Source organism: Azospirillum sp. (assembly GCF_035628975.1).
Lineage (GTDB): Bacteria > Pseudomonadota > Alphaproteobacteria > Azospirillales > Azospirillaceae > Azospirillum.
On the sequence record NZ_DASPIS010000103.1, the window covers coordinates 55,428 to 111,898 of the forward strand.

Annotated in this window: 52 protein-coding genes (2 of these 52 cut by a window edge); 29 read left to right on the plus strand and 23 right to left on the minus strand. The window is 69.3% G+C overall.

Annotation, left to right across the window (positions count from 1 at the left end; translation table 11 throughout):
• From nadC to nadA, 3 genes are all read right to left on the minus strand, one after another.
• Window positions 1-753, minus strand: partial view of a carboxylating nicotinate-nucleotide diphosphorylase gene (nadC, locus tag VD964_RS23210; RefSeq protein ID WP_324870866.1) — the 5' portion only. 81 nt of this gene lie to the left of the window's left edge; 753 of the gene's 834 nt are visible here — the first part of the coding sequence; it begins with the start codon at window positions 751-753; its stop codon lies beyond the left edge, outside the window.
• Window positions 738-2,372, minus strand: coding sequence for an L-aspartate oxidase (locus VD964_RS23215; RefSeq protein WP_324870867.1), 1,635 nt, complete (start codon window positions 2,370-2,372; stop codon window positions 738-740). Before VD964_RS23215 ends, nadC begins: the two co-directional genes overlap by 16 nt.
• A gap of 267 nt (window positions 2,373-2,639) precedes the next feature.
• The gene (gene nadA / locus VD964_RS23220) at window positions 2,640-3,650 is read right to left on the minus strand and encodes a quinolinate synthase NadA (RefSeq protein ID WP_324870868.1); all 1,011 of its coding nucleotides are present in this window, start codon (window positions 3,648-3,650) and stop codon (window positions 2,640-2,642) included.
• A gap of 187 nt (window positions 3,651-3,837) precedes the next feature.
• Here nadA and VD964_RS23225 point away from each other — a divergent pair, with 187 nt between their 5' ends.
• From VD964_RS23225 to VD964_RS23280, 12 genes are all read left to right on the plus strand, one after another.
• Window positions 3,838-4,014: a hypothetical protein gene (locus VD964_RS23225; RefSeq protein ID WP_324870869.1), complete on the plus strand. Its 177-nt coding sequence runs from the start codon at window positions 3,838-3,840 to the stop codon at window positions 4,012-4,014.
• Window positions 4,015-4,151: 137 nt separating this feature from the next.
• Window positions 4,152-4,772, plus strand: a complete 621-nt coding sequence (locus VD964_RS23230) for a molecular chaperone TorD family protein (RefSeq protein ID WP_324870870.1) — start codon at window positions 4,152-4,154, stop codon at window positions 4,770-4,772.
• On the plus strand, window positions 4,769-4,978 hold the full coding sequence (locus VD964_RS23235; protein ID WP_014189537.1) for a twin-arginine translocation signal domain-containing protein: 210 nt from the start codon (window positions 4,769-4,771) through the stop codon (window positions 4,976-4,978). Before VD964_RS23230 ends, VD964_RS23235 begins: the two co-directional genes overlap by 4 nt.
• A 19-nt stretch (window positions 4,979-4,997) precedes the next feature.
• On the plus strand, window positions 4,998-7,904 hold the full coding sequence (locus tag VD964_RS23240; RefSeq protein WP_324870871.1) for a formate dehydrogenase subunit alpha: 2,907 nt from the start codon (window positions 4,998-5,000) through the stop codon (window positions 7,902-7,904).
• A gap of 29 nt (window positions 7,905-7,933) precedes the next feature.
• On the plus strand, window positions 7,934-8,569 hold the full coding sequence (gene fdh3B / locus VD964_RS23245; RefSeq protein ID WP_014189539.1) for a formate dehydrogenase FDH3 subunit beta: 636 nt from the start codon (window positions 7,934-7,936) through the stop codon (window positions 8,567-8,569).
• A 179-nt stretch (window positions 8,570-8,748) separates the two neighbouring features.
• Window positions 8,749-9,738: a formate dehydrogenase subunit gamma gene (locus VD964_RS23250; RefSeq protein WP_324870872.1), complete on the plus strand. Its 990-nt coding sequence runs from the start codon at window positions 8,749-8,751 to the stop codon at window positions 9,736-9,738.
• 186 nt (window positions 9,739-9,924) lie between these two features.
• Window positions 9,925-11,445, plus strand: a complete 1,521-nt coding sequence (gene adh, locus VD964_RS23255; RefSeq protein ID WP_324870873.1) for an aldehyde dehydrogenase — start codon at window positions 9,925-9,927, stop codon at window positions 11,443-11,445.
• A 92-nt stretch (window positions 11,446-11,537) separates the two neighbouring features.
• On the plus strand, window positions 11,538-11,963 hold the full coding sequence (locus VD964_RS23260) for a DUF779 domain-containing protein (RefSeq protein WP_324870874.1): 426 nt from the start codon (window positions 11,538-11,540) through the stop codon (window positions 11,961-11,963).
• 156 nt (window positions 11,964-12,119) lie between these two features.
• The gene (nosP, locus tag VD964_RS23265) at window positions 12,120-13,292 is read left to right on the plus strand and encodes a nitric oxide-sensing protein NosP (RefSeq protein WP_324870876.1); all 1,173 of its coding nucleotides are present in this window, start codon (window positions 12,120-12,122) and stop codon (window positions 13,290-13,292) included.
• Window positions 13,293-13,295: 3 nt separating this feature from the next.
• A complete protein-coding gene (locus VD964_RS23270) occupies window positions 13,296-15,134 on the plus strand; it encodes a NahK/ErcS family hybrid sensor histidine kinase/response regulator (protein ID WP_324870878.1) in 1,839 nt (612 codons plus the stop codon).
• Between the two features lie 56 nt (window positions 15,135-15,190).
• Entirely contained in the window at window positions 15,191-15,910 is a 720-nt protein-coding gene (locus VD964_RS23275) for a Fe-S cluster assembly protein HesB (protein WP_324870879.1), read from the plus strand.
• Window positions 15,911-16,040: 130 nt separating this feature from the next.
• Entirely contained in the window at window positions 16,041-16,226 is a 186-nt protein-coding gene (locus VD964_RS23280) for a hypothetical protein (protein ID WP_324870880.1), read from the plus strand.
• 61 nt (window positions 16,227-16,287) lie between these two features.
• Here VD964_RS23280 and VD964_RS23285 read toward each other — a convergent pair whose 3' ends face one another.
• From VD964_RS23285 to VD964_RS23300, 4 genes are all read right to left on the minus strand, one after another.
• Window positions 16,288-17,796: an acetyl-CoA hydrolase/transferase family protein gene (locus VD964_RS23285; protein WP_324870881.1), complete on the minus strand. Its 1,509-nt coding sequence runs from the start codon at window positions 17,794-17,796 to the stop codon at window positions 16,288-16,290.
• A 271-nt stretch (window positions 17,797-18,067) separates the two neighbouring features.
• Window positions 18,068-20,128 carry a putative bifunctional diguanylate cyclase/phosphodiesterase gene (locus VD964_RS23290; protein ID WP_324870882.1) on the minus strand — a complete coding sequence of 687 codons (2,061 nt, stop codon included), beginning with the start codon at window positions 20,126-20,128 and terminating at the stop codon, window positions 18,068-18,070.
• 349 nt (window positions 20,129-20,477) lie between these two features.
• Entirely contained in the window at window positions 20,478-21,113 is a 636-nt protein-coding gene (locus VD964_RS23295; RefSeq protein WP_310115428.1) for a LysE family transporter, read from the minus strand.
• A gap of 114 nt (window positions 21,114-21,227) precedes the next feature.
• Window positions 21,228-23,066 (minus strand): hypothetical protein, encoded by a 1,839-nt coding sequence (locus VD964_RS23300; RefSeq protein ID WP_324870883.1) that lies wholly within the window; start codon window positions 23,064-23,066, stop codon window positions 21,228-21,230.
• 354 nt (window positions 23,067-23,420) lie between these two features.
• On the opposite strand from VD964_RS23300, the gene VD964_RS23305 reads away from it, so the two are divergent.
• Window positions 23,421-24,197 carry a DUF1194 domain-containing protein gene (locus VD964_RS23305; protein ID WP_324870884.1) on the plus strand — a complete coding sequence of 259 codons (777 nt, stop codon included), beginning with the start codon at window positions 23,421-23,423 and terminating at the stop codon, window positions 24,195-24,197.
• A 12-nt stretch (window positions 24,198-24,209) separates the two neighbouring features.
• Here VD964_RS23305 and VD964_RS23310 read toward each other — a convergent pair whose 3' ends face one another.
• Window positions 24,210-24,398, minus strand: a complete 189-nt coding sequence (locus VD964_RS23310; RefSeq protein WP_295825481.1) for a hypothetical protein — start codon at window positions 24,396-24,398, stop codon at window positions 24,210-24,212.
• Window positions 24,399-24,833: 435 nt separating this feature from the next.
• Here VD964_RS23310 and VD964_RS23315 point away from each other — a divergent pair, with 435 nt between their 5' ends.
• The 3 genes from VD964_RS23315 to eat all read left to right on the plus strand — a co-directional run bounded on the left by VD964_RS23315 (window position 24,834) and on the right by eat (window position 28,478).
• Window positions 24,834-26,228 carry an ethanolamine ammonia-lyase subunit EutB gene (locus VD964_RS23315; protein ID WP_324870885.1) on the plus strand — a complete coding sequence of 465 codons (1,395 nt, stop codon included), beginning with the start codon at window positions 24,834-24,836 and terminating at the stop codon, window positions 26,226-26,228.
• Window positions 26,225-27,001 (plus strand): ethanolamine ammonia-lyase subunit EutC, encoded by a 777-nt coding sequence (gene eutC / locus VD964_RS23320; RefSeq protein WP_324870886.1) that lies wholly within the window; start codon window positions 26,225-26,227, stop codon window positions 26,999-27,001. The genes VD964_RS23315 and eutC overlap by 4 nt, the downstream gene beginning before the upstream one ends.
• Window positions 27,002-27,065: 64 nt before the next feature.
• On the plus strand, window positions 27,066-28,478 hold the full coding sequence (eat, locus tag VD964_RS23325; protein ID WP_324870887.1) for an ethanolamine permease: 1,413 nt from the start codon (window positions 27,066-27,068) through the stop codon (window positions 28,476-28,478).
• 177 nt (window positions 28,479-28,655) lie between these two features.
• Here the strand turns inward: eat and VD964_RS23330 are convergent, their stop codons facing one another.
• The 3 genes from VD964_RS23330 to VD964_RS23340 form a co-directional block, all read right to left on the minus strand.
• Window positions 28,656-29,882, minus strand: coding sequence for a polyhydroxyalkanoate depolymerase (locus VD964_RS23330; protein ID WP_324870888.1), 1,227 nt, complete (start codon window positions 29,880-29,882; stop codon window positions 28,656-28,658).
• A gap of 264 nt (window positions 29,883-30,146) precedes the next feature.
• Window positions 30,147-30,956 carry an endonuclease/exonuclease/phosphatase family protein gene (locus VD964_RS23335; protein WP_324870889.1) on the minus strand — a complete coding sequence of 270 codons (810 nt, stop codon included), beginning with the start codon at window positions 30,954-30,956 and terminating at the stop codon, window positions 30,147-30,149.
• Window positions 30,953-33,229, minus strand: a complete 2,277-nt coding sequence (locus tag VD964_RS23340) for a VTT domain-containing protein (RefSeq protein ID WP_324870890.1) — start codon at window positions 33,227-33,229, stop codon at window positions 30,953-30,955. Before VD964_RS23340 ends, VD964_RS23335 begins: the two co-directional genes overlap by 4 nt.
• Window positions 33,230-33,481: 252 nt before the next feature.
• Between VD964_RS23340 and VD964_RS23345 the strand changes: the two genes are divergently transcribed.
• Genes VD964_RS23345 through VD964_RS23355 form a run of 3 tightly spaced genes read left to right on the plus strand, consistent with a single transcriptional unit; the run spans window position 33,482 to window position 36,787 of the window.
• The gene (locus VD964_RS23345) at window positions 33,482-34,246 is read left to right on the plus strand and encodes an ABC transporter permease subunit (RefSeq protein WP_324870891.1); all 765 of its coding nucleotides are present in this window, start codon (window positions 33,482-33,484) and stop codon (window positions 34,244-34,246) included.
• A gap of 16 nt (window positions 34,247-34,262) precedes the next feature.
• Complete coding sequence (locus VD964_RS23350; protein ID WP_324870892.1) at window positions 34,263-35,069, plus strand: ABC transporter permease subunit; 807 nt, start codon at window positions 34,263-34,265, stop codon at window positions 35,067-35,069.
• A complete protein-coding gene (locus VD964_RS23355) occupies window positions 35,066-36,787 on the plus strand; it encodes an oligopeptide/dipeptide ABC transporter ATP-binding protein (protein ID WP_324870893.1) in 1,722 nt (573 codons plus the stop codon). Before VD964_RS23350 ends, VD964_RS23355 begins: the two co-directional genes overlap by 4 nt.
• A gap of 200 nt (window positions 36,788-36,987) precedes the next feature.
• Here VD964_RS23355 and VD964_RS23360 read toward each other — a convergent pair whose 3' ends face one another.
• Entirely contained in the window at window positions 36,988-37,599 is a 612-nt protein-coding gene (locus VD964_RS23360) for a cold-shock protein (protein ID WP_324870894.1), read from the minus strand.
• Between the two features lie 255 nt (window positions 37,600-37,854).
• The gene (locus VD964_RS23365; RefSeq protein ID WP_324870895.1) at window positions 37,855-38,352 is read right to left on the minus strand and encodes a YchJ family protein; all 498 of its coding nucleotides are present in this window, start codon (window positions 38,350-38,352) and stop codon (window positions 37,855-37,857) included.
• A gap of 170 nt (window positions 38,353-38,522) precedes the next feature.
• Between VD964_RS23365 and VD964_RS23370 the strand changes: the two genes are divergently transcribed.
• The 4 genes from VD964_RS23370 (at window position 38,523) to lhpI (ending at window position 41,771) form a co-directional block, all read left to right on the plus strand.
• Window positions 38,523-39,188, plus strand: coding sequence for a ribonuclease HII (locus VD964_RS23370; RefSeq protein WP_324870896.1), 666 nt, complete (start codon window positions 38,523-38,525; stop codon window positions 39,186-39,188).
• Window positions 39,189-39,277: 89 nt separating this feature from the next.
• Window positions 39,278-40,360 carry a DNA methyltransferase gene (locus tag VD964_RS23375; RefSeq protein WP_324870897.1) on the plus strand — a complete coding sequence of 361 codons (1,083 nt, stop codon included), beginning with the start codon at window positions 39,278-39,280 and terminating at the stop codon, window positions 40,358-40,360.
• A gap of 88 nt (window positions 40,361-40,448) precedes the next feature.
• Window positions 40,449-40,832: a dihydroneopterin aldolase gene (locus VD964_RS23380; RefSeq protein ID WP_085092178.1), complete on the plus strand. Its 384-nt coding sequence runs from the start codon at window positions 40,449-40,451 to the stop codon at window positions 40,830-40,832.
• 36 nt (window positions 40,833-40,868) lie between these two features.
• Window positions 40,869-41,771, plus strand: coding sequence for a bifunctional Delta(1)-pyrroline-2-carboxylate/Delta(1)-piperideine-2-carboxylate reductase (gene lhpI / locus VD964_RS23385; RefSeq protein WP_324870898.1), 903 nt, complete (start codon window positions 40,869-40,871; stop codon window positions 41,769-41,771).
• Between the two features lie 28 nt (window positions 41,772-41,799).
• Here lhpI and VD964_RS23390 read toward each other — a convergent pair whose 3' ends face one another.
• The 4 genes from VD964_RS23390 to VD964_RS23405 form a co-directional block, all read right to left on the minus strand.
• Window positions 41,800-42,291 carry a hypothetical protein gene (locus VD964_RS23390; protein ID WP_324870899.1) on the minus strand — a complete coding sequence of 164 codons (492 nt, stop codon included), beginning with the start codon at window positions 42,289-42,291 and terminating at the stop codon, window positions 41,800-41,802.
• 96 nt (window positions 42,292-42,387) lie between these two features.
• Complete coding sequence (locus VD964_RS23395; RefSeq protein ID WP_324870900.1) at window positions 42,388-43,086, minus strand: phosphatase PAP2 family protein; 699 nt, start codon at window positions 43,084-43,086, stop codon at window positions 42,388-42,390.
• An 80-nt stretch (window positions 43,087-43,166) separates the two neighbouring features.
• Complete coding sequence (locus tag VD964_RS23400) at window positions 43,167-44,120, minus strand: D-2-hydroxyacid dehydrogenase family protein (RefSeq protein WP_324870901.1); 954 nt, start codon at window positions 44,118-44,120, stop codon at window positions 43,167-43,169.
• Between the two features lie 13 nt (window positions 44,121-44,133).
• On the minus strand, window positions 44,134-45,114 hold the full coding sequence (locus VD964_RS23405) for a phosphoribosylaminoimidazolesuccinocarboxamide synthase (RefSeq protein ID WP_324870902.1): 981 nt from the start codon (window positions 45,112-45,114) through the stop codon (window positions 44,134-44,136).
• A gap of 103 nt (window positions 45,115-45,217) precedes the next feature.
• On the opposite strand from VD964_RS23405, the gene VD964_RS23410 reads away from it, so the two are divergent.
• Entirely contained in the window at window positions 45,218-46,000 is a 783-nt protein-coding gene (locus VD964_RS23410; RefSeq protein WP_324870903.1) for a 4'-phosphopantetheinyl transferase family protein, read from the plus strand.
• 103 nt (window positions 46,001-46,103) lie between these two features.
• On the opposite strand, the gene VD964_RS23415 is transcribed toward VD964_RS23410, so the two are convergent.
• The 6 genes from VD964_RS23415 to VD964_RS23440 all read right to left on the minus strand — a co-directional run bounded on the left by VD964_RS23415 (window position 46,104) and on the right by VD964_RS23440 (window position 52,339).
• A complete protein-coding gene (locus tag VD964_RS23415) occupies window positions 46,104-47,531 on the minus strand; it encodes a S41 family peptidase (RefSeq protein WP_324870904.1) in 1,428 nt (475 codons plus the stop codon).
• Between the two features lie 305 nt (window positions 47,532-47,836).
• Window positions 47,837-48,559: a sugar transferase gene (locus VD964_RS23420; RefSeq protein ID WP_324870905.1), complete on the minus strand. Its 723-nt coding sequence runs from the start codon at window positions 48,557-48,559 to the stop codon at window positions 47,837-47,839.
• Window positions 48,560-48,692: 133 nt separating this feature from the next.
• Entirely contained in the window at window positions 48,693-49,739 is a 1,047-nt protein-coding gene (gene hypE / locus VD964_RS23425; protein WP_324870906.1) for a hydrogenase expression/formation protein HypE, read from the minus strand.
• A gap of 49 nt (window positions 49,740-49,788) precedes the next feature.
• The gene (locus VD964_RS23430) at window positions 49,789-50,019 is read right to left on the minus strand and encodes a HypC/HybG/HupF family hydrogenase formation chaperone (RefSeq protein WP_324870907.1); all 231 of its coding nucleotides are present in this window, start codon (window positions 50,017-50,019) and stop codon (window positions 49,789-49,791) included.
• 16 nt (window positions 50,020-50,035) lie between these two features.
• Window positions 50,036-51,064, minus strand: a complete 1,029-nt coding sequence (gene hypB / locus VD964_RS23435) for a hydrogenase nickel incorporation protein HypB (protein ID WP_324870908.1) — start codon at window positions 51,062-51,064, stop codon at window positions 50,036-50,038.
• Between the two features lie 93 nt (window positions 51,065-51,157).
• Window positions 51,158-52,339, minus strand: a complete 1,182-nt coding sequence (locus VD964_RS23440) for a nickel-dependent hydrogenase large subunit (protein WP_324870909.1) — start codon at window positions 52,337-52,339, stop codon at window positions 51,158-51,160.
• Between the two features lie 237 nt (window positions 52,340-52,576).
• On the opposite strand from VD964_RS23440, the gene VD964_RS23445 reads away from it, so the two are divergent.
• The 5 genes from VD964_RS23445 to VD964_RS23465 all read left to right on the plus strand — a co-directional run.
• Window positions 52,577-53,176, plus strand: a complete 600-nt coding sequence (locus VD964_RS23445; protein WP_324870910.1) for a HupE/UreJ family protein — start codon at window positions 52,577-52,579, stop codon at window positions 53,174-53,176.
• 166 nt (window positions 53,177-53,342) lie between these two features.
• Complete coding sequence (locus VD964_RS23450) at window positions 53,343-54,206, plus strand: DUF3618 domain-containing protein (RefSeq protein WP_324870911.1); 864 nt, start codon at window positions 53,343-53,345, stop codon at window positions 54,204-54,206.
• Window positions 54,207-54,218: 12 nt separating this feature from the next.
• Window positions 54,219-55,280 (plus strand): YihY/virulence factor BrkB family protein, encoded by a 1,062-nt coding sequence (locus tag VD964_RS23455; protein ID WP_324870912.1) that lies wholly within the window; start codon window positions 54,219-54,221, stop codon window positions 55,278-55,280.
• A gap of 276 nt (window positions 55,281-55,556) precedes the next feature.
• Window positions 55,557-55,730: a hypothetical protein gene (locus tag VD964_RS23460; protein WP_324870913.1), complete on the plus strand. Its 174-nt coding sequence runs from the start codon at window positions 55,557-55,559 to the stop codon at window positions 55,728-55,730.
• A 232-nt stretch (window positions 55,731-55,962) separates the two neighbouring features.
• Window positions 55,963-56,471, plus strand: the 5' portion of a protein-coding gene (locus VD964_RS23465) for a hypothetical protein (RefSeq protein ID WP_324870914.1). It continues 193 nt past the right edge of the window; 509 of the gene's 702 nt are visible here — the first part of the coding sequence; it begins with the start codon at window positions 55,963-55,965; the stop codon falls past the right edge of the window.

A 56,471-nucleotide genomic window follows, 5' to 3' on the forward strand; every position in this document is an offset into this window, starting at 1 on the left:
GATGGCGCGGACGGTGGCGAGCGTGACGTTGCCCGATGCTTCGGTCAGCAGCCGGCCGTCCACCATCCGCACGGCGCGGCGCAGCGTGTCCGGGTCCATGTTGTCGAGCAGGACGACATCGACCGGCAGGCCCAGCAGCTCGTCCAACTGGTCGAGCGTGTCGACCTCCACCTCCACCTTCACCATGTGGCCGATGGCGGCGCGGACGCGCTCCACGGCCGGACGCACGCCGCCGGCGACCGCGATGTGGTTGTCCTTGATCAGAACCGCGTCATCCAGCCCGAAGCGGTGGTTGAAGCCGCCGCCCAGCTTCACCGCATGCTTTTCCAGAACGCGCAGGCCCGGGGTGGTCTTGCGGGTGCAGACGATGCGGGCATTGGTTCCCTCCACTTCGCGCACAAGGGCACGGGTGGCGGTGGCGATGCCGGACAGGCGGCCCATCAGGTTCAGCGCCGTGCGCTCCGCCGTCAACAGGGCGCGGGCCTTGCCGGTGAGGGTGGCGATGGTGCCGCCGGGGGGCACGTCGTCGCCGTCGGCGCGCTCCACCGTCACCGAGATGCCGGGGTCGAGCAGGCGGAAGGCGATCAGCGCCGCCTCCAGTCCGGCGACGCGGCCGTCCTTGCGGGCGGCGATGCGGGCGGTCGCCACCGTATCGGCCGGGATGATGCTGTCGGTGGTGATGTCGCCGGCCCGGCCCAGATCCTCGGCCAGGGCGGCGCGGACAATGGGCTCGACGGTCAGAGGATGCAGCATGCGGCGTCTCCGGGCAGGGGACCGGCGGTGCCGGCCAGATCGCTGAGGGTCAGGGAGTGGCGGTTGGAGGCGGGATTCGGCAGGGGATGGTCGCTGCGGCAATGGGCACCGCGGCTTTCCTCCCGCGCCAGGGCGGCATGGACGACCAGCCGGCCGACCAGCAGCCGGTTGCGCGCCTCGCCCCACTGGCGGACGACCTCGGGTGGAGCCACGTCGCCATCCTCGCAGCGCAGCGTGTCCAGCGCCGTTGCCAGCCGGTCCAGCTTGCGACGGGCGGCCAGCAGCCCAAGCCCGTTGCGGACCAGCCCGGCGCTTTCGTAGAGCGCCGTCCGCGCCTCCGCCCCGATGGCGTCGAGCAGGGCATGGCCGACATCGGCGGCGACCGCCGGGGGACGGGGTAGGGCGAAGGGCGGCAGCGGCGCCAGCGGCCGTTCCGCCACGTCGCGGGCGACACGGGCGCCGAACACCAGGGCTTCAAGCAGGGAATTGCTCGCCAGCCGGTTGGCGCCGTGGACGCCGGTGCAGGCGACCTCGCCGCAGGCCCACAGCCCCTCCAGGCTGGTGCGCCCGTCGGCGTCGGTGACCACCCCGCCCATGTGGTAGTGGGCGGCGGGGGCCACCGGCATCGGCTCCGCGAACGGATCGAGTCCATGCTCGGCGCAGAGCGCCAGCACGGTGGGAAAGCCGTCCGGCTTCGCATCCAGCGCCGGGCGAAGGTCGAGGAACACCGGCTCCCCCGCCGCGACGCGCCGGCCGATTGCGCGGGCGACCACGTCGCGCGGTGCCAGTTCCGCCAGCGGATGCTCGTCGGGCATGAAGCGCCGGCCCTTGCTGTCGAGCAGGAGGGCGCCCGCACCGCGCAGGGCTTCGGTCAGCAGCGGCACCGGATCGGCATCGACGGCGAGTGCGGTGGGGTGGAACTGTACGAATTCCAGGTCGGCCAGCCGGGCGCCGGCCCGCGCGGCGATGGCCAGCCCGTCGCCGGTCGCCTCCGCCGGGTTGGTGGTGCGGGCGAAGGCGGCGCCGATGCCGCCGGTCGCCAGGATCACGCGGGGCGCACGGTGCAGGACCCAACCCTCCGGATGGCAGGCCAGCAGGCCGCAGACCCGGCCGTTGCGGAGGACGAGATCGACGGCGAAGGCGTCGGTCTCCACCCGGATCGAAGGGGTGGCGTGCAGGCGCTCGGCCAGGGCGGTGACCAGCGTGCGGCCGGTGGCGTCGCCTCCGGCATGGATGATGCGCGCGGCGCCATGGGCGGCCTCGCGGCCCAGCAGCGGCGCGCCGTCCGGCGCGCGGTCGAAGGGCAGGCCTTCATTGAGCAGGCGGCGGACCAAGGCGGCGCCGTCACGGGTCAGCAGGGCCGCTATCGCGGCGTCGACCAGCCCGGCCCCGGCTGCGATGGTGTCTGCGGCATGGTCCTCCGGCCGGTCGCCGGGGCCGACGGCGGCGGCGACGCCGCCCTGTGCGTAAAGGCTGGAGCCGCCGGGAAGGCCGGCGGTCTTGGTGATGAGCGTGACGGCGCGGGGGGCGAGTTGCAGCGCCGCGGTCATCCCGGCAAGGCCGGAGCCGACGACGATCACCTCGGCATCGCGGACATCGTAAGGCGTGCTGGAGGTCATGGGAGGACTCCTGACTCTCCCTCTCCCTTCGGAAGCTAGGCGATGAACAGATCTCAGGAACTTGTAAGAAACTGGAATGAAAGCGCCTCTTCGGCCGTCATTCCCGCGGAGGCGGGAATCCAGCGGACTCAGCGGCTGAACTGCGGAGTTTTCTGGATCCCCGCCTTCGCGGGGATGACGCAAAGCTCTTTTGGTTCCAGAGGCTTAAAGCTGCTCGGAGATATGTGGATGCCGTAGCCCGCCCCGGGAGGGGGCTTTTCTAAGCGCTCACTTCGGCTTCACCGCCAGCATGCGCTCCACGGAGCGGCGGGCGCGGGCGGCGAGCGCGTCCGGGATCTCGACCCGCGGTTCCAGGGTCTGCAGCGACTCAAGAATGCTCGACAGGGTCACCGTCTTCATGTGCGGGCAGAGGTTGCAGGGACGCACGAACTCCGTCTCCGGCGACGCGGCGGCGACGTTGTCGCTCATCGAGCATTCGGTGACCATCAGCACCCGCGGCGGCTTCTCCGAGCCGACGAAGTCGATCATGCGGGCGGTGGAGCCGACGAAATCGGCGGCCTCCAGCACGTCGGGCGGGCATTCCGGGTGCGCGATCACGGTCAGCCGGTCGAAACGGCGGCGGAAATCCTCGATCTCCACGCCGGTGAAGCGCTCATGCACCTCGCAATGGCCCTTCCAGGCGATGATCTCGACCTTGGTCTGGGTGGCGACGTACTTCGCCAGATATTCGTCGGGCAGGAAGATCACCCGGTCGACGCCCAGCGATTCCACCACCTCCACCGCATTGCCCGAGGTGCAGCAGATGTCGACCTCCGCCTTCACCTCGGCCGATGTGTTGACATAGGCGACCACCGGCACGCCGGGATGCGCCTCGCGCAGCAGGCGGACATCGGCGGCGGTGATGCTGTCGGCCAGCGAGCAGCCGGCGTTGCGGCTGGGGATCAGCACCGTCTTGGCCGGGTTCAGCAGCTTCGCCGTTTCCGCCATGAAATGCACGCCGGCCAGCACGATCACGTCGGCGTCGGTCTGGGTCGCCTTGGCGGCCAGCGCCAGGCTGTCGCCGACGATGTCGGCCACGCCGTGGAAGATCTCCGGCGTCTGGTAGTTGTGGGCCAGGATGACGGCGTTGCGTTCCCGCTTCAGTTCATTGATCGCGTGGACCAGCGGCGCGTGGAAGGGCCACTCGATGGCCGGCACGACACGCTTCATCCGGTCGTAGATCGCCGCGGTCGCCGCGGCGACGGCGGGGGTGTAGGCGAGTTCGGCGACCTCGGGCATCTGGCTGCTCCGCTGTATGCTCGTTCTGAGCAAAACCATATGTACTCTCTTAGAGCATATCAAGCGGAAAAGAGAACGCGGAAACATTCCGGTTCCCGCGGTGTTGTGCCCGGGTTGAGGGGAAGCCCGGATGCGGCCCCGCTCATCCGGGAGTTCGCTCAGCCGGGCGTTGTTTGGAGAACCGTCGATGAAAGCCTTCCTCGCCGCGCTCTGCGCCATCGTGGTCCTGGCCGCGGGCACTTGGGCGGTCCTGCCGACCCTGTTCGCCCGAACCGCCGACGAGACCTTCGCCTCCGTCGGCGCGCGGGTGGGGGAAGAGGCGTCCGTCGAGCACCGCAACTTCTCCGGCCGTCCGCAGAAGTGATGCCGCGGGTGGGAAAAGGATGATACCGGCCGGGTAACCTCGACCGGATAAGGCAACCTTTGCCCCTGCGGACCGTTATCCCAGTCTGGGCCAGCCATGGCCTTCGCGATTTGTCGGGAGCGGCTTGCGGGAGTGCGATGACGGTTCATGATCCGGAAAGCGGCGCGGACGGTCTGCGCGCCGACGTCTACCGGCTGCTGGCACTGACGCTGGCGGCTCCGCCTTCCGCCGACCTGCTGGGGCTGCTCGGCGGCCTCACGGGCGACGCCACGGCGATCGGCCATGCCTTCGACGACCTCGCCTCCCGCGCCCGCGCCACCAGCCCGCAGGAGGCGGAGCGGGAGTTCAACGCGCTGTTCATCGGCGTCGTCCAGGGCGAACTGGTCCCCTATGCCTCCTACTACCGTACCGGCTTCCTGACCGACCGGCCGCTGTCTGCCCTGCGCGCCGACCTGCAGGCGCTGGGGCTGGAGCGCGCACCCGACGTGTCGGAGCCGGAGGACCACATCGCCGCGGTCTGCGACGTGATGGCCGTGCTGATCCGCGAAGGGGCCGATCCAGCCGTGCAGCGGCACATGCTGGACAGCCATCTGATGCCCTGGGCCGGGCGATTCTTCCAGGATTTGGAAACGGCTGAGGCTGCCGCCCTCTATCGCCCGGTCGGCGCCATCGGCCGCCTGTTCCTGGAGATCGAAGACGAAGCGCTGGCCAGAAATCCCATCCATGGGGCTGGCCAGCTGGAGGGAGCCGACGCATGAAGACGCCGCCAGAACCCGCGCGCAATCCCCTGCAGCGCCGCGACATCCTGAAGACGCTGGGCCTGGGCGCGGCCGGGGCCGCCGCGGCCACCGTGCTGCCCGGCGGCGAGGAGGCGCAGGCCATGGAATCGCCGCAGGAGCAGGTGAAGGCCCGCTACCGCGAAACCGAACACGTCAAGCGCTTCTATGCGCTGAACCGCCTCTAGAGTGGCCGGGAGAGTTCCAATGCTGGTCAAACGGTCCTCAGCGAAAGCGTCGCGCGGCAAGAGCTCCGGTCTGTTCGGGGCGCTGGCCGACAGTCTGGAGTCGGGCGTCAGCCGCCGCGGCTTTCTGCGGCGGTCCGGTCTTGCCGCCGGCGGAATCGCCGCCGTCGGCGCGCTGCCGGGCGCCATGATCCGCAAGGCGGAGGCGGGTCCCATCCTGCCGAACATCGAGGTGGTGACGCGCAAGAACGTCTGCACCCACTGTTCGGTCGGCTGCACGGTGATCGCCGAGGTACAGAACGGCGTCTGGGTCGGGCAGGAGCCGGGCTGGGAAAGCCCGATCAACCAGGGCACCCACTGCGCCAAGGGCGCGTCGGTGCGCGAGCTGACCAAGGGCACCCGGCGGGTCAAATACCCGTTGAAGCTGGTCGACGGCGTGTGGCAACGGATCGGTTGGGACCAGGCGATCGAGGAGATCGGCAACCAGCTGGCGGACATCCGGCAGGCGTCGGGACCGGACGCGGTGTTCTGGCTGGGTTCGGCGAAGTTCTCCAATGAAGGCGCCTATCTCTACCGCAAGCTGGCGGCCTTCTGGGGGACCAACAACGTCGACCATCAGGCGCGCATCTGCCATTCCACCACGGTCGCCGGCGTGGCGAACACGTGGGGCTACGGCGCCATGACCAACAGCTACAACGACATCCAGAACTCCAAGGCGCTGCTGATCGTCGGCGGCAACCCGGCGGAGGCGCATCCGGTGTCGATGCAGCACATGCTGCGCGGCAAGGAGCACAACCGCGCCCCCTTCATCGTCATCGACCCGCGCTTCACCCGCACCGCGGCGCACGCCACCGAATATGTCCGCATCCGTCCCGGCACCGACATCCCGATCGCCTGGGGCCTGCTGTGGCACATCTTCGAGAATGGCTGGGAGGACAAGGAGTACATCCGCCAGCGCGTCTACGGCATGGACGAGATCCGCGCCGAGGTGAAGAAGTGGACTCCTGAGGAGGTGGAGCGGGTGACCGGCGTTCCCGGTGCCCAGCTGCGCCGGGTGGCGGAGGTGATTGCGAAGAACAAGCCCAGCACCGTGATCTGGTGCATGGGCGTCACCCAGCACACGGTCGGCACCGCCAACGTCCGCGCGCTGTCGATCCTGCAGCTGGCGCTGGGCAACATCGGCGTGGCCGGCGGCGGGGCCAACATCTACCGCGGCCACTGCAACGTGCAGGGCGCCACCGACTTCGGCCTCGACGTCAGCACGCTGCCGGCCTATTACGGACTGGCCGAAGGGGCGTGGAAGCATTTCGCCCGCGCCTGGGACGTCGAGTACGACTATCTGAAAAGCCGCTTCGGCTCCAAGGAGCTGATGGAGGCCAAGGGCATCCCGACCACGCGCTGGTTCGATGCGGTGCTGGCCAAGCCGGGCGAGATCGACCAGCCCAGCCCGTTGCGCGCCATGATGTGCTTCGGCCATGGCGGCAACACCGTCACCCGCATGCCGGAGATGGTGAAGGGGCTGGAGAAGCTCAGCCTTCTGGTCATCGCCGACCCGCACCCGACCACCTTCGCCGCCATCAAGGAGCGGCGCAACGGCACCTACATCCTGCCGGCCTGCACCCAGTTCGAGACCGACGGGTCGCGCACCTGCTCCAACCGCTCGATGCAGTGGGGGGAGAGGGTGGTGGAGCCGATCTTCGAATCGAAGGACGACTACACCATCATCTACCTGCTGGCCCGCAAGCTGGGCTTCGCCGACGAGATGTTCAAGCACATCACCGTGGAGAACACGCGCCCGGTGCCGGAGGACATCCTGCGCGAGATGAACCGCGGCTGCCTGTCCATCGGCGCCACCGGCCAGTCGCCGGAACGGCTGAAGATGCACATGAAGCATCAGGCCGATTTCGACAAGATCACCATGCGGGCCGCCTCCGGCCCCTGTGCCGGCGATTATTACGGCCTGCCCTGGCCCAGTTGGGGCCATCCGGAGATCAAGCATCCGGGATCGGCGGTGCTCTACGACACCTCCAAGCATGTGATGGACGGCGGCGGCGTGTTCCGCGCCCGCTTCGGGGTGGAGCGCAACGGCGTCTCGCTGCTGGCCGACGGCTCCTATTCGAAGGGGTCGGAGATCGAGGACGGCTATCCCGAATTCACCATGGCCGTGCTGAAGAAGCTGGGCTGGGACAAGGATCTGACGGCGGAGGAGATGCGCGTCATCCAGGCCATCGGCGGCAACGACGTGGACAGCGTCAGCTGGCAGACCGACCTGTCGATGGGCATCATCCGCGTCGCGCTGAAGCATGGCTGCGTGCCGCACGGCAACGCCAAGGCGCGCGCCGTCGCCTGGAACCTGCCCGACCCGGTGCCGATCCACCGCGAACCGATCTATTCCCCGCGGCCGGAGCTGGTGAAAGCGTATCCGGCCATCGAGGACCGGCGCGACTTCCGTCTGGTCCAGCTTGCCCGCTCGCTGCAGTTCAAGGTGGCCGACAGCGACCTGCGCCAGCGCTTCCCCATGGTGCTGACCTCCGGCCGGCTGGTCGAGTACGAGGGCGGCGGCGAGGAGACGCGCTCCAACGTCTGGCTTGCCGAGTTGCAGCAGTCGATGTTCGTGGAGATCAACACCGGGGATGCCGAACGGCTGGGCATCAAGGACGGCGCCTGGGTCTGGGTCTATGGGCCGGAGGACGGCAGCAAGGCCAAGGTGAAGGCTCTGGTGACGGAGCGCGTCGGCGGCGGCACGGTGTTCATGCCCTTCCACTTCTCCGGCTTCTGGCAGGGCGAGTCCTTGCGCGGCAACTACCCGCCCAACACCGACCCCATCGTGCTGGGCGAACCGGTCAACGGGGTGACGACCTACGGCTACGACCCCGTCACCTTCATGCAGGAAACCAAGGTCACCCTCTGCCGGGTCGAGCCGGCGTGAGCGGAACGCGACAGGGAAGCAGGTAGAACATGGCCCGGATGAAGTTCCTGTGCGACGCCGAACGCTGCATCGAGTGCAACGCCTGCGTCACCGCCTGCAAGAACGAGCATGAGGTCCCCTGGGGCATCAACCGCCGCCGGCTGGTCACGCTGAACGACGGCAAGCCGGGCGAGCGGTCGATCTCCATGGCCTGCATGCACTGCAACGACCCGCCCTGCGCCGCGGTGTGCCCGGTCGACTGCTTCCTGCAGACCGCGGACGGGGTGGTGCTGCACAGCAAGGACCTGTGCATCGGCTGCGGCTATTGCTTCTACGCCTGCCCGTTCGGCGCGCCGCAATTCCCGCGCACCACCGATTTCGGCAGCCGCGGCAAGATGGACAAATGCACCTTCTGCGCCGGCGGTCCCGAAGCGGACAACAGCGTGGAGGAGTACCAGAAATACGGCTCCAACCGCTTGGCGGAAGGCAAGCTGCCCTTGTGCGCGGAGATGTGCTCCACCCGCGCGCTGATGGGCGGCGACGGCGCCGTGCTGGCCGACATCTACCAGGAACGCTCGCTGCGCCGCGGCTATGGCTCGGGCGCGCCGGGCTGGTCCACCGCCTACGGCCGCAACGACCGCGGCTCCCCCTTCGCGCCCGGCGGGCCGGGTACGGGAGGGGCGTGAGGAGTTCCGCTTCGGGTGCCCCCTCCCCATCCCTCCCCCGCTCCGCGGGAGAGGGGGCAGGATGCTTGGTGAAGTTTCGCAAAGGAGCGGCGGCAGTCCCCTCTCCCTCGAAGAGGGGGAGGGTTAGGGAGGGGGCAAGCGGTGCCCCCACATAAAAGACCATACCGGGAGACCAACCCATGCGCCCCCTGCACGCCCTGCTGCTGCTCTTCGCCCTGCTGGCTGCTCCGACTTTCGCACAAGCGCAGCTCTATCAGGTGCCCGGCCCCAACTCGCCCACCACCAAGGAGCAGGTGCCGCTCTACGTCCCGCAGGACGACAAGGTGATCGGCCGCGTCAGCATCCCTGACGAGAAGCTGGCGGTGCTGGTCCAGCCGGAAGGGCGGGAATGGCGGGAATGGCGCAGCCACACGCTGCGGCTGGCGATCGGCGGGCTGGCGATCGGCATGACGGCCGTGCTGACGATCTTCTTCCTCTATCGCGGCACCATCCGCATCCATGGCGGAAAGGCGGGGCGGCTGGTCCTGCGCTTCAATTGGGTGGACCGCTTCGCCCATTGGACGACGGCGGTCAGTTTTCTGGCGATGGCGCTGACCGGCGTGGTCCTCACCTTCGGCCGGACGCTGCTGATCCCGCTGATCGGCCATCAGGCCTTCACACCGCTGGCGGAATATTCCAAGTCGATCCACAACTTCGTCAGCGTGCCCTTCGTCGTCGGGCTGCTGATGATCGTGGCGCTCTGGATGCGCGACAACATTCCCGAAAAGTCGGACTGGCAATGGATCAAGACCGGCGGCGGCCTTTTTTCCAAGGCCGGCGGCCACCATCCGGAAGCCGGGCGCTTCAACGCCGGACAGAAGGGGGTGTTCTGGGGCATCGTGCTGGGCGGGATCGGCATGGCGGTCACCGGCTATCTGCTGATGGTGCCCTTCGCCTTCACCGGAATCGGCGGCATGCAGATCATGCACGTCATCCACGGCCTGCTGGCGGCCGTGCTGATCGCGGTGGTGATCGGCCACATCTACATCGGCACCATCGGCATGGAAGGCGCCTTCGACGCCATGGGCAGCGGCGATGTCGACGAGGCCTGGGCCATCGAGCATCACCGCCGCTGGTATCAGGAGCAGTTGCGCAAGGGCTATGTCGAGGGCCGTCATCCCGCAGAGTGAACGGTCGCCCGGCGGGCGGTTGTCCCAAGGGTGGCGGGATCGGGTGGTGAACGAACAATCCCACCACCCGATCTTCTCCTTCCATAGTACAATTTACCCTCCACCTCCCAGAGTGGCTGAATGGCGCAGACAAACGCGCTGGACCGGGGACCTGTCCGGTTCGCCACACTGAGAGGAACGGCCCAAATGCTCCACCAGGCTCTCGACACGCTCCAGAAGCAGATCGCGCTCCGCCCCCGCTACGACAACTTTATCGGCGGCCAGTGGGTGGCTCCGGTGGACGGCCAATACTTCACCAACGTGACCCCGATTACCGGCAAGCCGCTGTGCGAGGTCGCCCGTTCCCAGGCTGCCGACGTGGAGCTGGCGCTCGATGCCGCCCACAAGGCCAAGGACGCCTGGGGCCGCACCTCGCCGACCGAGCGCTCGAACACCCTGCTGAAGATCGCCGACCGCATGGAAGAGCGGCTGGAGGTCATCGCGCTGGCCGAGACGCTGGACAACGGCAAGCCGATCCGCGAGACCCGCGCCGCCGACGTTCCGCTGGCCATCGACCATTTCCGCTACTACGCCGGCTGCATCCGCGCCCAGGAAGGCTCGATCGCCGAGATCGACCACACCACCTACGCCTACCACTTCCATGAGCCGCTGGGCGTCGTCGGCCAGATCATCCCCTGGAACTTCCCGCTGCTGATGGCCGCCTGGAAGCTGGCCCCGGCGCTGGCCGCCGGCAACTGCATCGTGCTGAAGCCGGCCGAGCAGACCCCGATGGCGATCATGGTCCTGATGGACATCATCGGCGACCTGCTACCGCCCGGCGTCGTCAACGTCGTCAACGGCTTCGGCATCGAGGCGGGCAAGCCGCTCGCCACCAGCAAGCGCATCGCCAAGATCGCCTTCACCGGCGAGACCTCGACCGGCCGCCTGATCCTGCAGTATGCGTCGGAGAACATCATCCCGTCGACCGTCGAGCTGGGCGGCAAGTCGCCGAACATCTTCTTCGAAGACGTGATGGCCGCCGACGACGAGTTCCTGGACAAGGCGCTGGAAGGCTTCGCGATGTTCGCGCTGAACCAGGGCGAAGTCTGCACCTGCCCGAGCCGCGTCCTGATCCAGAAGTCGATCTACGACCGCTTCATCAAGCTGGCGGTGGAGCGCGTCGCCAAGATCACCCAGGGCCATCCGCTGGACGGCGCCACCATGATCGGCGCCCAGGCCTCGCAGGAGCAGTTGGAGAAGATCCTCTCCTACATCGAGATCGGCAAGGCCGAGGGCGCCAAGGTCCTGCTTGGCGGCGAGCGATCCCACCTGGGCGGCGAGCTGGAGGGCGGCTATTTCGTGCAGCCGACCATCCTGGAAGGCCACAACAAGATGCGCATCTTCCAGGAGGAGATCTTCGGCCCGGTCGTCGCCGTGACCACCTTCGAGACCGAGGAAGAGGCGCTGGCCATCGCCAACGACAGCGAGTTCGGCCTGGGCGCCGGCGTGTGGAGCCGTGACGGCAACCGCGCCTTCCGCATGGGCCGCGGCATCCAGGCCGGCCGCGTGTGGACCAACTGCTACCACCTGTACCCGGCGCACGCCGCCTTCGGTGGTTACAAGAAGTCCGGCATCGGCCGCGAGACGCACAAGATGATGCTCGACCACTACCAGCAGACCAAGAACCTGCTGGTCAGCTACAGCCCGAAAGCGCTCGGCTTCTTCTGAGCCCCGCTCCTCCCTATCGGGCAAACCTGGGCCGGGGGCGCGTCCCCCGGCCTTTTTTCTTTCCCCGCGTGGTTTCGTTATAAAGGACCACCATGTCAGCCGCCCCCACGCCGCCCGCCCCCACGCCGCCCGCCCCCACGCCGATAGAGCGCGTCATCGCCACCCCCGAAGCCATCGCCCTGTTGGACCGCCTGTCGGCCAAGCACGGACCGCTGATGCTGCACCTGTCGGGCGGCTGCTGCGACGGGTCGGCGCCGCTCTGCCTGCCGCTGGGGGAGTTCCGGCTGGGCGAGCGTGACCTTTGCCTCGGCATCATCGCCGGTGCGCCCTTCTGCATGGGCGACGACACCTTCCAATGGTGGCGCAACACCCAGGTCATTCTGGACGTTATCCAGGCGCGCGGCGGCGGCTTCTCGATCGAGGCGCCGGACGGCGTGCGCTTCACCGCCAAGGCCCGCCTGTTCACGGATGAGGAATTGGCGGGCCTTTCCGATCCGCAGCCTGCAAACACTCTCTGACAGACCATCACCGGGGAGCCATCCTCCACCATGTCCTCCTTCACCGGCCCGCGGATTGGCCTTGCCCGCCGCCATCCCTGGAGTACCCTTGCCGGATCGCATCCGCGGACGGAGCGGGAGGTGCAGGGGGAAGCCATGTCCGCACGGGAGACGTCCGTGAGAGGGCCGGCGAGGACGGCAACCGGCGACGGCATGCCGCGCGCCGTCACCCATGCCGAACGCCCCGACGAGGCGGCAAGGGAGTTGCGCGCCGGGCTGGGCGACGTGGCGCTGGAACTGGTGCTCGTCTTCTGCGCGCCGAGTTACGACCGCCATGCGCTGGCCGACGCGCTGGCGGCGGAGTTCGGCATGGTGCCGGTCATCGGCTGCACCACGGCGGGAGAGATCGGCCCTGGCGGCTACACCACCAACGCGGTGGTGGCGGTGGGCTTCCCGAGCGAGGATTTCTGCGTCGTCACGGCGCTGGTCGACCATGTCGACCGTTTCGAGATCGCCGACAGCACGGCCATCGCGCGATCCCTGCTGTCCCGTCGCGACCGGGCCATGGCCTCGCGGCCGGTGCCGCTGGGCGAGGAGGCCCGCAGCTTCGCCATGCTGCTGATCGACGGCTTGTCGATGAGCGAGGAGACGGTGGTCAGCGCACTGCACAACGCGCTGATCGACATCCCGTTGTTCGGTGCGTCGGCGGGCGACGACCTGCATTTCGAACGCACCTTCGTCCTGCACGAGGGGGCTTTCCACCCCAACGCGGCGGTGGTGGCGCTGTTCACCACAAACCGCCCCTTCACCGTCTTCCGCACCCAGCATTTCGTCAGTTCCGACCGCAAGATGGTGGTCACCGGCGCCGATCCGCAGCACCGCATCGTCCACGAGATCAATGCCGAACCGGCCGGACGCGAATACGCCCGGCTGGTCGGGCTGGAGGGGGAGCCGCTGACCCCGATGATCTTCGCCTCGCATCCGGTCGTGGTGCGGGTCGGCGGCCAGTACCATGTCCGCTCGATCCAGAAGGTGAATGACGACGAAAGCCTGACCTTCTTCTGCGCCATCGACGAAGGCATCGTCCTGACCGTGGCGGAGGGGGTCGATCCGGTGTCCAACTTCGACGGGCTGATCGAGGGCATCGAGGCGGAGGTCGGCGCGCCCGACCTGATCCTCGGCTGCGACTGCATCCTGCGCCGGCTGGAGATGGAGCAGCGGCAATTGAACGCGGTGATGTCGGAACGGTTGGCCCGTCACCGGGTTGTCGGATTCTGCGCCTATGGCGAACAGGTGAACGGCATGCACGTCAACCAGACCTTCACGGGCGTCGCCATCGGAGGGCGCTAAGCCATGGCCGGCATTTCCACCCGCAGCCTGACCGCCGGGACGATCGACCCCGCCGACCGCATCGCCGAGCTTGAGCGAGAGAATGCCAAGCTCCAGCGCATCAACAAGGTGTTGATGGACCGTGTCGAGCGGTCGATGGACTTCCAGGGCGGCGCCTTCTCGCTGTTCCAGACCGCCATCGTGCTGGAGCAGAAGATCCGCGAACGCACGCTGGAACTGGAACGCGCCCTGCACAAGCTGGAGGACAGCAACCGCGACCTCGCCCGCGCCAAGGAGCTGGCGGACACCATGCGCACCCGCCTGTTCGAGGCGATCGAGTCGGTGAACGAGGGATTCGCCCTGTTCGACTCCGCCGACCGGCTGGTGCTGTGCAACCGCAAATACCTGTCCTACTGGCCATCCGTGGCGGGCCGCATCCAGGCCGGCATCCGCTTCAACGATCTGGTCGCCATGGTCGCCGCCGCCGGCGCGGTCAGCGAGCCGCCGCCCGACGTCTGGCTGCGCGAGCGGATGGAGCACCGCCACGACCTGAAGGGCGTCTTCCTGAACCGGCTGTCAGACGGCCGCTGGATACAGGTGAACGAGCGGCGCACCCGCGACGGCGGTATCGTCGGCGTCTACACCGACATCACCGTCATCAAGCGGGAGGAGGAGCGGCGGCGGGAGTCCGAACAGGCGGAGAAATCCGCGCTGATGATGCTGAACGACCAGCTTCAGCAGGCGAAATCCCAGGCCGATCAGGCCAACCTGTCGAAGACCCGCTTCATCGCCGCCGCCAGCCACGACCTGCTGCAGCCGCTGAACGCCGCCCGCCTGTTCGTCTCGGCACTGGCCGACCTTGAGCAGCCGGCCGGCAACATCGAACTGGTGGAGAACATCGACGTCGCGCTGGCGTCGGTGGAGGATCTGCTGTCGGCGCTGCTGGACATCTCCAAGCTCGACGCCGGGGCGGTGACGCCGGAGGTCACCGATTTCCCGCTGCGCGGCATCCTGGCGCCGCTCGCCACCGAATATGCCGCGGTGGCGGCGGAGCGCGGCATCGACCTCAAGGTGGTGGCTTCGGGAGCGGTGGTGCGCAGCGACATGCGGCTGCTGCGCCGGATCGTGCAGAATTTCCTGTCGAACGCGCTCCGCTATGTCCAGGGCGGCCGGGTGGTGGTCGGCTGCCGCCGCACCGGCGACGGCATCCGCATCGAGGTGTGGGACAACGGCCCCGGCATTCCGCGCGACAAGATCGGCGAGATCTTCCAGGAGTTCCGCCGCCTCGACACCCCCGTCACCAAGGGGCGCGACCGCGGCATGGGGCTGGGCCTCGCCATCGTCGACCGCGTCGCCCGCATGCTGGGCCATCCCATCACCGTGCGGTCGGAGCCGGGCCGCGGCTCGGTCTTCGCCGTCACCGTGCCGCGCGGGACGGAGCGCCGCGCCGTGCGCCCGGCCAGCATCGCCGCCCGGCCGATGACCAACCGGCTGGCCGGAACCTCGGTCCTGGTGCTGGACAACGAGCCGGCCGTGGTGGCGGGGATGGAGGCGCTGCTGCGCGGCTGGGCCTGCGACGTGGTGTCGGCCACCAACGGAGACGAGGCGCTGGCGCTGCTGTCCGGCATGCCGCAGCCGCCGGATTTGCTGATCGCCGACTACCACCTCGACGACGGCGCGCTCGGCGTCAACGAGGTGGCGCGGCTGCGCGCCGCCTGCGGCCGCATCCTGCCCGCGGTGATCGTCACCGCCAACCGCACGCCGGAACTGGCGGACGAGGCCAAGGCGGCGGGCTGTCTGGTGCTGAACAAGCCGGTGAAGCCGGCGCAGCTGCGCGCGGTGATGTCGGGGCTGGTGGGCTGAGCGGAAGCCCATGATTTACCGGTAACGCCTTACCGGTTCGTCTGTTGTCGGTTTTTATGACCGACCCCGCTGCGTTGCGCGACAAGGCGCTCGAAATCCACCGGCTGCTGTGCACCGTCTACGGCTGCCCGGTCGCCTATTTCCACAGCCTCGACCCGCTGAGCGAGCTGGTGTCGTCGCTGCTGTCGCACCGCACCCGGAATGCCGCCTCCGGCGCCGCCTTCAAGGCGCTGCGGCGCCGCTGGCCCGATTGGCAGGCAGTGCGCGACGCCCCCGTCGCCGAGGTCGAGGCGACGATCGCCGGCGTCACTTGGCCGGAACAGAAGGCGCCGCGCATCCAGGCCATCCTGCGCCGGATCACCGAACGGGTCGGCAGCCTGTCGCTCGACCTGCTGTCCGGCATGCCGGTGCCCGAAGCCCGCGCGTGGCTGGAGGAACTGCCGGGGGTGGGGCCGAAGACCAGCGCGGCGGTGCTGAGCTTCTCTACCTTGCGGCAGGCGGCGCTGCCGGTGGACAGCCATCACCACCGCGTCGCCGTCCGCACCGGCCTGATCCCCGCCAGCGTCGCCGTCGGCCCCTCCCACGCGGTGCTGTCGGCGCAACTGCCGGAGAATTGGGACGCCCAGCAGGTCTACGACAACCATGAGGTCATGATGCTGCACGGCCAGCGCTGCTGCTATTATCAGGCACCGGCCTGCGACCGCTGCGTGCTGCTGCGCCTGTGCCCCACCGGTCAGGCCCTGCGCCCGTCGGAGGATGAGCGGGAGAGGGCGTGAGTTCATATGTTTTGTGCATCGCAACACGCAGCCATTCCCAGAATGCAGGTCCAATTACCATCACCTGAGCCATATAAGTCTGTGAGGGCGACGAAGACGCCGCTCCGGTTCGCACAAGACGAGGCCTGAGGTGATTCACAAGATTTTGGACGCGATCGACACCATCGTCGCGGAAAAGCGGGCAAATGGGCAGCTTGAGGAATGGCTCAAGAGCGGTGCCGCCCGGCGTTTCTGTGAGAAGATTTCGTCCGAGCGCAAGCACTATTACCCAGCCCTGCTTCTCTACTTGGAGCGCAACGGCGGGCAGCACGTATGACAGCATATCGGTAACGGGGACGGGCCGCGGATTTCCGCGGCCCGCCCGTTTTTGAGGAACCTTATTCGGCGGCCAGCGGCTTCGGCATCATGCTGCCGGTCTGCTGGAAGCGGGTGTGCCAGGCGAAGGCCTCCTCCAGCAAATGCGGGGTGTGGCCGCCGCGTTGAAGCGCCCGGCGATGATAGTCGGCCGCCAGTTCGCGATAGCTGGGATGGACGCAGTTGCGGATGATGGTCTCCGCCCGCTCGCGCGGCGCCAGTCCGCGCAGGTCGGCCAGCCCGATCTCCGTCACCAGCACATCGACGTCATGTTCGTTGTGGTCGACATGGCTGACCATCGGTACGACGCTGGAGATGGCGCCGCCCTTGGCCAGCGACTTGGTGACGAAGATGGCGAGGTGGCTGTTGCGGGCGAAGTCGCCGGAACCGCCGATGCCGTTCATCATCTGCGTGCCGTTGACGTGGGTGGAGTTGACATTTCCGTAAATGTCGCACTCCAGCGCCGTGTTGATGCCGATGACGCCAAGACGGCGGATCACCTCCGGATGGTTGGAGATCTCCTGCGGCCGCAGCAGCAGCCGGCCCTTGTAGGAGCCGATCTTCGGCAGCACCTCGGCATACTTCCCGGCGCTGAGCGTGATCGAGGAGCCGGACGCGAAGTTCAGCTTGCCGGCGTCGAACAGCTCGAAGGTGCTGTCCTGCAGCACCTCGCTGTACATGGTAAGGTCGTGGAACGGCCCGTCGATCAGCCCGTGCAGCACCGCGTTGGCGATGGTGCCGATGCCGGCCTGCAGCGGCGCCAGCGACCGGCCCATCCGGCCTTGGCGAACTTCGCGACCGAGGAACTCGATCAGGTGGCCGGCGATGGCGTTGGTCTCGTCGTCCGGCGGCAGGATGCTGGCGGAGCTGTCCTGCTTTCGCGTCACGACGATGGCCGCGATGCGCGACGGGTCGATCGGGATGTAGGGCAGGCCGGCGCGGCTTTCCGCCGTCACCACCGGGATCGGCTCGCGGAAGGGGCGGCGGGTCGGGATATAGACGTCGTGCATCCCCTCCAGATCCAGCGGCTGGGTCAGGTTCAGCTCGACGATGATCTTCTCGGCCAGGATGGCGAAGGTCGCCGAATTGCCGATGGAGGTGGTCGGCACGATACCGCCGTTTTCGGTGATGGCGCAGGCTTCGATAACCGCGACGTCGACCGGGCCCATCTGGCGCGAGCGCAGCAGTTCCACCGTCTCCGACAGATGCTGATCGACGAACATCACTTCGCCGCGGTTGATCGCCTTGCGCAGCACCGGGTCGGCCTGGAAGGGCAGGCGGCGGGACAGAACGCCGGCCTCCGTCAGGATGCGGTCCACGTCGTTGCCCAGCGAGGCGCCGGTCATCAGCGTGATCTTCAGCTTTTCGGACGCGGCGCGTTCGGCCAGCGCCAGCGGCACGGCCTTGGCGTCGCCGGCGCGGGTGAAGCCGCTCATGCCCACCGTCATGCCGTCCTTGATCAGGAATGCGGCCTCTTCCGCCGGCACGACCTTGCCCCACAGCGACTTCAGGCGAATGCGATCTCGGTACATCGGGCGTTCCTTTTATGAGTGCTTTTTGGCGAATGGAGAACGATCCGTTCCCATGCGGTCATATTTTTTATTTGAAAATACTCATAAGGAGACGCCGTCCGGCGCCGCAATTGTTCGTCCGGAATATCAGGTCATCCTGATGTGAATGGGTGGGCGAATATCGGCAAAATGGTGCGGAATGCGGACGGAAACTTGGGACAGAGGGGAGCCGCTAAATGAAACTGAATTCCATTTCGGCGGATTCCGAGAGGTTACTTGGCGTCTGCTCCCGTCACGCCGTCAGCGGCAGCACCTCGTCACAGGCGAAGGTCGTCATCACCATCGCCTCTGCGGCATCGGCCGACAGCGGGCGCGAGATCAGAAAGCCCTGCAGGCAGTTGCAGCCGGCTTCGGCCAGCCAGTGCCGCTGTTCGGCGGTCTCCACCCCCTCCGCCACGGTCGACAGCAGCAGCTTCTGGGCCAGGGCGATGACGGTGGAGGCGATGTCGGGAGCGTGCGGCAGGTCGTTGACGAAGCTGCGGTCGATCTTCAGCACGTCCACCGGCAGTTCGCGCAGGTAGGCCAGCGAGGAATAGCCGGTGCCGAAATCGTCGATGGCGATGCGCACGCCCAACGCCCGCAAGCGGTTCAGCGTCGGCAGGTGATGGCGCACGTCCTTCATGATGACGGTTTCGGTGATCTCCAGCTCCAGCAGGTCGGGCGGGGTGCCGTGGCGCTGCAACACCTGCTCGACCAACCGGGCGAAGCCGGGGTCGGCGAGCTGGCGGGCGGAGACATTGACCGCCACCGGCACCGGACCGTGGTCCAGCGCCCAGCGGGTGGCGGTCCGGCACGCCTCCTCCAGCACCCAATGGCCGATCTCGATGATCAGGCCGGTGTCCTCGGCGACGGGGATGAAATCGGCGGGGGAAATCGCCGCCCCCTCGTGCCGCCAGCGGATCAGCGCTTCGAAGCCGGTCAGCCGGCCGGCCGCCGCCTCGATCTTCGGCTGGTAGACCAGTTCGAAGGATTTGGCCGCGACCGCCTCGCGCAATCCGGCCTCAAGCCGCAGGCGGGTCTCGGCCCGATCGGTCATGTCGCGGGTGTGGAAGACGAAGCGGTTGCCGCCCGCCGTCTTGGCGGCCTGCATCGCCGAATCGGCCATCCGCATCAGCCCGGCGCCGTCTGCGGCACCCCCGCCGGCCGCAGCGTCCACAGAGTGAAGGACGATGCCGATGCTGGCGGTGACATGGACGCGGTGGTCGCCGACCTCCCGCAAGGCGGACAGCCCGTCCAGCAGCCGTTGCGCAACCATCGCCGCCTCTTCGCCGTCGGCGACGCGCTCCAGCACCACCAGGAACTCGTCGCCGCCCAGCCGGCCGACGGTGTCGCAGCGCCGGACGCTGGCGCCGAGCCGTTCCGCCACCCGGCAGAGCAGCAGGTCGCCCACACCGTGGCCCAGGCTGTCGTTGACCCGCTTGAAGCGGTCGAGGTCGACATAGAGCACTGCCAGCCGGCCGGCGCCCGGAGCCCGCGAACGCTCCGCCAGATCGATGGCATGGTCCAACCGGTCGAGCAGCAGTGCGCGGTTCGCCAGCCCAGTCAACGGGCAGCGGGTCGCCAGCCGGCGCAACTCGTCATGCTCCTGCTCCAGCAGGGTCAGGGTGTGGTTGAAGCGGGCGATGACGAAGCCGAGTTCGTCGTCGGCATGGCCGCGGGGCACGACCAACGGCTGCCCATAGGGCTTCTCCGGATCGATGCGCGCCACCGCGCGGCCGATCTGCAGAAGCGGGCGGGTCAAAAGCCGGTGGAACACCGCCGCCATCGCCAGCCCGATCAGGAGGTTGCGCAAGGTCCCCGCAACCAGCGCCGCCGAGACATAGGCGAGAAAGCCGGCCGCCGCCCGCCCGGTGTCGATCCCGACCGCCAGCCGGCCGACGATACGGCGGCTGCCCGCGGCGGGGACTGGGAGGTCATGGACCAGGACCGGCCGGTCGGTGAAGAGCAGCGCGGTCGCCGCCCGTTCCAGCAGCGTCGGCGGCGGTGCTGCCTGCTCGCGCCGGGCCAGCAGCGTGCCGTCCCCCAGCCGGATCTCCGCCCAGCCTGCATTCGCGCGCACCATGCCGTCCAGCACCTGCCCGGCCAGATCGCCGTCGATCAGCCAAGCGGCGGTGGCGGCCGGCCCCTCCACCAGAGCGGCCGCCTCCTCGATCCGGGCAAGCGCCATCGCCCGCTCGCGCGAGGCGGTCCAGGCGAACTCCACCGCGGTGATGGCGAATCCGATGACGAAGGCGGCGAGGACCGCATGAATCGCCTGCTTCAGCGTCAAGCTGCGCAGGACTGGGATCGCCATCGCACCATTCCTCGACCGCGGGTTTCGCATCGCCACACCACCTCTGGGTTAACCCTTCGGGGGATGTGGCAAACCGATGCATTAATGGGGCGGGCGATGACTCGAGCGCGGCGGTTCTATGAAATTTTTGTAACCGAGAGCCGGTCCTTATTGCTGACAATGCATATTGCTGCATAGGGCCATTCCCGCAACGCATGGCTACCATTCAGCATTGGTAATACCAGTTCGTGTGCGGCGCAGCATATCTTGGCCCTGCCCATTCTCGGGGCGTTTCCTCCCTAAACTTCAGGGCCGCGCATTTGCGCGGCCCTTTTCTTTTGAAGAACGGGAGGGAAGCGGGGCGGGTGCGTCAGACCCGGCGGGCGAGCGCCAGCAGGCCGCCGGCGCCGATCATCAGGCCGCCGGTCAGCCGGTTCAGCGACTTCGCCGCCGACACCGTCGTCAGTCTCGCCGCCAGCCGGTCGCCGCCGGTCGCATAGGCCATGATCCAGCCGAACTCGATCACCACCATGGTGGCGACCAGGGCGATCAACTGCGGCGCCAGGGGCGCGCCGGCATCGATGAATTGCGGGAACAGGGCGCCCATGAAGACCAGCGCCTTCGGGTTGCTGAAGGCGACCAGGGCGCCGCGCAGGAACAGCCGCACCGCCGACCCCTCGCCGGTGGCGGAGGCCGCGGCGTCGCGGCTTCCGGCCGGCTCCACCGGCGCCCGCCACGCGGCGATGCCGAGCCAGGTCAGATAGGCCACGCCGGCCCAGCGCACGATCTCGAAGGCGAGCACGGAGGTGGAGAGCAGGGCGCCCAGCCCGAAGGCCGACAGCGCCGCCATCACCGCCAGCGCCGCGCACATGCCGGCCCCGCCCCAGGCGGCGCGCCGCGCGCCGAAGCGCAGGCCGAGGCTCATCGCCAGCAGCATGTTCGGCCCCGGCGTCATCGAGATCACGAAGGCGGTGGCGAAGAAGAAGGCGAGCGTCTGCCACGTCATGGTCTGGGGCCTCGACAACGGGGGTGGGCAACAATCGGGTGCACCACAGCACCATGCGCGCGGTTCCGCCGCAAGCGGCGCGGGCGAAACTCAGCCATGCCCTGCCGGTGCGGGTTAAGGGAAGGCCGCCTGCACCCGCCAGGCGCGGAAGGCGAGGTTGGCCGAATCCTGGTCGGGGCGCTTGTAGGCGGCAAAGCGGCGGTCGCGGATGCGGGCGCGGGCGTCGGTCCACACCGCGTTCCAATCGATGGCTCCGTCGGCCAGCAGCCGTTCCTCGATGATGCCCAGCAACGTCTCGTTGACGGCCGACACGCCGATGTTCTGCGTCGCCAGCACCAGCGCGTCGGGCGCCCGCTCCAACGTGGCGCGGAGCCGCGTGTGGCCGCCGCAGGACCCCCAGAAGACCAGCGCCGTGGCCGGCGCGATCTCCGTCATCGTGCCGTCCTCGTGATAGCTGTGGCCGCGGTGGATGACGATGGACGGGGTCAGTCCCTCGCGCGCCATCCAGTCCCAGGCCGCGGCCCGTCCCGCATCGCCGGCGCCGGGCATGTCGGCGACGATGACGATGCGGCGGCCATGGCGGTCGGGGCTGACGGCGACGACGAAGCCGGACCGGCTGTGCAGCGCCCAGCCCTGCATCCTGTGCTGCCGCAGGAAGCCGCGGAAGGACGCCCGCCCGTCGGGATCGTCGTAGAAGGTCATCCGCTGCACGTTGAGGCCGTTGCGGAACAGGCGCTGAGCGGTCAGGACGGGTGGGGCGCCCAGCGAATGGCGCTGGAGGAACCGCTCGGACTCGAAGGCGGGAGTGGCCGGGCGGCCGGACAGGCGCGTCGCATGCAGGCTGCCCGCCAGCCCGGCCATCGCCTTGACGGAGCTTTCGCCCGCATCGCGGTACCAGGCCGCCAGCTCGTCCTCCAGCGCGGCGCGGACCGCGCGGTTGTCGAGGTCCATGGCGTCGGCCAGCACGCCGATGACCACCGCTGGATCCGGCATGGCCCCCATTGCGGGTGTCTGCTGCCTCAGGATGGCCGGCAGCAGGGCCTGGATGCTCTCGCGCATCAGCTCCCGCGCGGTGGCGGGGTTGGTGCCGAACAGGCTGCCGGCCCGTCCGCCGCCGACGACGGCGATGAAGAAGTCCGCCCACAGCGGCCGGGTGCGCGCCCCGCGGGCAAGGTCGAGGATGCCGCGCCGCTCCTGCTTCAGCTGGATCTGGAGGATGTTGACCAGCCCGTCGAGCGACGAGGTGTAGAGCTGCGGACCGATCCGGGCGATCAGCCCGAACAGATCCTCCGACGACAGAGCCAGCGTGATGCGGAAGCGGTCGGCCGGCGGATCGTCCACCATGTCATCCAGCAGCACGCCGATCTTCGGCGCCATCAGCGCCGGGTCGCGCGCCAGGGATGCCGCCAGCGCCTTGGCCGCCTGGGTTTCCAGCAGGCGCAGAGCGTCCTTGGGCAGGCGTTTGCGCAGCTCGTGCCGCGTCTCGTAGAAGGGCAGGCCGCTGTCGAGCGAGCGCGTCAGCAGCCCGACGTCCAGCGCCCGCGCGACGACCTCCGCACCGCCGGGACGGGTGGACAGCTGGTCCGCAGCGCCCACGGCGTCGAAGGGGGCGATCATGGCCGCCTCCCGCAGGGCGGCCAGCGCCGTCTCGCCGGGGAACAGGCTGGAACAGCGGAAGGCTTCGGCCGGGTTATTGCGTGCCAGCTCCGCGAAGGCGGCGTCCCCGCCGAACAGCGCATCGAGGACGGGCTTGCCCGCCGGTTCATGGTCGGCGCAGGCGGTGTGCGTGTCGATGGCGCGAGGGGCAGGAACCTGCGGCTTGGGCAGGTCGGGCGCCATCAACTCGGCCGAATGCAGCGGTGGAGGCACGGTCTGCGCCGTCGCTGCGCCAGACCAGCCGCCAGACCAGCCGCCGGGCCAGACGGCAGGCAGGAGGGCCAGGAGGACGCACACGGTCAATCCCGGCCGCGGCAGGACGGCTGAGGGTGAGCGGCCTGAAGGCATGTCGATGGCTGATGCGGACATGAACTGCCGGATGTGGGGCGGATGCGGGGCTGCCGCCGGTCGGCTTACCCCTTACGGCTTAAGCTATGCAGGCAATTGGGCCTTTGTCACCCGTTACCAGAGCCGCCGTCACGGATTGTGCCGGTCATTCCGGGTTGCGATGGCGGCGGAGTACTCCGCCTTGGCCTTTCGTTGCCGCCGGAATCGCCCGGCAGGGCATGGACAGAGACCGTTCGCATACCAATCCTCAATCCTTCGTCCGGACGCCAGGCGTCCGGACAGCCGTGGCGAAGGGGGGTGCGTATGCGTGCATACCGTCTTTTGGCCCAACTCCTTGCTGGTTTCCCGGCCTGCGTCCTGATCCTCACCCCCTTATGCCTGTCCTTATCCGCGGTCCCGGCCGGGGCCCAGACGCCGGTGGATCTGGAACTGGTCCTGGCAGTGGATGTGTCCGGCAGCGTCGATCCGGACGAGGCGAAGCTGCAGCGCAACGGCTATGTCCAGGCCCTGCTGAACCCGAAGGTGCAGGCGGCGATCCGTGGTGGGCCCTTCGGCCGCATCGCCGCCACCTATGTGGAATGGGCGGGGGAGGGCCACCAGCACACCGTCGTCGGCTGGACCGAGCTGAGCGATCCGCCCAGCATCGAGCGCTTCGCCGGCATGGTCGCGGAAGCGCCGATGATGACGGAGCAATGGACCTCCATCAGCTCCGCCATCGACTATTCCGTCCCGCTGTTCGAGAACAACGGGTTCGAGGGCACGCGGCGGGTCATCGACCTGTCGGGCGACGGCGAGAACAACCGCGGCCGCCCGGTAGAGGAAGCGCGCGACGCCGCGGTCGCCCGCGGCATCACCATCAACGGGCTGCCGATCCTGAACGACCGGCCCAACCCCTGGGGCGGCGCGGCGCCGAACGACCTGGAGGGCTATTACCGCGACCATGTCATCGGCGGCCCCGGCGCCTTCCTGGTCCCCGCCCGCGACTTCGACGCCTTCGCCGACGCGATTCTCAGCAAGCTGCTGCTGGAGGTGTCGGGCATTCAGCCGGCTGGGCGGGATCGGGACCTCGCGGCCCGCTGAGCGAGGCGGGTATCAGTCCACCGCGCGATCGATGGCGCGGCCGGCCTTTTCCGCCGGACCCGGCGGATCGATGGCGTCCTTGATGCTCTGGCCGGCGTTGTCGATGGACTCGCCGGCGCGCTCGGCCGGGCCGTCCTTGTGGCAGGCGGCCACGGCGACCAGCGGCAGGACCAGGACGGCGGTGCGCAACAGCGTCAGCATGACGGTCTCCTTCTTTCGGTGCGCGCGCGGCGTCCGGTGATGGGCGGCGCGCTGCGGTGCGAAATGAACGGTATGGCCGGGCTACAGGTTCGGCCGCCTACCCGATTGCACCGCCGAAGGTCGCGCTTGGGCTGAAGCGTCGCCGTTTCCGCTACTCCCTATGGGCGCCTCCCCCTCTCCCCCCCGGGGAGAGGGTCGGGGTGAGGGGGATGCATGGGGTGGAGTTGGTGGGAGGGTGGGGCTTGCCTTGATTCTGGGGGCTCCTCGCCACGCGCCCCCTCACCCTAACCCTCTCCCCGGGGGGAGAGGGGATCCTGGTCGGGGAGAAGGAATTCTCACGAAGGTCGAACACCGCATTTTGTGTTCTACGGTCAACTGCCCGCCGTCCGTCCCGTGCCACTCTTGCCCCAGGGATGAGACGGGCGGGAGGCCGGCATGGCTGGGTACCATTGCGATCTGGGGCGGCAACGCCACCGTTTCAACGACCTGAAGGCGCTGATGGCCTGCGCCTCGCCGCGGCGGTCGGGGGACGAGCTGGCGGGCATCGCCGCCGACAGCGACGAGCGGAGGGTGGCGGCGCGCATGGTCCTGGCCGACCTGCCGCTGAAGACCTTCCTGACCGAGGCGCTTGTCCCCTACGAGGCCGACGAGGTGACGCGCCTCATCGTCGACCGCCACAATTCGGACGCCTTCCGGCCGGTGGCGCACATGACGGTCGGGCAGTTCCGCGACTGGCTGCTGTCCTACGAAGCCGACACGGCGGCGCTGACTGCGCTCGCCCCCGGCCTGACGCCGGAGATGGCGGCGGCGGTGTCCAAGCTGATGCGCAACCATGATCTGGTCTGCGTCGCCGCGAAATGTTCGGTCGTAACCCGCTTCCGCACCACGGTCGGGCTGCCGGGGCGGCTGTCGAGCCGGCTGCAGCCCAACCATCCGACCGACGACCCGACCGGTATCGCCGCCTCGACGCTCGACGGGCTGCTCTACGGCATCGGCGACGCGGTGATCGGCATCAACCCGGCGACCGACAATGTGCCGGCCTGCATCGCTCTGCTGGAGATGCTGGACGCCGTGCGCACCCGCTTCGACATTCCGGTGCAGTCCTGCGTGCTGGCCCATGTCACCACGACGATCCAGGCGATCGAGCGCGGGGCGCCGGTCGATCTGGTGTTCCAGTCCATCGCCGGCACCGAGAAGGCCAATGCCGGCTTCGGCGTCACCCTGTCGCTGCTGGCCGAGGCGCAGGAAGCGGCCAAATCGCTGAACCGTGGTACCATCGGCGACAACGTCATGTATTTCGAAACGGGGCAGGGGTCCGCCCTGTCGGCCGACGCCCATTTCGGCGTCGACCAGCAGACGGTGGAAACCCGCGCCTATGCCGTCGCCCGCGCCTTCGACCCGCTGCTGGTCAATACGGTGGTGGGCTTCATCGGCCCCGAATATCTCTATGACGCCAAGCAGATCACGCGAGCCGGGCTGGAAGATCATTTCTGCGCCAAGCTGCTCGGCGTGCCGATGGGCTGCGACGTCTGCTATACCAACCATGCCGAGGCCGACCAGGACGACATGGATGTCCTGATGACGATGCTGGCAACCGCGGGCGTCAACTTCCTGATCGCCGTGCCCGGCGCCGACGACGTCATGCTGAACTACCAGAGCCTGTCCTACCACGACGTGCTCGGCCTGCGGCATCTGCTGAAACGCCCGCCGGCCCCGGAGTTCGAGGCGTGGCTGGACAAGGCCGGCTGGCTCGACGAGCAGCGCCGCCTGCCGCCCTGGCCCGACCAGAGCCTCGTCGTCTCCGCCCTGCTGGGGAGTGCGGCACGATGAGCGAGACTCCGAAAGATCCGTGGGCGCGCTTCCGCAGCGCCACCCGTGCCCGCATCGCCTTGGGCCGCAGTGGCGACGCCCTGCCGACCAAGGCGATGCTGGAGTTCCAACTGGCCCATGCCCGCGCCCGCGATGCGGTGCACAGCGCGGTCGATTTCGACCGGCTGGCCGCCGATCTCGCGCCGCTGGAGACGATCCGCGTCCACAGCGCGGCATCAGACCGGCCGACCTACCTGCGCCGGCCCGATCTCGGCCGCCGGCTGGACCCGGCCAGCGCGGCGACCCTGCCGGGCGGTGAGTGGGACCTGCTGTTCGTGATCGCCGACGGGCTGTCGGCCGCCGCGGTGCAGGTCAATGCCGCGCCGCTCATCCATGCCTGTGTGGCGCGGCTGGGGCATCTGCGCATCGGCCCGGTGGTGCTGGCCGGACAGGCGCGTGTGGCGCTGGGCGACGAGGTGGCATCGGCCATGGGCGCCCGGCTCGTCGCGCTGCTGGTGGGGGAACGGCCCGGCCTGTCGGCCGCGGAATCGCTTGGGGTCTACCTGACCTGGGACCCCAGGCCCGGCCGCGCCGATTCCGAACGCAACTGCATTTCCAACATCCATTCCGACGGCCTGTCCATCCGGACGGCCGCCGAAAAGCTGTGCTGGCTCGCAACCGAGGCGGCGCGGCTGAAGCTGACGGGGGTCGCCCTGAAGGAGGACGCCCCGTCCCTGGCCGGTCCGGACAACGAGAAAAACCAACTGACCGAGCCAGGAAACCGGGTGCCGTGAGAGAGCGCCGCCATCCAAACCAACGCCACTAAATCCAAAGCCTTGAACAGGGGCAGGAGGCAACATGTCTGGGAACACGAAGCCTGAATTGAGCAAGAGCCTGAGCGGGCTCCATCTGTGGGGGATCGCCGTGGGGCTGGTGATCTCCGGCGAGTATTTCGGCTGGAGCTACGGCTGGGCGGCGGCGGGGACGCTGGGCTTCCTCGTCACCACGATCCTGATCGCGGCGATGTACACCACCTTCATCTTCAGCTTCACCGAGCTGACGACCGCCATTCCCCATGCCGGCGGTCCCTTCGCCTACAGCTACCGCGCCTTCGGACCGAAGGGGGGCTTCGTCGCCGGGTTCGCCACGCTGATCGAGTTCGTCTTCGCGCCGCCGGCCATCGCGCTCGCCATCGGCGCCTATCTGAACGTGCAGTTTCCGGGGCTCGACCCGAAGCTGGCGGCAGTCGGCGCCTATGTCATCTTCATGGGTCTGAACATCGCCGGTGTGTCCATCGCCGCCACCTTCGAGCTGTTCGTCACACTGCTGGCGATCTTCGAGCTGGTGGTGTTCATGGGCGTGGTGTTCCCCGGCTTCTCCTGGGCGAACTTCACCGCCAACGGCTGGGCCGGGTCGAACAGCTTCAGCATGGATGCCTTCGGCGGCATCTTCGCCGCAATCCCCTTCGCCATCTGGTTCTTCCTGGCGATCGAGGGCGCGGCGATGGCGGCCGAGGAGACCAAGGACCCCAAGCGCACCGTGCCGCGCGCCTATATCGGCGGCATCCTGACGCTGGTGGCGCTCGCCTTCGGCACCATGATCTTCGCGGGCGGCGTCGGCGACTGGAAGGCGCTGTCCAACATCAACGACCCGCTGCCCCAGGCGATGAAGGCGGTGGTCGGCGAGTCCAGCGGCTGGCTTCACATGCTGGTTTGGATCGGCCTGTTCGGCCTGATCGCGTCCTTCCACGGCATCATCATGGGCTATTCGCGCCAGATCTTCGCGCTGTCCCGCGCCGGCTTCCTGCCGCCGGTGCTGTCCCGCCTGCACCCGACCCGCAAAACCCCGCACTGGGCGGTTCTGGCCGGCGGCGTGGTCGGCATCGCTGCCATCTATTCCGACGAGTTCATCCAGATCGGCGGCCTGCCGCTGACCGCCAACATCGTCACCATGTCGGTGTTCGGCGCCATCGTCATGTACATCATGAGCATGGCGGCGCTGTTCCGCCTGCGCACCGCCGAACCGGCGCTGGAGCGTCCCTACCGCGCGCCCTTCTATCCGGTGTTCCCGGCGATCTCGCTGGTGCTGGCGGTGCTGGCCCTGGTGACGATGATCTACTACAACGCCCTGGTGTTCGGGCTGTTCGTGGCGCTGTTCGCGCTCGGCTACCTGTTCCACCTCGCCACCGCCGGCATGCGGGTGAAGGCCGGCGCGACCGGCGGGCTGGGGCATATGGATGCCTTCACCGAGGCGCGGACGATGGTGGATTGAGGGGGTGGGGGTGCCTTGCGGGTGCCCCCTCCCTCCCGCTCTGGCGAGCGGGTCCCTCCCTCCCCCGCCTTCGGCGGTAGAGGGTGAATTTGCAGTGCGGCGGCAGTCCCCTCTCCCGCGGAACGCGGGGGAGGGTTAGGGAGGGGGCAACCGTAGCCGGCGCGCCCCCCAAACCCCTCACTCCCCGTCGTGGCTCCGGATGAAGCTGCGGATTTCCGGGAGGATGGCTTCGCGCCAGCGGCGGCCGTTGAAGATGCCGTAATGGCCGACGCCCTTCTGGAAATGCGTCTTGCGCATCCCGTCCGGCAGCGACGAGCACAGGCGCTGCGCCGCGATGGTCTGGCCGGGGGCGGAGATGTCGTCCAGCTCGCCTTCCACCGTCATCACCGCGGTCTTGGCGATCGCCGCCGGCTCCACCTTGCGGCCGCGGGACACCATGGTGCCGTTGGGCAGGGCGTGCTTCTGGAACACCGTCTCGATGGTCTGCAGGTAGAATTCCGCCGACAGGTCCATCACCGACAGATATTCGTCGTAGAAGCGGCGGTGCTGCTCGGCCGAATCGCCGTCGCCGCGGACGAGGTGGCGGAACAGCCCGACATGCTCGTTGATGTGGCGGTCGAGGTTCATCGACATGAAGCCCGACAGCTGGATGAAGCCCGGATAGACGCGGCGGAAGGCGCCCGGATAATAGACCGGGACCGTGGTGATCACGCTGCGCTCGAACCACTTCAGCGGGTGTTCCATCGCCAGCTTGACCGGCGTCGTCGGGTTGGCCATCGGGTCGATCGGGCCGCCCATCAGGGTCATGCTGCGGGCCTGAACCGGCTCGTCAGCCGCCGCCATCAGCGACACCGCCGCCATCACCGGAACCGCCGGCTGGCATACCGCGATGACGTGGGTGTTCGGCCCCAGGACGCGGATCAGCTCCGCCACCGTGTCGATGTAGTCGTCCAGGTCGAAGCGCCCGGCCGACATCGGCACCAGCCGCACGTCGATCCAGTCCGTGACGTAGACGTCATGGTCGCGGATCAGCGCCTCCACCGTGCCGCGCAGCAGCGTGGCGTGGTGGCCCGACATCGGGGCGACCAGAAGCACCTTCGGCTGGCGCGGCGTGCCTTCCGGCTTGGCGAAGTTCAGCAGCTTGCAGAAGGGCGACTGCCAGACGAACCGTTCGGTGACCGGCACGGTCTGCCCGTCGACCACCGTCTCCGCCAGCCCGAAGGCCGGCTTGCCGAAGCGGCGGGTCGTCCGTTCCATCAGTTCCGCCCCGGCGGCGACCGCCCGGCCGAGCTTGGTGTAGGACAGCGGAACCAGCGGGTTCTGGAAGGTGTGCTGGGCGGCTTCGGCCCAGAAACGCATCGGCCGCATGGCCGCGTGTTGCATGTCGTACAGGTGATACAGCAAGTCAGATCCTCACATCACGGCTACCCCCGGTCGGCCAGGGTACGTTGGTCCGGTTCGTTATTCCTTCGACCACTTATTGATCGTATTACCAACCATATCCTTCGTCAGGGGTCGCGTATAGGTCAAGAGCCTCTTCGCATTTGCAAAGCTCTGTTGTTAAAAGAACATTGCGGTGCACAAAAAATTATCAACCGCAACAATCCCGCTATGACCCCGGCGCGTGACTCCGTTGGTCATACTGACGTTCAGGGGAATGGCTGACGATCAGGGGACGGCCAGGACGGCGCGGACCGGCAGATGGTCCGATGCCCGACGGGTCAGGACGCTGCGCACCACCTCGAAAGCGGGGATTTGCAAGCCTCCCGTCACATAGATGCGGTCGAGCCGCAGGGTCGGCATGCGGGCGTGGAAGCTGCGCGGGTTGGCGACGTCGGCGAAGGAGGCGGCCAGATGGCGCAGCCGCGGCGAGCTGGGCGTCCATTCGTTCAGGTCGCCCATGAACAGGGTGGGCAGCTCCGGTTGGTCCAACACCCGCGACACTATGTCGCCGACCTGTTTGGCCCGTTCCCAGGGATCGAGGCCGAGATGGGCGACGATCACCCGCACCAGGCGGCCCTCCACCTCCACCACCGCGTCGATGGCGCCGCGCGGCTCGCGCTTGCCGACGGAGAGGTCCATCGTCTCCATCGAGCGCACCGGCAGGCGGGTCAGCAGGCAGTTTCCGTAATGGGCGCGTTCGCTGTGCTTGGTCGGGCCGGCATAGGCCTTCATGCCCGTGTGCTGTTCCAGGAAGGCGAACTGGTCCATCCCCGATTCGCCGCGATGGTGCCAGCCGACCTCCTGCAGCCCGATCAGGTCGACCTCCAGGTCGCGGATCACCTGGGCGATGCGGTCGGGCGCGAATCGGGCGTCCAGGCCGACGCAGCTGTGAATGTTCCAGGTGGCGACGCTGAACGCGGCCATGCCGTCCGGAACGGGGGAACTGCGGCGGTCGGCGCGGCGGGGACGGCGGGCACGGGCTGCGCGCAACGCGGCGGCGATGCGCTGGACACGCTCACGGCTGAAACGGATCACGGTTCCAAAATCCTTTCCTCCGGCCTGTCGTCTTGCCGGCCATTTTCCTGTGTCTTCCGCCCGACCTTCCGTCCTGACCGGCCGAGCAGCCGGCTCGTCAGCCAGCCGAGCCCGATCGCCACCGCACCCATCGCCACCAGCAGCGCGATGTCGGCGGCGCCGGGATTGCCGATGGTCCGTTCAAGCTGGTGCCCGAGCAGATTGAAGGCAAGGATGCCGGGCGCAAGACCGACCATGGTGCCGATCACATAATCGCCGAAGCGCAGCTTCGACGCACCGGCGGCGAGGTTCACCACGGTGTAGGGCGCCACCGGCACGGCGCGCACGCCGGCCACCGCGGCGATGCCGCTGTCCGCCAGCTTCTCGTTGAGCCGCGCGATCAGCGGACCGCCATGGCGGTCCAGCAGGTCGCGTCCGGCCATCCGGCCGGTCCAGAACATCGCCACCGCCGAGGCGACCGCCCCGCCCATGGCGGTGGGGAAGCCCCACCAGGGACCCATCACGATGGCGGTGGCGGCGATCAGCACGGTCAGCGGGAACATGACGTAGCCGCCGGCGACATAGGCCAGGATCACCCACAGCGGCGCCAGCGGGCTGTCGCGCAAGGTCCGGAAGACCGACAGCACGGCGTCCAGCGTCGCCCATTCGCTGAGCGCGGTGTAGCGCCACATCCCCCACAGCCCCAGGAGCGCCAGGATGCCGGCCAGCATCAGCCAGTGGCGGGTGCGCGGGATCCGCGACGGCAGCACCCGGCGCACGATGTCCACCGCGTCGACCGGATGTTCGGGATCGAAGACGCGGGCGTCCGCGACCGCGGCGGCCAGCCCGTCCGGCTCGGGGTCGTGCAGCGGCTCCAGCGTGCGCCCCACCGGCTTGCGCAGCGACTCGATGGCCGCGGCGAGCGAGCCCAGCCGCCGGTGCGCCGCCGACACTGCGGCCGGGCTGGTGCCCAGATGCTCGGCGATCAGGTCGTCGCGCGTGTGGCGGATCGCCCGGCGGGTCTCGGCGTCCTCCGGCCCCGGCCCGGCTTCCAGCGCCAGGTCGCATTCGGTGTCGAGGCCCATGGAGCGGTTGTTGAGGTTGGCGGAGCCGATGCGCAGCAGCCGGTCGTCCACCACCATCACCTTGGCATGCACGGTGATGCAGGCGCCGCCGTCGGTCAGCGCGGCGAACAGGCGGAAGCGGCCGTGCCGGTCGACCTCGCGCAGCTCGCGGGTCAGCCGGGCGCGGGCGCCCAGCATCACGGTGTTCTCCAGCCAGCTGGTGGTGCGCACCGGGTTGACGACGATCACCTCCGGCCCGTCCTCCTCCGCCAGCCGGGCCTTCAGCGCCTCGGCCACCGCGGTGGAGGCGAAATATTGGCTTTCCAGATAGATGACCTCGCGCGCCTGGGCGATTGCCTCCAGATAGAGCGCTTCCACCTCGCGCACCGCCTCGCGGCCGTTGCAGGCCGGATCGGTGCGGGCGATGCCCACGCGCACGCCGCGCAGCATCGGCTCGAAGCCGGGCGGCCAGGGATCGGCGGCCAGCGGATGGCGGCGCGGCGGGCGGCCGGGCGACGGGGCGGGGGGCAGCAGCGTTTCGCCGGTCGCCCGCGCCCAGCGCTCGCGGAACATCTCGCCCAGCGCGCGGGCGGCGGCGCCGTCCACCGCCATCATCACGTCGTGAAACGGCTCGTAGGGCTTGCCGTCGGGCTGGCGCCGCCGCGGGTCGTGGCCATGATGGGCGCGGGTGTCCCAGCGGTTGGCGGTGATGTCCAGCCCGCCGCAGAAGGCGACCTGATCGTCGATCACCAGCATCTTCTGGTGATGGCAGGCGCCGGTCGGGTGGTCGCCGTCCAGCCGGTACTGCAGGCGGCGGTGGGTCAGCCAGTTGCGCAGCATGAAGGGGTGCGACCAGCGGGCGAGGTCGAACAGCTCGGCGTAGTCCCATTTCAGCACATGGATGTGCAGGTCGGGCCGGGTGGTCGCCAGCCAGTTCAGCAGAGTGCCCAGCCGGTCGGGCCGGCGCGGGCGGCGCGTCTGCGGCATCAGGCGGATGCGGGCGTCGAAATCCCAGGCGGTCATGTAGATCGTGCGCCGGGCCCGCCGCATGGCGGCCTTGGCCAGCGCGAAATAATCCTCACCGTCGACGATGACGCCCAGCCGCGCCGTCTCCTCCACCCGCCAGCAGGTCCGTCCCGGTTCCAGGATCGGCCGCAGCGCGCCGGCGGGGACGGCGGCGTCGGGCGGCGGTCCGGCGGAGGGGAGCGGCTGGGGCGAATGGGCGTACATGGGGTCCGGTCGTCTGTGTGTCCTGGGTCATAACATCTGGGAAGGCCTTTCCTTCCCCGCCCTCAGCCATTTGGTGAAAGCCGCCGGGAATTGCAGCCACCCCGGCCATGCTGCCGGTCGAAAATTCGGGCGGGACGGCTTTTCCGCTGCGGATCCGGGGCCGGCGCTAATTCTGTTGCCCCATGGGGGTGGGGGCGCTTACGGTCGCATGTCGCACCCGATATGCCGTTTTCCCCCGATACCGTTCTTCCGATGCCGCGCCCCCTGATCCGCCGCCTGATCGATGCCGTGCCGACCGCCATCCTGCCGATGGCGGCGGGGATCGGGCTGTCGGCGCTGGTGGCGCCGCAGCCGGACGCCGCGTCGGCGCTGCTGAGCGGGCTGGCGGTGACGCTGCTGCTGACTCTGCCGTCGCTGGCGGTGGGCACCGCGCTGGGCGCCCTGGCCGGTTCCTCGGCGGCGGTGGCGCCGCGCTCGGCGGGCGGGCTGATCGGCCGGTTCCTCGCCGGGGCGGGTCCGCTGCTGCCGGGTTTCCTGCTGGCCGCCGTCGCGGCGCTCGCCGTGCGGGCAGGGGCGTCGGCGGCACCGCTGGGCTGGACCGCGCTCGCCATACCCGCCGCCTGCCAGGCGGCGAGGCTGTCGCGCCCGGCGATGGAGCGCGCGCTCGGCGCCGGGCCGGAGGGCGGCGCGGTGCGCATGGCGCGCGGCCTGGGGCTGGACGAACGCACCGTGCTGCGCCACCACGCCTTGCCGCAGGCGGTCGCCCCGGTGATGGGCGGCCTGCGCGCCGCGGTGCTGGCCGCGGTGGTGGGGGCGGTGGCGCTGGAAAGCCTGTTGGACCTGCCGGGGGCGGGGGCGCTGATGATCGACGCCGCCCGCGGCGGATCGGCGGCGGGATCGCTGCCGGTGCTGGTGGCGCTCTGCGGGCTGACCGCGCTGCTGGGTGCTCTCGGCCTCGCCGTGCGCGACTGGATCGATCCGGCCAATCACAGCTCCACGCCCTATGACGGGGCGTGACGGACGAAGGGATTCGATGGCCGAGTTCGACCAATCACCGCAGTCCCACCCGGTGCCGCCCCACCCGGTGCCGCCGCGCGCCGGCTTCGCCCGTGGCCTGTCGGGGGCCGCGGTGCTGGTCGCCCTGGCGCTCGCCTCGGCCGCCGCGCCGCTGATGGCCGACGGGGCCACCATCCAGCGGCTGGACGCCGATCCGGTGGCCGCCGCCCTGCTCGACGGGCGGGGCAGCCTGTCTTTCGCGCTTTTGGCCGCGGTGCTGGGCGGCGCGCTGGGCGTCGGCTGGGCGCTGCTGGCCGGGCTGCTCGGCAAGCTGTCGGGCACCAGGGCGGAGCGGCGGACCATCGCCGCCGCCCACCGGCTGGCCGGCCTGCCGCTCGCCCTGCTGGTGCCGCTTGCCGGCGGGCTGGTGGGGGAGGTCGGGCCGCTGGCCGTCGTCACCGCGCTGACCGCCGCCCCCGCCGTCGCCGCGCTCGCCCATGCCGAGATGTCGGCGTTGCTGCGGGCGGAGTTTCTGACCGCCGCCCGCGCCGCCGGCCTGTCGGAGGGCGAGGTGCTGCGCCGCCACCTGATCCCCAACGCGGCACGCCCGCTGCTGGCCGCCGGGACTCTGGCCCTGCCGCGCGTGCTGGCGGCGGAGAGTGCGGCCAGCCTGCTCGGCCTCGGCCTGCCGCCGGCGCTCGGCAGCTGGGGCGCCTCGGTCGGGCTTGCCGCGCGGCTGGGCGACCCGGTGGCCTTCGTCCCGCCGGCCCTGCTGCTGGCGCTCGCCCTCTGGGCCGCCTGCGCCATCGCCGATGCCGCGGTGGCGGGAAACCGTAGGCCATGAACCACATCGCCCCGAAACCCACGCCCAAGCCCGCCCCGGTGGAGACCGAGGCGCTGACCCTGATGGTCGGCGACCGCGTCCTGCTCGACCGCGCCACCCTGCGGGTGGAGCGTGGGGAGGTGCTGGCGATCACCGGCGGTGCCGGCAGCGGCAAGACCGCCCTGCTCGGCGCGCTCGCCGGCCAGCCGCTCGCCGGGGTGGACATGGCCGGCAGCGCCCATGTCGAGGGGCGCCTGCTGATCGCCCAGGGCGGGCGTCTGGCGCCGCGCCGGCCGCTGGCCCTGCAGGTTGCGGAGGTGGTCGGCCATCATCTGGGGCTGGACCTGCGCGGCGCTCTGCGCCGGACGGCGGACGGGCTGGACCGCATGGGCGTGCCGCCCGCCGCCCGCCGGTTCGACCTGCCCCCCGAACAGCTGCCGGACGCCCTGCGCTGGGCCTGCCTGTTCGCCATGGCGGCGGCGGTGAAGCCGGCGGTGCTGCTGGCCGACGCGCCGGCCGCCGGGCTGGACCCGACCGTCCGGCTGCGGCTTCTCCACCGGCTGGCCGACTGGGCGCGGGCGGACGGGGTGGCGCTGATCCTGGCCGGACGGCCGGAGGACGGCGTGGCCGGCCCCGCCGACCGCGTGCTGTCCCTGCGCCGCGGCCGTCTGCTGCCCTACGAGCCGCCGCGCATCGCCCCCGTGGCGCCGATGGACGCGCCGGGGACCGCCCGCCTGCATGCCCGCGGCGTCGGCATGGCCTATCCGCTCGCCCCCGGTCCGAAGGGGGAACCGCGGGCGCTGACCGTGCTGCACGGGATCGACCTGGATCTCGGCCTGGGGGAGACGCTGGCCCTGCTGGGCGAAACCGGCAGCGCCAAGGCGACGCTGGCCCGGTCGCTGCTGTGCCTGCCGCCGCCTACGGCGGGGGCGGTGGTGTGGATGGGCCGCGATCTTGCCGCCGCTGCGGCGCCGCCGGCCGACGCGGCGGGGGAGGATGCGGATCCCGGCGGCCTGCGCCGCGCCCGGCGCGACCTGCAGCCGCTGTTCCCCGACCCGGCCCCCTCCTTCGATCCGGCCATGACCATCGGCGACCAGTTCGCCCTGGCATTGGAAAGCCTGCGTCCGGACATTCCGGCGGAGCGCCGCGACCGCCGCATCGACGAGGCGCTGGAGGAGGCCGGCCTGCGCCAGAGCACGGCCCTCCGCTGGCCCGGCAGTCTCGGCAAGGCGGAGGCCGCCCATGCCGGGCTCGCCCGCGCCCTGTTGCCGGAACCGCGGGTGCTGATCGCCGACGATCCCGCCGCCAGCCTGTCGGCGGAGGAGCGCGAAGCCTTCCTCGATCGCCTGACGGCGGTGCGCGACCGGCGCAGTCTGGCGCTGGTGCTGGCGACCGACCGCTACCTGGAGGGGCTGCGCGATGCCCATCGCGGCATCGTCATGCTGTCGGGGCGGGTGGTGGAGAGCGCCGATTCCGAGACATTGCGGACGGTGCCGCTGCATCCCTACAGCCGGGCGATGCTGGCCGCGGCCCGCGGCGAACGCCCGGCCCTAGAAGGCGACGCGCGGTCGGCCTTCAGCCCGCCCGGCGGCTGCGCCCTGCGCCGACGCTGCCCGCTGGCCCGCGATTTCTGCGCCCAGGCCGTCCCGCCGCTGGAGGAGGTGGCGCCCGGCCACCATGTGGCCTGCCATTACTGGGACTCGGCCCTGGACGACGGCGCGCCTTCCCTGGATTCCTAAAGCGGATTGCAATCCGCTTTGGACCGCGACGGCGGTCCCGGCCGCTCATGCGGCCGAAGCCCGACCGGCGAATGAGGTCGTGTGACTCTAAAGCGAATACAAATTCGCTTTAAAGCGCCTCACCGCCGCGTTGCGGGCATGAAAAAGCCCCCGCTCCAGCGGAGCGGGGGCTTTTTCACATCACAACGACCGATGAGAGATCAGGCCATCTCGATGCGCTGCGCCTCGGGGCCCTTGGCGCCCTGGCGGATGGTGACGCGGACCTGCGCACCGTCGTCCAGGCCGCTGATGCCCGACCGCTCCAGCGCACGGATGTGCACGAAGATGTCCTTGCCGCCGGTCGACGGGGCGATGAAGCCGAAGCCCTTCGACACGTTGAACCACTTCACCGTGCCGTCGACGGTCTCGCCGCTGTCCGAATCGCCGTAGCTGTCGGCGCCGTAGCCGCCGCGGCTGCCGCCGCCGTAGCTGTTGCCGCCGCCGTAGCCGCCGTCGTTGCCCCAGCTGTCACGCTCGCGCGGGGCGCGCGGGCGGCTCGGAGCGGCGGTCGAGGTGTCGACCGCGTGGATGGTGGCGACCTGCGGGCCCTTCGGGCCGCGCGACAGGTCGCAGGTGATGGTCGCGCCTTCGGGCAGGCTGTCGTGTCCGCAGAACTGCAGAACCGTGGAATGCAGGAAGGCATCGGGCGAACCGTCGTCGGGGGTGACGAAGCCGAAGCCCTTGGTGGCGTTGAACCACTTGACGGTGGCGCGGATGTCGCGCTGGGTGATTTCAGGAGCGCGGAAGGAAGAGCGCTGCGGACGGTCGAACATCAGTATCGTCTCATCTGTCGTGTTAAACCCCATCCCGGCAAAGCACCAAAGAGGGAGACCCGGAACAGGGCCATCGAAGGATGATCGGTTCCGACCCATAATTCAATCGTCATTGCGTGATTCGACCCTGCGCGCACAACAAAAACACCGCCGCCGCCCAATGGATGGGCGGGGCGGGCCGATTTCGCCGAAATTGTGCAGGTGCAGCGTGACGACTCAACCGCGACTCAGGGTGCGGCCGTCAGGCGTGCAGGCTCAGGCGCCGTGGCACTTCTTGTACTTCTTGCCGCTGCCGCACGGGCAGGGGTCGTTGCGGCCGACTTTCGGGCCGCTGCGCGGGCGGGCGCCCAGCTGGCCGTCCACATAGAACCAGCGGCCGTCCTGGTGGGTGAAGCGGCTGGTCTCGTGGTGGGTCATCGGCTTGCCGTTCATGCTGAAACGGGCGACGAACTCCACCATGCCTTCGCTGTCGCCGGGCTGGCCGGCTTCGGTGGAGCGGATCTCCACGCCGGTCCAGACGCTGTTCTTGGCCCAGGTCTCGATCTCTTCACGGTTGAAGTCGTCGCGGGTGCTGGGCAGCAGCGTGTCGTGCAGGTAATCGATGTTGCCGGTGGCGAAGGCCGAATAGCGCGAACGCATCAGCGCTTCGGCCGTCGGGGCGGGCATGCCGGCCAGATAGGGACCGCAGCAGGCGTCCAGCGGCTTGCCGGAACGGCAGGGGCATTCGGCGGCGGTCTGGGTCGTGTCGGTCATGGCCTGCTCTCGGGTGATGGCGTGGTCCGTCGTCGCGGGGCGCATCCATAGCGCAGCCGTGCGCCGCTTCTCAAGAGCTTGGTTGACGCAAATGGCCGCGGCCTTGCGCCCGGAATCCGCTGCCGCTATCAAGCGGCCCCATCCCACCCCTTCCGGAAGGCCGTCCCCCGATGCCTGCCAAAGCGCCCCGCAAAGCAGCCGCTCCCCGGCAGCGCCCCGATCTGTCGCTGGAGGCCGGATTCGGTCCCGGCCGCCGCGTCTGCGGCATCGACGAGGTCGGCCGCGGCCCGCTCTGCGGCCCGGTGGTCGCCGCCGCCGTGGTCTTGGCCCCCGAAGGGCTGCCGCCGGAGATCGCGGCGCAGATCGACGACAGCAAGGCCGTCACCCGCCGGCTGCGCGAGGAGATCGAGCCGGCGATCCGGGCGCATGCGCTCGCATTCGCCATCGCCGAGGCGTCGGCGGCGGAGATCGACGAACTGAACATCCACAAGGCGACGCTTCTGGCGATGAAGCGGGCCTATCTGGCGCTGCCCGGCCCGGCCCCCGATGCGGCGCTGGTCGATGGAAAATTCACCCCGGACATCGCGTGCGAGAGGGTGGCGGTCGTCAAGGGCGACAGCCGCAGTCAGTCCATCGCCGCCGCCTCTATTCTCGCCAAAGTGGCGCGCGACACCGAGATGTTGCGGTTGTCGGTCCAGTATCCACACTATGGATGGGATCGAAATGCCGGCTATCCGACGCCCGAGCATCTGGACGCGCTGACCCGCCATGGTGTCACGTCACATCACCGAGTCAGTTTTGCACCAGTGAAACGCCAAAAGGCACTAAGCGGCTGAGCGTTCGTCACTTGGCAAAGAAAGCTGTTGACGGCGACTCGGCCGCGACTCATTGTCCGGCCGAGTTTCAGTTCTTTGCCGGTCGTAAAATGCTCCCTGAAAACCGTATCCTGGTCGGCGATTGCATCGCTCTCATGAACGATCTGCCGCCCGCGTCGGTCGATCTCGTCTTCGCCGATCCGCCCTACAACTTGCAGTTGGGTGGCGAGTTGCTGCGGCCGAACCACACCCGCGTCGCCGGGGTGGATGACGAGTGGGACAAATTCGACGATTTCGAGACTTACGACCGCTTCACCCGCGACTGGATGACGGCCGCCCGCCGCATCCTGAAGCCGGAAGGCTCGCTGTGGGTGATCGGTAGCTATCACAACATCTTCCGCGTCGGCGCCACGCTGCAGAATCTGGGCTTCTGGATTCTGAACGACATCGTCTGGCGCAAGACCAACCCGATGCCGAACTTCCGCGGCACCCGCTTCGCCAACGCCCACGAGACGATGATCTGGGCGGCCCGCGACAAGGATGCCCGCTACCGCTTCAATTACGAGGCGATGAAGAACCTCAATGAGGATCTTCAGATGCGTAGCGACTGGCTGCTGCCGATCTGCAGCGGCGGCGAGCGCTTGCGCGACGAGGACGGCAAGAAGACCCATCCGACGCAGAAGCCGGAATCGCTGCTGTACCGCGTGATCCTGTCCTCCTCCCGCCCCGGCGACGTGGTGCTGGATCCCTTCTTCGGCACCGGCACCACCGGCGCGGTCGCCAAGCGGCTCGGCCGCAAGTGGATCGGGCTGGAGCGCGACGACACTTACGTCAAGGCGGCCCAGGCCCGCATCGACGCGGTGGAGGAGGCGCCGGAGGCGGCCATCCTCGACACCCCGCCCAAGCGCAGCGCGCCGCGCATCCCCTTCGGCTGGGTGGTGGAACGCGGGCTTCTGCGCCCCGGCTCGACCCTGTTCGACCAGCGCCGCCGTGTCGCCGCCCGCGTGCGCGCCGACGGCACGCTGATCGGATCCGGCCCGCGCGGCGACCATCGCGGTTCGATCCATCAGGTGGGTGCCGCCATGGCCGGCCTGCCGGCCTGCAACGGCTGGACCTTCTGGCATTATGAGGAGGGCGAGGATCTGCGCCCGATCGACGTGCTGCGCGAGCGCATCCGCTCGGAAATGCACTGAGTCCATTCCAGACCTGTCCTTCCGGCATGGTCGCGGGCGGGGACGGTCGCTTGGCAGCGGCGCCGCCGCCGTGTTAGGGCTTTCGTCCATGAACAAGCTCTTTGCCACCGTCACCGCCCCGGTGCCGCGCTCGGCCCCGGCGGCGCTGTCCACCCGTTGTTTCGTGCGCGATCTGGTGATGGACGCGCTGATCGGCGTCTATGCCCATGAGCGGTTGAAGCCGCAACGCATCCGCCTGAACCTTGACCTCGAGGTGATCGCCCCCGGCGTCACCGGCGAGGACATGGCGACCATCGTCAAGGGCGTGGTCACCCAAGGCCACGTCACGCTGGTGGAAACGCTGGCGGAGCGCATCGCCGAACGCTGCCTTGCCGACGCGCGGGTGACGATGGCCAAGGTGCGGGTGGAAAAGCTGGACGTCTTCCCCGACGCCGCCAGCGTCGGCGTGGAGATCGAGCGCGCCCGCGCCTGACCGTTTCCCAACTCATGAGAGAGGAAGCCGCTCACCGTGTCCTTGCTCGCTGTCCTCACCGCCGAACAGACCGCCGCCCGTCTTCCTTTCCCCGCCTTGTGCGACGCGGTGGCCGCAGCCGCCCGCGACTATGCCGCCGGCCGCATCACCAGCCCGGAACGGCAGGTGCTGCCGCTGCCGGATGGCGGCGTGCTGCTGTCCATGCCGGCCACGGCGGCGGACATCGCCATCCACAAGCTGGTGAACGTCAACCCCGGCAACGGCGCCAAGGGACTGCCGACCATCCATGGCGTGGTCAGCGCCTTCGACGCCGCGACCGGCGCCCCCCAGGTTATTCTGGACGGCCCGACCGTCACCGCGCGCCGCACCGCCGCCGTGTCGATGCTGGCGATCCGCACGCTGGCTCCGGCCCCGCGCCATGTGGCGCTGCTCGGCGCCGGCACCCAGTCGGCCGGCCATGTGGCGGCACTCGCGGCGCTTTATCCCGGCATCCGCATCGATGTCCACAGCCGCAGCCTGGACAGCGCCGCCGCTTTCTGCGCCAGGCAGGACGGGCAGGGGGTGGAGTTGCGCCCGATGAGCGGTGCGGTCGATCCCGCGGCGGAGGTGGTGATCGCGCTGACCACCAGCCTGTCCCCCATCTATGACGAGACGCCGCGCCCGGACCGCCTGCTGGTCGGCGTCGGTGCCTTCAAGCCGGAAATGGCGGAGTTCGGCCCGACCGCCGTCCATGGCAGCGAGCTGTTCGTCGACGATCCCGCCGGCGCCCGCCACGAGGCCGGCGACTTCATCCAGGCCGGCGTGGACTGGGTGACGGTGAAGTCGCTGGTCGATGCGCTGGACAGCCGTGCGACGGACGGTCGCCCGCGCCTGTTCAAGAGCGTCGGCTGTGCGGCGTGGGACTTGGCCGCTGCGCGTTGCGCGCTGGGGCAGGGGTAAAGCGCCGGCCCGAGCCGCGCCCGCTCACTCACTCCAACGTCGGTTCCACCCGCTGCCCGACGCGGCGTTGCGTGTCGACGGCGGCGCGCAGGCGGTCGCGGGCGGCACCCCGGCTGCCGGCGGTCGCCGCCGGACGCAGGCCGTTGAGGGCTGCCAGGAAGTTGGTGCCGGCCCGGCCCTTCTGTTCGCGGCCCTTCTGGTCCGGCGCATGGCGGGTGACGGCCGGGATTTCCTGGGTCACCGCATCGCGGTCAGTGGTCTTGCCCTTCGCTTCCGCACGGGCCTGCTGCGCCTCCACCCGCGCGCGGGCGACGATGCGATCACGCAGGTCGGTGTCGAGCGTGCGGAAGACGCGCGACGCCTCGGTCAACTCGCGCTCCCGCCCGCTGTCCAGCGTCCGTTTCAGGGCGTTGGCCAGCAGACGGCATTCAAGGACGCCGGGCACCCGCTCGCGCTCCACCGCGCGGGCAAGGACGCCGACGGCTTCAAGGGTTTCGCGGTCGAGGGTGCCGTGAGGCATGATGCGGCCTGATCCGAAAGGGTTAGGGCCGACACTATCGGCGGGCAGGCGTCCGTATTCAACCCGCTTGTTAACCCTTTCGGCGATGCTGCCCGATCAGCGCCCCGCCGTCGCCTCCGGCCGGTCCTGCTCCACCGCGCCGCGGCGCTGCAGCCATTCGGCGATCATCCAGCAGAAGGCCGCCCAGGCAGCGCCGACGCTCCAGCCGGCCAGTACGTCGGTCGGCCAATGGACGCCCAGATAGACGCGGCTCGACCCGATGACGAGCGTCAGCAGCATCGCCCAGGTCAGCAGATAGGCCTTGGTCCGCCGGCCCTCGACGAATTGGGACATCAGCGCGCCCAGCGTCAGATAGACCACGGCCGACTGCATGGCGTGGCCGCTGGGGAAGCTGGCGGAGATCACCTGATCGCCGTGCGGCACCAGATCGGGGCGGGCGCGGTCGAACAGCATCTTCAGCAGGGTGCTGAGCGTCCCGCCGCCGCCGATCGACACCAGGACCAGCAGCGCCGCCGCCCGCTTGTGCAGCAGCAGCAGGAAGCCCAGCGTGGCGACGGTGACGAGTGTGAGGATGGTGGTGCTGCCGAGCGATGTGATGTCGCGCGCCACGCGGGAAAGCCACCAGGGGCCGCCGGGCTGTTCGGGGTTCAGCGGGTCGCGCAGAGCCAGAAGCAGACGCTTGTCGAAGGCGCTGGTTTCGCCTTCCATCACCTCGCCGGCCAGTTCGACGAAGCCGAACAGCAGGCCGGCGACCACCGACATGCCGACCAGCATGCCCAGCTGGTGCCTGCCCATCCTTGCCCAGATGCCGCCCCGGACGCCGTCTCCAACCCTGTCCCGCCAGCTCACCGGTGCCCTCCGTCTCTGTTTCCCGTTCAGCCGGGAGAGAGCAGCCGCACCGGTGAACCGGCCGTCCAGGCCAGGATGTCCTCCAGCGCGTCGCGGTAGAACACCGCGTAATTCTCCCGCGTTACGTAGCCCAGATGGGGCGTCAGCACGGTGTTGGGAAGGTCAAGCCAAAGGCTGTCTTTCGGCAGGGGTTCGATGGGGAAGACGTCGATGCCGGCGCCGCCGATATGGCCGTGGCGCAGCGCATGGGCCAGCGCCGCCTCGTCCACCAGCCCGGCGCGCGATGTGTTGACGAGGAAAGCCGTCGGCTTCATCGCGCCGATCTCCGCCGCACCCACCACGCCGCGGGTGCGCTCGCTCAGCACCAGATGGACGCTGACCACGTCGGAACTGGCGAACAGGTCGCGCTTTTCGACGCGGGTCACGCCGGCCGCGGCGGCGCGCTCGTCGGTCAGGTTGGGGCTCCAGGCCACCACCTCCATGCCGAAGGCCTGGCCGACTTGGGCGACCTTGCTGCCGAGCTTGCCCAAGCCCACCAGCCCCAGCCGCTTGCCGCCGAGATCTCCGGTCAGCCCGGTCTGCCAGCGCCCCTCGCGCAGCGCCCTCTCTTCCGCAGGGATGCGCTTGGCCAGCGCCAGGATCAGGCCCCAGGTCAGTTCCGCCGTCGGCGTCCCGATCATGCGGGTGCCGCAGACGGGGATGCCGCGGGCGGCGCAGGCCGCAAGGTCGACGGCGTTGTTGCGGGCGCCGGTGGTGACCAGCAACTTCAGCTTCGGCAGCCGGTCGATCAGCGCTGCAGGGAACGGCGTCCGTTCCCGCATGATCACCAGCACGTCGAAGGGCTCCAGCGCCGCCGCCACCGCCGCCTCATCGCCCAGCGGCTTGTCGAAGACTGTCAGGTCGCTCCCCGGCGGCAACTGCGCCCAGTCGGCGAGGTCGCGCGCGACCCCCTGATAATCGTCGAGGATGGCGACGCGCATGGAGCCCGCCCTCTTACTTCGTGAAGTAGGGCGCCAGGTTGGCGCGGATGCGGTCGAGGATCGGGACGGCGGTCGCCGGCACCTCGAACGGGCGGCCGGTGATGGTCTCGCCGGCCTCGATGTAGACGCGGGCGGCTTCCAGAACCACGTCGCCGGGGATCTCCGGAACGTCCTGGGTGTAGGGATCGCAGCGGGCGACGACCCAGTTGCGGACGAAGTCCTTGTCGAAGCTTTCCGGCTTCTCGCCGGCCTCGAACCGCTCCTGGTAGCTGGCGGCGAACCAGTAGCGCGAGCTGTCGGGGGTGTGGATCTCGTCGGCCAGCAGGATGTTGCCGTCCTCGTCGAAGCCGAACTCGTACTTGGTGTCGACCAGGATCAGGCCGCGTTCCGCCGCAATCTTCTGGCCGCGGGCGAACAGGGCCAGCGCCTTGTCCGACACCTCGTCCCACTGGGCGCGGGTCAGCAGGTTGCGCTCCACGATCTCGGTCGCGGTCAGTTCCTCGTCATGGCCGGCGTCGAAGGCCTTGGTGGTCGGCGTGATGATGGGGGTGCCCAGCTTCTGGTTCTGGCGCAGCCCGTCGGGGAAGATGTGGCCGTACATCTCGCGCCGGCCCTGCTTGTACATCGACCAGACCGAAGTGCCGGTGGTGCCGGCCATGTAATCGCGGACCACGACCTCGACCGGCATGATGGTCAGCCGCTTCGCCACGACGACGTTGGGGTCCGGGTATTCCAGGACGTGGTTGGCGCAGATGTCCTTCGTCGCCTCGAACCAGAAGCGCGCGGTCTGGGTCAGCACCTGCCCCTTGAACGGGATGGCGGTCAGGGCGCGGTCGAAGGCCGACAGCCGGTCGGTGGTGATGAGGATCCGCCGCCCATCCGGAAGGTCGTAGTTTTCACGCACCTTGCCGCGGTAATGATTGGGCAGCTCCGGGATGAAGGCGTCGCGAAGAACGTTGGTCAGGTGCGGGGCGAGCAGGGCGGTGTCAACCATGGGATCCTGGTCCGGATGCAGGGGCGGATGCGAGAGGCGCGCATGATACCCGAAACCCCTGCCGGAGCCAGGACGCTAATTCAAGAGGGAGGATCGCTGTCCGATGCATGACACGAGCGTCACGGTGGCGGCGGGCGGGTGCGCCGGCGATTATGATCTGAGGCCCGGAGTCGTCCGCGTCTGGTTCGCCGATCTGACCGGGCTGTCGGTCCATAGGCCGGCGATGCGCGCCCTGCTGTCCGCCGACGAGGTGGAGCGCGCCGACCGGTTTCTGATGGAACGGCTGACCGACCGCTTCGTGCTGCGCCGGGGCTTGTTGCGGCTGCTGTTGGGGCGCTGCACCGGCCGTGATCCGGCAGAACTGGTTTTCGACTACGGCACGCATGGCAAGCCGGCGCTGCCCGGCGGTCCCTCCTTCAACCTCAGCGACAGCGAAGACAGCCTTGCCATCGCGGTGGCGGCGGAGGGGCGGATCGGCGTCGACATCGAACGGCTGCGCCCGATCGAAAGCGCCGACGGCATCGCCGACCGCTTCTTCCACGCCACCGAGCGTGCCGCCCTGCAGGCGCTGGGGCCGGAGCGGCGGGACGAGGGCTTCCTGCTGGCCTGGACGCGGAAGGAGGCCTTCATCAAGGCGGCCGGCGTCGGGCTGTCGATGCCGCTCGACCAGTTCGCGGTGGAGGTCATGCCCGGCGCGCCGCCGGCCCTGCTGGAGATCGGCGAGGGCTTGCGGGGGGATGTGGGAGTTCCGGCGGACTGGAGCCTGTTCGACCGCCGGGTGCTTCCGGGCACCGTCGCCGCCATCGCGGCGCACGGGACGGGCTGGACGGTGGAGACGCGGGTGATGGATTCCTCCCTCTCCCCCCCGGGGAGAGGGGCGGGGTGAGGGGGATACACTGCGCGCCCTTCCGAGAATCCTTGCCCCGCGTCCCCCTCACCCTAACCCTCTCTCCCCGGAGGGGAGAGGGGATTTTCCGGCATCGGGAAACTCACTCCCCGCCGGCCAGGGTGCCGGTCAGGCGGTTGCGGATGGCGGAGACGGCGCATTCCAGCGGACGGTCGTCGTCGGACTTGGGGGCCTTGTCCATCACGTCGGGGCACATGTCCTGCGCCATCCACACCTGCGGCTTGGGCGGGGTCGGGGCATTGGCGTCGCAGGTCGCCGGGTCGGGGTGGGTTTCCTCGGTGCTGCCGTGGGTCGGCTTGACCTCCAGGTTCGGCGAGACGCCGAAGCAGTCCACCAGCGCCCCCGACGGGCGGTAGTAGCGGGCGGTGGTCAGGCGGATGCCGGTGTCGACGCTAAGCGAAGAGATCGTCTGCACCGACCCCTTGCCGTAGGAGCGCGAGCCGAACAGCAGCGCGCGGTGATGGTCCTGCAGGGCGCCGGCCACGATCTCCGACGCCGACGCCGAGCCGCTGTTGATCAGCACCACCACCGGCAGCCCGGCCAGCAGGTCGCCCGAGGTGCCGCGGTAGGAGCGGGATTCCTCCGGATCGCGGCCGCGGACGGAGACGATGTCCACCGTCTCCAGGAAGCGGTCGGCCACCTGCACAGCCTGCTCCAGCAGGCCGCCGGGGTTGTTGCGCAGATCGATGACGGCGCCGGTCAGCCGGCCCTTCGCCTGCCGGCGCATGTCCTCGACCGCCGCATCCAGCGCCGAGGAGGTCGACTGGTTGAAGGTGGCGATGCGGACATAGGCGACGTTGCCCTCCAGCCGGTAACGGACGGGCTGGATCTTGACGATGGCGCGGGTCAGCGAGACGCGGGTGTTGGCGTCGGTCGACGGCGGGCGGCGGATCGCCAGGGCGACCGAGCTGCCGACGGGACCGCGCATGCGGGCGACGGCGTCGTGCAGGTTCAGCCCCTTGACCGCCACGTCGTCGATGCGGGCGATCAGGTCGCCGCTGCGCAGGCCGGCGCGGGCGGCGGGCGAGCCGTCGATGGGGGACACGACCTTGATCAGGCCGCTCTCCTCGTCCATCGTCACCTCGATGCCGAGCCCGCCGAACTCGCCCTGAGTCTGTTCGCGCAGGTAGCGGTAGCGTTCGCTGTCGAGGAAGCTGGAATAGGGGTCGAGCGAGCCCAGCATGCTGTCCAGCGCCGCTTCGGTCAGCATGCGGTCGCTGGCGCGCGGGTTCTCAGCCTTTTTCTTCTTCAGCCCGTCCTCCGCCTTGTCGACCAGCACCTGCGGATCGAAGGGCTTCACATGCTCCGTCAAAACGCGGCGCATGGCGTCGGAGAAGAGGACGTAGTTGCGGTCGGCGGCGGACAGCGAACCGTAGCCGCGGATCTTCGCGAAATCGGTGCGGTATCGGTCGAGCGCCGCGACGGTGTCGGCACGGCTGGTTGGCGCCACGGCGCAGGCGGGCCCGATCGCCACCATCATCAGCAGCAAGGCAGCCAGCAGCTTCGCCATCCTAGGCCCCTCTTGACTGGCCGGTCCGGCCGGCGGTCTTACGCTCATCGTTCACTTATACCAGGGTTTCGCCGGTTGGCCCGACCCTAGCACGTCGTTCCGCCATTCTCAAAGTCCACCCCGGATTCGGCAAGAGTGTCATGCAACGGGATGATCGGGGGGATGACCGCTGGGGGCGGCCGTCCGGCTCCCCTATCGGAAATGGTGAGCGCAAACAGCAATGTCGCGCGCCCCGATGGGACGCGCGACCGGTGTGAAGGGATGAGTGCTTTCGGAGAGAGGGGGGCGAAGGAGGAAGGGAGAGGTCAGTAGGCGCCGCTGCCCTTCACCACCACCCGCACGGTGCGCAGCATGATGCCGATGTCGGCCCAGAAGCTCCAGCCCACCACATAGGCGGTGTCGAGCTGCACGCGGCGCACGTAATCGACGTCGCTGCGGCCGCTGACCTGCCACAGCCCGGTCAGGCCGGGGCGGCAGCGGGTGTAGAAGGGGAAGCAGGCGCGGTAATAGGGGACCTCGTCGTCGATGATCGGGCGGGGGCCGACCAGGCTCATGTCGCCGCGCAGGACGTTGATCAGCTGGGGCAGCTCGTCCAGGCTCGACTTGCGCAGGAAACGGCCGACCGGGGTGATGCGCGGGTCGTTGCGCAGCTTGCGCGTCGCCAGCCATTCGGTGCGCGCCGTCTCGTCGGTGGCGAGCAGCCGCTCCAGCACCTCGGCGGAGTTCACCACCATCGAGCGGAACTTCAGGCAGGTGAAGGAGCGTCCGTCGGCACCGATGCGCCGATGGCCGAACACCGCAGGCCCGCCGTCGCGGGCCACCATCCAGGCCAGCACCAGCATCAGCGGCCCGAATATGGCGAGCAGCCCCAGCGAGCCGACGATGTCGAAGGCACGTTTCACGCGATGCCTGTGCAGGGGAGGGCAACCGGGAAGCCGGTCCATCGCCTGCATCGCCGACCGGGTCCCGGCCATGCGGCCGGGGTCCAGGCGGGGTGCGCCCAAAAGAGCGATGTTGGACAACGCCATTGTAATCTCTCGTCGCTGAACGTCTCTGGTCAGAGCATAGGACCATCCGAGAGAGGCAACGGCCAGCGCGCGAAAGGGGTCCTGCCGAAGGGACAGGATTTTTGGAAAGGGTGAGTTAGCCCGCCGGTACGGGTCAGCAGATCCGGGGAAGCTGTTCTCCGGTCAGCCAATCCACAATCCGGCGGCCGCCGAAGCGGGTCTCCATTTGAACGAACCGATGGGGGTCCTCCACCACACATCCGATGCAGGCGGCATCCCGTCCCAGCGGGTGTTCGCGCATGGCGGCGAGCATCCGGTCACGCTCCTCCGCCGCGCAAATCGCGATCAGCTTACCTTCGTTGGCGGCATAGAGCGGATCCAGCCCCAACAATTCGCAGGCCGCGGTGACCTCCGCCCGAACGGGGATGTCGGCCTCGCGCAACCGCATGCCGACTCCGGACTGGTGGGCGATCTCGTTCAGCGTCGTCGCCAGTCCGCCGCGGGTGGGATCGCGCAGCACATGCACGTCGGGCACCGCCGCCACCATCGCCGCGACCAGGCCGTTCAGCGCCGCGCTGTCCGACAGGATCGCCGTCTCGAAGCCCAGATTGTCGCGGGTCGACATGATGGCGACGCCATGGTCGCCCATGGTGCCGCTGACCAGGATGACGTCGCCCGGCCGCGCCCGGTCGCCGGAGGGGGCGACGCCGGGGGGCACCATGCCGATGCCGGTGGTGGTGATGAAGATGCCGTCGCCCTTGCCGCGCTCCACCACCTTGGTGTCGCCGGACACGATGGCGACCCCGGCCTCGCGCGCCGCGGCGGCCATGCTGTCGACCACCCGCTTCAGGTCGGCGAGCGGGAAGCCTTCTTCTATGATGAAGCCGGCGGTCAGGTGCAGCGGCACTGCGCCGGCCATGGCGACGTCGTTCACCGTGCCGTGGACCGCCAGCGATCCGATGTCGCCGCCGGGGAAGAACAGCGGCGAGACGACGAAGCCGTCCGTCGTCATCACCATGCGTCCGCCCGGCACGTCGAAGGCGGCCTGATCGTTGCCCTGGTCGAGATACGGGTTGGCGAAGGCGGCGGCGAACAGCTCGCGCACCAGCTGCGCCATCGCCTTGCCGCCAGACCCGTGGGTCATGTCCACCGCCCCGCGGGCGATGTCGAGCTTGCGGGTGAAGAGGCGGCGGTCGGTCATGGCGGGTGGTCCGGATGGTCGGCGGGTGTGTGGGAATGACGTGCGCGGGTCAGGCCGCGGCCTCGGCGTCCGCGACCTCGGCCAGCAGAGCGAGCGTTCGCTCGGCCTCCTCGGCGTCGAGGCGGGACAGGGCGTAGCCGACATGGACGATCACGTAGTCGCCGACGGCGACGCCCTCCACCAGCTCCAGCGAGCAGGTGGAGGTGACGCCGCCCAGGCTGACGGTGGCGCGGTCGTCGGGCAGCAGGGCGGTGACCAGGGCTGGAACGGCAAGGCACATGGCGGCGGTCCTCCGGTCAGACGGCAGCGGAAGCGGCGTGAGAGGCGCGGGCCTCCGCCAGCCCGTCGGCGATCCAGTCGTACCACTCCTCCAGACCCTGGCCGGTGGTGGCCGACAGCTGGATCACCGCCAGCGACGGGTTCAGGCGCTGGGCATAGCCGATCATCCGCTCCACATCGAAGGTCAGGTGCGGCAGAAGGTCGATCTTGTTGACCACCAGCAGGTCGGCGCGGACGAACATGTCCGGGTATTTCAGCGGCTTGTCCTCCCCCTCCGTCACCGAGAGGACGACGACGCGGTGGGTCTCGCCCAGGTCGAAGCCGGCGGGGCAGACCAGATTGCCGACATTCTCGACGAACAGCACGCCGTCCTCGGCGAAGCCGCTCTCGGCGGCCAGCTTGTCGGCGGCCTGCGCCACCATGGAGGCGTCGAGGTGGCAGCCCTTGCCGGTGTTGACCTGCACCGCCGGGGTGCCGGTGGCGCGGATGCGGTCGGCGTCGAAGCTGGTCTGTTGGTCGCCTTCGATCACCGCGACCGGGAAGCGGCCCTTCAGGTCGGTCAGGCTGCGCGTCAGCAGGGTCGTCTTGCCCGAACCGGGGCTGGACATCAAATTCAGCACGAACACCCCGCGCCCGGCGAAACGGCGGCGGTTGATGTCGGCCAGCGCGTCGTTCTTCGCCAGGATGTCGCGCTCGATGGTGATCAGCCGCGGCTGGTTCAGCGCGGCGCCGCCGTCAATGGCGTCGGGGCGGTCGGGACGGTGGTGGTGATGCGCGTGGGCGTGGTCATGGCCGTGCTCATGACCATGCCCGTGATCATGGTGCCCGTGATCGGTGTGGCTGTGGCGGAACACCGTGCCGTCGGGGGCGACATGCTCGTGGGTGTCGTCGTGATGGTGGTGGGCATGGTGGTGCGCCGCCCCGTGCCCTTCACCGTGACGGTGGCGGTAGACCTTGCCGTCCGGGCCGATATGCTCATGCTCGGCATCGGTGGCCTTGCCGTCGATCCGGGTTTCGCCTTCTCCGCATCCGCAAACCGTGCACATCACGCGCTCTCCCACTCTTCGATCCGCAAAGCGATCGCTCTGTCCGTTCGGCGGCCCATCATCGGACGGCCCGTCCGCTTCGGCAAGCGATCGTCATTCGTGTACCTCTATGCCGCAGGCGACGCAGGGGTCGAGCATCGCGACCAGCAGCCGCGCCCGTTCCGCCGCGTCGTCGCGGCTGGGCACCTCGGCACCTGCCAGCCCGCGGGCCAGCGGGCCGTCAGCGGCGAAGTTCCAGTCGGTCGGGGCCACCATGCGGGCATCGGCGATCCGCCCCATTTCGTCCAGCCGCAGCCAGTGGGCCAGCCGTCCACGCGCTGTTTCCGCCACGCCGCAGCCTTCGCCCGGTCCCGGACCCGCCGCCATCGCCGGATCGGCCGGGCACAGGTCGGCGATGGCCGCCTCCATCCGTTTCGGCAACTCCGCCAGATCGGCGAGCCGCGCCGCGAACAGCCGGGCCAGCCCATCGCCGAAGCGGTCCGTCACCGAAACCACCAGCGGGTGCGCCGCCTGACGTCCCAGCGGCCCGGTCAGCGCCGGGGCGCCGTCATGCTGCGGCCGTATGGCGAAAGCCGGATCGCCGGACAGCGCCGCGGCGAACCAGTCCGGCCCGCTTTCGCTCAGCAGCGGCACGCCGCCCGCCCCCCAGCCGGCCAGATCCGGGGCCAGCAGCCGGGCGCCCAGACGCGCCGCATCGCTGGCGCCGCGGCCGGCCCAGCGGACGAGGTCGTCAACATCCCGCGGCAGGGGTCCGGCGAAGACCTCCCCCTTCACCCAGTCCTTCATCCGGTCCAGCGCCCCCCGCAGCGCAGTCCCATCGGGCCGAAGGACACCGCCGCCCGGCCGCAGCCCGTCCTTGGCCGGATAGAGCGCCGGCATGACCGCGGACACCGCTTGGCGCAGGGCGCGCAGGGCAGCAGGCCGGGGAGGGGCGCCGAGGCGCGCCGGCCATTCGACGACGGCCTGCCAGCCGTGGCTGTCCAGGGCCTCCGCGTCGGTCAGCAGGCGGCGCGCGGCCTCCTGTGCGCCCGCGTCGATCCCCAGCGCCGCTTCGCAGGCGCGGGCGACGGCAAGTGCTTGCGCGGTTCCGCACAGGCTGAACAGCAGGGGCGCCAGCCGCACCGCCTCTTCCGGCGACCGACCGACCAGGACGGCGACGGCGCGCGGGCGGCGGGCGGCGACCTCGGCCCGGCCGATGGTGTCGGCGCCCTTTTTGCCGTCGAGCCACAGCCGGACGGATACCGATCCCTCTGCGGGACGTGTCGCTGCGGTCATGGTGAAGTCCTGGCGGCAGGGCGGGCGGCGGCGGATCCATCCTGACGGAACCGGGGTGCAACTCATTGACCTGCGTCAAAATACGTAGATCCGGCGGGGCGGACCCTGTGTTCCGGCCATGGCCGAGATGACGCTTTCTGCTACACTTCGCCCCAACCGCGCCATGCAGCCCGGCTCCCCATGCGTCGGGCGGGAGGGCCGTGGCGGGCGCGACACGACATCAGAGGATGCTTGTCCATGAAACGTTTCCCCCTCGCCTCGGCCGTCCTGCTGGCCGGGCTGGTGCTGCCGGCAGTTGCCGACGCCCACACCTTCGGCGCCCATGATGCAGGCTTCGTCCATGGCTTCCTGCATCCGGTCGGCGGCTGGGACCACCTGCTGGCCATGGTTGCGGTCGGGCTGTGGGCGGCGCAGCGCGGCGGTGCGGCGTTGTGGGCGCTGCCGGCGGCCTTCGTCACCGCAATGATCGGCGGCGGCCTGCTGGGCATGGCCGGCATCGGCCTGCCGGCGGTGGAACTGGGGATCGCCGGTTCGGTCATCGTGCTGGGCGGCCTGGTCGCCGCGCAGTCGCGCCTGTCGCTGCCGGTGTCGCTGGCGGCGGTCGCGCTGTTCGCGCTGTTCCACGGCCATGCCCATGGGGCCGAGATGCCGGAGGCGGCGCAGCCGCTGCTCTACGGCCTGGGCTTCGCGCTCGCCACCGCCCTGCTGCATGGGGCCGGCATCGCCCTGGCCCTGTCGCTGCGCGGTTTCGCCCGTGAAGGCAAGGGCGGGCTGGTCCTGCGTGGCCTGGGCGCGGCCATTGGCCTCGGCGGCGTGGCGCTGGTCACGCTCGCCTGAGTCCGGCTGGCCCGATCGCGGGCTGCGGGTTCGTGTGTTGAGGTTCGTGTGTTGAAGGACAGGGCCGGGAGGGAGACCTCCCGGCCCTTTGCCTGTGCAGGTCAGGCCGGAACAATCGCCTCCCCGTGGTGTTGCAAGCCGGCAGCCCCCACAGGAGACGTCCGGCATGACCAACCACAACGACGCCATTCCGCCCGCCGCTCCGTCTGCGTCGGTTCCCTCCGACCGCGAGGCCGCTGCCGGGGCCACGACAGCGACGCAGAACCGGCGGCCCGAAGAGATCGAGCACGAGATCGAATCGATCCGCGCCCGCATGGACGCGGTGATCGACGAGATCGAATTCCGCCTGTCGCCCGGCCAGATGTCGGGCGGGGTGGTGCAGGTGGTGCGCGATGTCATCCAGGGCGGCGGCGACGGCATGTCCGGCCGGATCGCCCGCGCCGTCCGTGCCAACCCTATTCCCGTGGCGCTGATGGGCGTCGGCGCCCTCTGGCTTGCCTGGGCGGTCGCCCGCACCCCGGAGGCCACCACCGAATTCGACGATTACGATCCCCGCGGCCGGCAGTTGGACCCGCGCAGCCGCCATCTGCTGACCGACCTGATCGCCGCCTGCCGCGACGGATCGGACGCCTTCCGCCGCGCCGACATGACCATCGCCTACCCGGCCCTGTCCTCCCGCCTGGAGACCCTGGCCGACCAGCTCGACCGCAGCGCCATGGAGTTGGACGCCGAGTTGCGCAACGGCGGCGGCTGGATCGAGACCGCGGGTGACGGTGGCCGAATCTGGTCGCCCCTGCATGGCCTGGCGGAGGCGAGCGCGCGCAGCGTCGTGGCGGGCGTCGGCGGAACGGCCGGGCGGGGCGACCTGCTGGCACGGCTGGAAAGCGGGCTGGACGGTACGCTGGCCCTGTTCCGCGATGCCCTGCGCGACGCGCCGGACGATCACCTGCAGGTCGTTATCGGCGCCCAGTTCCATGCCGTGGAAAACGCCCGCCACCGCGTCGGCGCGTTGCGCGAAGCCGTGGTCTGAGGAGGGCGGGTCATGCTGGGGTTGAGCCGCCGCCATTACTACGAGCACCGGAACCGTGCGAACGGGTACCATGCGGCCGGGCGCGCCGCCAACGACGCGCGCGGTGGGAGCCGGGACGGCCGCGGGCGGTCGGCGGAAACCCCGTCCGACATTCCCAAGAAGGGATGGAAGGACATCCTGCTGCGGGTGTGGGACGAGCAGAGCAAGGACAACGTGTCGATGCTGGCCGCGGGCGTCGCCTATTACGGGCTGCTCGCCATCTTCCCGGCCATCGCGGCGCTGGTCTCCATCTATGGCCTCGTCGCCGACCCGGCGCTGATCGAGAACCAGTTGAGCCAGATGGGCGGTCTGCTTCCTCCGGAAGCCCTGTCCATCGTCAGCGACCAGGCCCGCAAGGTGGCCACCGCCCCGTCCGAGGGGCTGGGGGTCGGCCTGATCTTCGGCCTGCTGCTGACCCTGTGGAGCGCGTCGCGCGGCACCAACTCGATGGTGACGGCGCTCAACATCGCCTATGGCGAGCAGGAGACGCGCGGCATCATCAAGCTGGCGGTGCTGTCGATGGCCCTGACGGTGGCCGGCCTGCTGTTCGTCATCGTCGCCATGGTGATGATCGTCGCCGTGCCGGCTGTGATCAACATCATCGGGCTGCAGGACACGCCGATCGGCTGGATCGCCAGCCTTGCCCGCTGGCCGATCCTGGCGGTGGCGATCATCCTGGGGCTTGCCGTCTTCTACCGCTATGCCCCCGACCGGCGGGAACCGCAATGGCGCTGGGTCACCTGGGGGTCGGCGGCGGCGACCCTGGTCTGGCTGTTGGGATCGTTGGGTTTTTCCATCTATGTGTCGAACTTCGGCAGCTACAACGAGACCTATGGGTCTGTCGGCGCGGTCGTGGTGCTGCTGCTGTGGTTCAACCTGACCTCCTACGTGGTTCTGCTGGGGGCCGAGTTGAACGCCGAGATCGAGCACCAGACCGCCCGCGACACCACCGACCGCAACGGTCGGCCCGCCCGGCCGCTGGGCCAGCGCGACGCCTATGTCGCCGACACGGTGGGCGAGCGCAAGGCAGGCTGATCGGGAAAATGTCCCTTGGCAGGGCGGCGGCCACGCGCTATGGTCGCCGTCATGCAACAGGCGCTTTCCATCGCGTCCTCTGGACGCTCCCGATATTTTGGCCGCTGGTTTCGTCCGGCGGCCTAGGAACGCGCATCTGTCGCTCATTCCCGAAGCCGCCCGGACCGACCCGCGGCGGCTTTCGTGTTTGTGACCTCTGCCCTTGACGGGCTGCACATCCTCAAAATCCGAACACGGGCGATCCGGGCGGCCTCATCTTCCGCAAGAGAGGTTGTCATGTTCGATTTCGATGTCGTCACCGGCCCCACCCAGCCGCCCCATTGCCCCCCGGCCGACGAGCCGGCCGGACCGGCCGCCTCCGAGTCGGCCCCGCAGGCGGCGGCCCTGAGCGCTGCAGCCGCTGCGCACTCCGCACCGAAGCCGGAAATGGAGGGAAAGCCGCGATCCTGAGCCGGGATCGGGCTGCCAACCGTGGCGTGCAGGCCCCGCATCACAGCTTTGGACCAAAAAAATCACGAATCCTGCCTATGTTCCGCCGGCTGTTGTCGTATACTCCCTTAGGGCAGACGTGTCCGGGTGGCGGCGCAGCCGGCCGCACCCTTGTTGGTACTCCTCGGTGGCATTCGAATCCGCTCGTTCGGGTTTGAGTGTGATGGTCGGATCGGAAGAAGGATGACGGATCATGGCGGATGATGCTCTCTCAAGCGTCAGCTCTATGGTTTCCGGCCTCAACGCGTCGATCAAAAACGCGGTCGAGGCCATCAAGAAGTCGCAGAGCAACCAGGCCGTCGGCGACGTCCAGGAATATTCCAAGACGGTCAAGAAGTCGGCGCTGACCACCACGGCCGGCGCCACGGACATCGGCGTGCTCGCCAAGAACACCACCCGCCTGAATGTCGCCAGCACGCTGACGGCGAACGACAAGGTCGATTTCTACAAGTTCAAGGTCACCTCCAAGGGTGAGATGACCATGGGTCAGGTCGGCGACGACGGCGTGCGCGTCCAGCTGATGAACCGGTTGGGCCGGGTGATGGCCGACAGCGACCCGAAGTCCGGCGACAATTACGACTCCTTCAAGAAGCTGCAGGCCGGCAACCTGACGGTCGACAAGGGCGACTACACCCTGCGCGTCACCCGCGACAAGGGCCAGTCCGACAAGGACCCCAAGAACTACGCCATGCAGCTGGTGAT

Coding starts and splice junctions, on each gene's coding strand:
- VD964_RS23365 (WP_324870895.1), bottom strand. CDS start 38,352: ATGACCGACACGACCCAGACCGCCGCCGAATGCCCCTGCCGTTCCGGC.
- VD964_RS23260 (WP_324870874.1), top strand. CDS start 11,538: ATGTCAGCCGCCCCCACGCCGCCCGCCCCCACGCCGCCCGCCCCCACG.
- hypE (WP_324870906.1), bottom strand. CDS start 49,739: ATGACCGACCGCCGCCTCTTCACCCGCAAGCTCGACATCGCCCGCGGG.
- VD964_RS23420 (WP_324870905.1), bottom strand. CDS start 48,559: ATGGCGTTGTCCAACATCGCTCTTTTGGGCGCACCCCGCCTGGACCCC.
- VD964_RS23395 (WP_324870900.1), bottom strand. CDS start 43,086: ATGGGCAGGCACCAGCTGGGCATGCTGGTCGGCATGTCGGTGGTCGCC.
- VD964_RS23295 (WP_310115428.1), bottom strand. CDS start 21,113: ATGACGTGGCAGACGCTCGCCTTCTTCTTCGCCACCGCCTTCGTGATC.
- VD964_RS23440 (WP_324870909.1), bottom strand. CDS start 52,339: ATGACCGCAGCGACACGTCCCGCAGAGGGATCGGTATCCGTCCGGCTG.
- VD964_RS23310 (WP_295825481.1), bottom strand. CDS start 24,398: ATGCTGACGCTGTTGCGCACCGCCGTCCTGGTCCTGCCGCTGGTCGCC.
- VD964_RS23275 (WP_324870879.1), top strand. CDS start 15,191: ATGACCGACCCCGCTGCGTTGCGCGACAAGGCGCTCGAAATCCACCGG.
- VD964_RS23240 (WP_324870871.1), top strand. CDS start 4,998: ATGCTGGTCAAACGGTCCTCAGCGAAAGCGTCGCGCGGCAAGAGCTCC.
- VD964_RS23390 (WP_324870899.1), bottom strand. CDS start 42,291: ATGCCTCACGGCACCCTCGACCGCGAAACCCTTGAAGCCGTCGGCGTC.
- VD964_RS23340 (WP_324870890.1), bottom strand. CDS start 33,229: ATGTACGCCCATTCGCCCCAGCCGCTCCCCTCCGCCGGACCGCCGCCC.
- hypB (WP_324870908.1), bottom strand. CDS start 51,064: ATGTGCACGGTTTGCGGATGCGGAGAAGGCGAAACCCGGATCGACGGC.
- VD964_RS23380 (WP_085092178.1), top strand. CDS start 40,449: ATGAACAAGCTCTTTGCCACCGTCACCGCCCCGGTGCCGCGCTCGGCC.
- VD964_RS23250 (WP_324870872.1), top strand. CDS start 8,749: ATGCGCCCCCTGCACGCCCTGCTGCTGCTCTTCGCCCTGCTGGCTGCT.
- VD964_RS23285 (WP_324870881.1), bottom strand. CDS start 17,796: ATGTACCGAGATCGCATTCGCCTGAAGTCGCTGTGGGGCAAGGTCGTG.
- VD964_RS23450 (WP_324870911.1), top strand. CDS start 53,343: ATGACCAACCACAACGACGCCATTCCGCCCGCCGCTCCGTCTGCGTCG.
- VD964_RS23360 (WP_324870894.1), bottom strand. CDS start 37,599: ATGTTCGACCGTCCGCAGCGCTCTTCCTTCCGCGCTCCTGAAATCACC.
- VD964_RS23350 (WP_324870892.1), top strand. CDS start 34,263: ATGGCCGAGTTCGACCAATCACCGCAGTCCCACCCGGTGCCGCCCCAC.
- VD964_RS23215 (WP_324870867.1), bottom strand. CDS start 2,372: ATGACCTCCAGCACGCCTTACGATGTCCGCGATGCCGAGGTGATCGTC.
- eutC (WP_324870886.1), top strand. CDS start 26,225: ATGAGCGAGACTCCGAAAGATCCGTGGGCGCGCTTCCGCAGCGCCACC.
- VD964_RS23445 (WP_324870910.1), top strand. CDS start 52,577: ATGAAACGTTTCCCCCTCGCCTCGGCCGTCCTGCTGGCCGGGCTGGTG.
- VD964_RS23225 (WP_324870869.1), top strand. CDS start 3,838: ATGAAAGCCTTCCTCGCCGCGCTCTGCGCCATCGTGGTCCTGGCCGCG.
- VD964_RS23415 (WP_324870904.1), bottom strand. CDS start 47,531: ATGGCGAAGCTGCTGGCTGCCTTGCTGCTGATGATGGTGGCGATCGGG.
- VD964_RS23355 (WP_324870893.1), top strand. CDS start 35,066: ATGAACCACATCGCCCCGAAACCCACGCCCAAGCCCGCCCCGGTGGAG.
- VD964_RS23430 (WP_324870907.1), bottom strand. CDS start 50,019: ATGTGCCTTGCCGTTCCAGCCCTGGTCACCGCCCTGCTGCCCGACGAC.
- VD964_RS23410 (WP_324870903.1), top strand. CDS start 45,218: ATGCATGACACGAGCGTCACGGTGGCGGCGGGCGGGTGCGCCGGCGAT.
- VD964_RS23345 (WP_324870891.1), top strand. CDS start 33,482: ATGCCGCGCCCCCTGATCCGCCGCCTGATCGATGCCGTGCCGACCGCC.
- VD964_RS23235 (WP_014189537.1), top strand. CDS start 4,769: ATGAAGACGCCGCCAGAACCCGCGCGCAATCCCCTGCAGCGCCGCGAC.
- VD964_RS23405 (WP_324870902.1), bottom strand. CDS start 45,114: ATGGTTGACACCGCCCTGCTCGCCCCGCACCTGACCAACGTTCTTCGC.
- VD964_RS23375 (WP_324870897.1), top strand. CDS start 39,278: ATGCTCCCTGAAAACCGTATCCTGGTCGGCGATTGCATCGCTCTCATG.
- VD964_RS23290 (WP_324870882.1), bottom strand. CDS start 20,128: ATGGCGATCCCAGTCCTGCGCAGCTTGACGCTGAAGCAGGCGATTCAT.
- VD964_RS23230 (WP_324870870.1), top strand. CDS start 4,152: ATGACGGTTCATGATCCGGAAAGCGGCGCGGACGGTCTGCGCGCCGAC.
- VD964_RS23270 (WP_324870878.1), top strand. CDS start 13,296: ATGGCCGGCATTTCCACCCGCAGCCTGACCGCCGGGACGATCGACCCC.
- VD964_RS23315 (WP_324870885.1), top strand. CDS start 24,834: ATGGCTGGGTACCATTGCGATCTGGGGCGGCAACGCCACCGTTTCAAC.
- fdh3B (WP_014189539.1), top strand. CDS start 7,934: ATGGCCCGGATGAAGTTCCTGTGCGACGCCGAACGCTGCATCGAGTGC.
- adh (WP_324870873.1), top strand. CDS start 9,925: ATGCTCCACCAGGCTCTCGACACGCTCCAGAAGCAGATCGCGCTCCGC.
- nadA (WP_324870868.1), bottom strand. CDS start 3,650: ATGCCCGAGGTCGCCGAACTCGCCTACACCCCCGCCGTCGCCGCGGCG.
- VD964_RS23455 (WP_324870912.1), top strand. CDS start 54,219: ATGCTGGGGTTGAGCCGCCGCCATTACTACGAGCACCGGAACCGTGCG.
- eat (WP_324870887.1), top strand. CDS start 27,066: ATGTCTGGGAACACGAAGCCTGAATTGAGCAAGAGCCTGAGCGGGCTC.
- VD964_RS23370 (WP_324870896.1), top strand. CDS start 38,523: ATGCCTGCCAAAGCGCCCCGCAAAGCAGCCGCTCCCCGGCAGCGCCCC.
- VD964_RS23460 (WP_324870913.1), top strand. CDS start 55,557: ATGTTCGATTTCGATGTCGTCACCGGCCCCACCCAGCCGCCCCATTGC.
- VD964_RS23400 (WP_324870901.1), bottom strand. CDS start 44,120: ATGCGCGTCGCCATCCTCGACGATTATCAGGGGGTCGCGCGCGACCTC.
- VD964_RS23305 (WP_324870884.1), top strand. CDS start 23,421: ATGCGTGCATACCGTCTTTTGGCCCAACTCCTTGCTGGTTTCCCGGCC.